This is a genomic window from Streptomyces sp. NPDC056224, from assembly GCF_042267665.1.
In the GTDB taxonomy this organism is placed as follows: domain Bacteria; phylum Actinomycetota; class Actinomycetes; order Streptomycetales; family Streptomycetaceae; genus Streptomyces.
In genome coordinates this window covers 1-54759 of the sequence record NZ_JBHJTK010000008.1, presented here as the reverse complement: position 1 = coordinate 54759, position 54759 = coordinate 1, and the positions used below count along the sequence as shown (strand labels likewise).

Annotated in this window: 54 protein-coding genes and 1 riboswitch (1 of these 55 only partly in view); of the genes, 27 read left to right on the top strand and 27 right to left on the bottom strand. The window is 72.2% G+C overall.

The window, feature by feature from the left end:
• From ACFCZ1_RS13415 to ACFCZ1_RS13395, 5 genes are all read right to left on the bottom strand, one after another.
• A protein-coding gene (locus tag ACFCZ1_RS13415; protein WP_376678510.1) for an FxsB family cyclophane-forming radical SAM/SPASM peptide maturase crosses the window boundary here: on the bottom strand, nt 1–1028 show its 5' portion. 295 nt of this gene lie to the left of the window's left edge; 1028 of the gene's 1323 nt are visible here — the first part of the coding sequence; its start codon is at nt 1026–1028; the stop codon falls past the left edge of the window.
• Between the two features lie 128 nt (nt 1029–1156).
• Nucleotides 1157–1351, bottom strand: a complete 195-nt coding sequence (gene fxsA, locus ACFCZ1_RS13410) for an FxSxx-COOH cyclophane-containing RiPP peptide (RefSeq protein ID WP_376678509.1) — start codon at nt 1349–1351, stop codon at nt 1157–1159.
• A gap of 98 nt (nt 1352–1449) precedes the next feature.
• The gene (locus tag ACFCZ1_RS13405; protein ID WP_376678508.1) at nt 1450–4701 is read right to left on the bottom strand and encodes an SAV_2336 N-terminal domain-related protein; all 3252 of its coding nucleotides are present in this window, start codon (nt 4699–4701) and stop codon (nt 1450–1452) included.
• A 63-nt stretch (nt 4702–4764) separates the two neighbouring features.
• Nucleotides 4765–5820, bottom strand: coding sequence for an AAA family ATPase (locus ACFCZ1_RS13400; protein ID WP_376678507.1), 1056 nt, complete (start codon nt 5818–5820; stop codon nt 4765–4767).
• Nucleotides 5821–5842: 22 nt separating this feature from the next.
• On the bottom strand, nt 5843–7792 hold the full coding sequence (locus ACFCZ1_RS13395; protein WP_376678506.1) for a trypsin-like peptidase domain-containing protein: 1950 nt from the start codon (nt 7790–7792) through the stop codon (nt 5843–5845).
• 241 nt (nt 7793–8033) lie between these two features.
• Between ACFCZ1_RS13395 and ACFCZ1_RS13390 the strand changes: the two genes are divergently transcribed.
• Complete coding sequence (locus tag ACFCZ1_RS13390; protein WP_328927598.1) at nt 8034–8222, top strand: DUF6104 family protein; 189 nt, start codon at nt 8034–8036, stop codon at nt 8220–8222.
• Between the two features lie 82 nt (nt 8223–8304).
• Here the strand turns inward: ACFCZ1_RS13390 and sodN are convergent, their stop codons facing one another.
• A complete protein-coding gene (gene sodN / locus ACFCZ1_RS13385; RefSeq protein WP_030709803.1) occupies nt 8305–8700 on the bottom strand; it encodes a superoxide dismutase, Ni in 396 nt (131 codons plus the stop codon).
• Between the two features lie 172 nt (nt 8701–8872).
• Between sodN and sodX the strand changes: the two genes are divergently transcribed.
• Nucleotides 8873–9295 (top strand): nickel-type superoxide dismutase maturation protease, encoded by a 423-nt coding sequence (sodX, locus tag ACFCZ1_RS13380; protein WP_376678505.1) that lies wholly within the window; start codon nt 8873–8875, stop codon nt 9293–9295.
• On the opposite strand, the gene ACFCZ1_RS13375 is transcribed toward sodX, so the two are convergent.
• Nucleotides 9199–9828 (bottom strand): CGNR zinc finger domain-containing protein, encoded by a 630-nt coding sequence (locus ACFCZ1_RS13375; RefSeq protein WP_376678504.1) that lies wholly within the window; start codon nt 9826–9828, stop codon nt 9199–9201. The two genes, sodX and ACFCZ1_RS13375, sit on opposite strands and share 97 nt — an antisense overlap.
• Before the next feature lie 82 nt (nt 9829–9910).
• Here ACFCZ1_RS13375 and ACFCZ1_RS13370 point away from each other — a divergent pair, with 82 nt between their 5' ends.
• Nucleotides 9911–10693, top strand: coding sequence for a class I SAM-dependent methyltransferase (locus tag ACFCZ1_RS13370; protein ID WP_376678660.1), 783 nt, complete (start codon nt 9911–9913; stop codon nt 10691–10693).
• 71 nt (nt 10694–10764) lie between these two features.
• On the opposite strand, the gene ACFCZ1_RS13365 is transcribed toward ACFCZ1_RS13370, so the two are convergent.
• From ACFCZ1_RS13365 to ACFCZ1_RS13355, 3 genes are read right to left on the bottom strand one after another with little or no spacing between them, the layout of a single operon-like run.
• Nucleotides 10765–11529, bottom strand: a complete 765-nt coding sequence (locus tag ACFCZ1_RS13365; RefSeq protein WP_376678503.1) for an amino acid ABC transporter ATP-binding protein — start codon at nt 11527–11529, stop codon at nt 10765–10767.
• On the bottom strand, nt 11529–12470 hold the full coding sequence (locus ACFCZ1_RS13360) for an amino acid ABC transporter permease (protein ID WP_376678502.1): 942 nt from the start codon (nt 12468–12470) through the stop codon (nt 11529–11531). Before ACFCZ1_RS13360 ends, ACFCZ1_RS13365 begins: the two co-directional genes overlap by 1 nt.
• 38 nt (nt 12471–12508) lie before the next feature.
• The gene (locus tag ACFCZ1_RS13355; RefSeq protein ID WP_376678501.1) at nt 12509–13471 is read right to left on the bottom strand and encodes an ABC transporter substrate-binding protein; all 963 of its coding nucleotides are present in this window, start codon (nt 13469–13471) and stop codon (nt 12509–12511) included.
• Nucleotides 13472–13995: 524 nt separating this feature from the next.
• On the opposite strand from ACFCZ1_RS13355, the gene ACFCZ1_RS13350 reads away from it, so the two are divergent.
• The 4 genes from ACFCZ1_RS13350 (at nt 13996) to ACFCZ1_RS13335 (ending at nt 17149) form a co-directional block, all read left to right on the top strand.
• Nucleotides 13996–15198 carry an NADP-dependent malic enzyme gene (locus tag ACFCZ1_RS13350; RefSeq protein WP_376678500.1) on the top strand — a complete coding sequence of 401 codons (1203 nt, stop codon included), beginning with the start codon at nt 13996–13998 and terminating at the stop codon, nt 15196–15198.
• A gap of 169 nt (nt 15199–15367) precedes the next feature.
• The gene (locus ACFCZ1_RS13345; protein ID WP_376678499.1) at nt 15368–16330 is read left to right on the top strand and encodes a zinc-binding dehydrogenase; all 963 of its coding nucleotides are present in this window, start codon (nt 15368–15370) and stop codon (nt 16328–16330) included.
• 49 nt (nt 16331–16379) lie between these two features.
• Complete coding sequence (locus tag ACFCZ1_RS13340) at nt 16380–16589, top strand: helix-turn-helix domain-containing protein (RefSeq protein ID WP_376678498.1); 210 nt, start codon at nt 16380–16382, stop codon at nt 16587–16589.
• Nucleotides 16589–17149 carry a Clp protease N-terminal domain-containing protein gene (locus ACFCZ1_RS13335; RefSeq protein WP_376678497.1) on the top strand — a complete coding sequence of 187 codons (561 nt, stop codon included), beginning with the start codon at nt 16589–16591 and terminating at the stop codon, nt 17147–17149. Before ACFCZ1_RS13340 ends, ACFCZ1_RS13335 begins: the two co-directional genes overlap by 1 nt.
• Nucleotides 17150–17172: 23 nt before the next feature.
• Here ACFCZ1_RS13335 and ACFCZ1_RS13330 read toward each other — a convergent pair whose 3' ends face one another.
• Together ACFCZ1_RS13330 and ACFCZ1_RS13325 are read right to left on the bottom strand one after the other, a co-directional pair.
• The gene (locus ACFCZ1_RS13330; protein WP_376678496.1) at nt 17173–18057 is read right to left on the bottom strand and encodes a helix-turn-helix transcriptional regulator; all 885 of its coding nucleotides are present in this window, start codon (nt 18055–18057) and stop codon (nt 17173–17175) included.
• Nucleotide 18058: 1 nt separating this feature from the next.
• Nucleotides 18059–18982: a DUF4097 domain-containing protein gene (locus ACFCZ1_RS13325; protein ID WP_376678495.1), complete on the bottom strand. Its 924-nt coding sequence runs from the start codon at nt 18980–18982 to the stop codon at nt 18059–18061.
• A 154-nt stretch (nt 18983–19136) separates the two neighbouring features.
• Here ACFCZ1_RS13325 and ACFCZ1_RS13320 point away from each other — a divergent pair, with 154 nt between their 5' ends.
• A complete protein-coding gene (locus ACFCZ1_RS13320; RefSeq protein WP_376678659.1) occupies nt 19137–19949 on the top strand; it encodes a hypothetical protein in 813 nt (270 codons plus the stop codon).
• 175 nt (nt 19950–20124) lie between these two features.
• Here the strand turns inward: ACFCZ1_RS13320 and ACFCZ1_RS13315 are convergent, their stop codons facing one another.
• The gene (locus ACFCZ1_RS13315) at nt 20125–21060 is read right to left on the bottom strand and encodes a LysR family transcriptional regulator (RefSeq protein WP_376678494.1); all 936 of its coding nucleotides are present in this window, start codon (nt 21058–21060) and stop codon (nt 20125–20127) included.
• A gap of 210 nt (nt 21061–21270) precedes the next feature.
• Here ACFCZ1_RS13315 and snpA point away from each other — a divergent pair, with 210 nt between their 5' ends.
• Entirely contained in the window at nt 21271–21927 is a 657-nt protein-coding gene (gene snpA / locus ACFCZ1_RS13310) for a snapalysin (RefSeq protein WP_376678493.1), read from the top strand.
• Nucleotides 21928–21970: 43 nt separating this feature from the next.
• On the opposite strand, the gene ACFCZ1_RS13305 is transcribed toward snpA, so the two are convergent.
• The 5 genes from ACFCZ1_RS13305 to ACFCZ1_RS13285 all read right to left on the bottom strand — a co-directional run bounded on the left by ACFCZ1_RS13305 (nt 21971) and on the right by ACFCZ1_RS13285 (nt 26087).
• Nucleotides 21971–22183: a hypothetical protein gene (locus ACFCZ1_RS13305; protein WP_376678492.1), complete on the bottom strand. Its 213-nt coding sequence runs from the start codon at nt 22181–22183 to the stop codon at nt 21971–21973.
• A 47-nt stretch (nt 22184–22230) separates the two neighbouring features.
• Entirely contained in the window at nt 22231–22815 is a 585-nt protein-coding gene (locus ACFCZ1_RS13300) for a dihydrofolate reductase family protein (RefSeq protein ID WP_376678491.1), read from the bottom strand.
• A gap of 70 nt (nt 22816–22885) precedes the next feature.
• Nucleotides 22886–23497, bottom strand: a complete 612-nt coding sequence (locus ACFCZ1_RS13295) for a GNAT family N-acetyltransferase (protein WP_376678490.1) — start codon at nt 23495–23497, stop codon at nt 22886–22888.
• A 134-nt stretch (nt 23498–23631) separates the two neighbouring features.
• A complete protein-coding gene (locus ACFCZ1_RS13290; RefSeq protein WP_376678658.1) occupies nt 23632–24684 on the bottom strand; it encodes a family 2 encapsulin nanocompartment cargo protein polyprenyl transferase in 1053 nt (350 codons plus the stop codon).
• Complete coding sequence (locus tag ACFCZ1_RS13285; RefSeq protein WP_376678489.1) at nt 24681–26087, bottom strand: family 2B encapsulin nanocompartment shell protein; 1407 nt, start codon at nt 26085–26087, stop codon at nt 24681–24683. The genes ACFCZ1_RS13290 and ACFCZ1_RS13285 overlap by 4 nt, the downstream gene beginning before the upstream one ends.
• 225 nt (nt 26088–26312) lie before the next feature.
• On the opposite strand from ACFCZ1_RS13285, the gene ACFCZ1_RS13280 reads away from it, so the two are divergent.
• The 4 genes from ACFCZ1_RS13280 (at nt 26313) to ACFCZ1_RS13265 (ending at nt 29884) form a co-directional block, all read left to right on the top strand.
• The gene (locus tag ACFCZ1_RS13280) at nt 26313–26768 is read left to right on the top strand and encodes an RrF2 family transcriptional regulator (RefSeq protein ID WP_376678488.1); all 456 of its coding nucleotides are present in this window, start codon (nt 26313–26315) and stop codon (nt 26766–26768) included.
• A gap of 146 nt (nt 26769–26914) precedes the next feature.
• The gene (locus ACFCZ1_RS13275; protein ID WP_376678487.1) at nt 26915–28111 is read left to right on the top strand and encodes a globin domain-containing protein; all 1197 of its coding nucleotides are present in this window, start codon (nt 26915–26917) and stop codon (nt 28109–28111) included.
• A 107-nt stretch (nt 28112–28218) separates the two neighbouring features.
• Nucleotides 28219–28809, top strand: a complete 591-nt coding sequence (locus ACFCZ1_RS13270; protein WP_376678486.1) for an N-acetylmuramoyl-L-alanine amidase — start codon at nt 28219–28221, stop codon at nt 28807–28809.
• Between the two features lie 181 nt (nt 28810–28990).
• On the top strand, nt 28991–29884 hold the full coding sequence (locus ACFCZ1_RS13265) for a 1-aminocyclopropane-1-carboxylate deaminase/D-cysteine desulfhydrase (protein WP_376678485.1): 894 nt from the start codon (nt 28991–28993) through the stop codon (nt 29882–29884).
• Nucleotides 29885–29982: 98 nt separating this feature from the next.
• Here the strand turns inward: ACFCZ1_RS13265 and ACFCZ1_RS13260 are convergent, their stop codons facing one another.
• Complete coding sequence (locus tag ACFCZ1_RS13260) at nt 29983–30411, bottom strand: hypothetical protein (protein ID WP_376678484.1); 429 nt, start codon at nt 30409–30411, stop codon at nt 29983–29985.
• A gap of 117 nt (nt 30412–30528) precedes the next feature.
• Nucleotides 30529–32109 (bottom strand): Na+/H+ antiporter, encoded by a 1581-nt coding sequence (locus ACFCZ1_RS13255; protein ID WP_376678483.1) that lies wholly within the window; start codon nt 32107–32109, stop codon nt 30529–30531.
• Nucleotides 32110–32632: 523 nt separating this feature from the next.
• Here ACFCZ1_RS13255 and ACFCZ1_RS13250 point away from each other — a divergent pair.
• The 3 genes from ACFCZ1_RS13250 to ACFCZ1_RS13240 all read left to right on the top strand — a co-directional run bounded on the left by ACFCZ1_RS13250 (nt 32633) and on the right by ACFCZ1_RS13240 (nt 34536).
• The gene (locus ACFCZ1_RS13250; protein WP_376678482.1) at nt 32633–32893 is read left to right on the top strand and encodes a UBP-type zinc finger domain-containing protein; all 261 of its coding nucleotides are present in this window, start codon (nt 32633–32635) and stop codon (nt 32891–32893) included.
• 204 nt (nt 32894–33097) lie between these two features.
• The gene (locus ACFCZ1_RS13245; RefSeq protein ID WP_030153599.1) at nt 33098–33511 is read left to right on the top strand and encodes an anti-sigma regulatory factor; all 414 of its coding nucleotides are present in this window, start codon (nt 33098–33100) and stop codon (nt 33509–33511) included.
• A gap of 17 nt (nt 33512–33528) precedes the next feature.
• Nucleotides 33529–34536, top strand: coding sequence for an RNA polymerase sigma factor SigF (locus tag ACFCZ1_RS13240; RefSeq protein WP_376678657.1), 1008 nt, complete (start codon nt 33529–33531; stop codon nt 34534–34536).
• 47 nt (nt 34537–34583) lie between these two features.
• Here the strand turns inward: ACFCZ1_RS13240 and ACFCZ1_RS13235 are convergent, their stop codons facing one another.
• A complete protein-coding gene (locus ACFCZ1_RS13235; protein ID WP_376678481.1) occupies nt 34584–35042 on the bottom strand; it encodes a hypothetical protein in 459 nt (152 codons plus the stop codon).
• 94 nt (nt 35043–35136) lie between these two features.
• Here ACFCZ1_RS13235 and ACFCZ1_RS13230 point away from each other — a divergent pair, with 94 nt between their 5' ends.
• Nucleotides 35137–36102, top strand: a complete 966-nt coding sequence (locus ACFCZ1_RS13230) for a diacylglycerol kinase family protein (RefSeq protein ID WP_362392733.1) — start codon at nt 35137–35139, stop codon at nt 36100–36102.
• 318 nt (nt 36103–36420) lie between these two features.
• Nucleotides 36421–36678, top strand: a complete 258-nt coding sequence (locus ACFCZ1_RS13225; RefSeq protein WP_004937597.1) for a WhiB family transcriptional regulator — start codon at nt 36421–36423, stop codon at nt 36676–36678.
• Nucleotides 36679–36837: 159 nt separating this feature from the next.
• Here ACFCZ1_RS13225 and ACFCZ1_RS13220 read toward each other — a convergent pair whose 3' ends face one another.
• A complete protein-coding gene (locus tag ACFCZ1_RS13220) occupies nt 36838–38307 on the bottom strand; it encodes a sensor histidine kinase (protein ID WP_376678656.1) in 1470 nt (489 codons plus the stop codon).
• Nucleotides 38308–39230: 923 nt separating this feature from the next.
• On the opposite strand from ACFCZ1_RS13220, the gene nagB reads away from it, so the two are divergent.
• Entirely contained in the window at nt 39231–40016 is a 786-nt protein-coding gene (gene nagB / locus ACFCZ1_RS13215; protein ID WP_376678480.1) for a glucosamine-6-phosphate deaminase, read from the top strand.
• 152 nt (nt 40017–40168) lie between these two features.
• Here the strand turns inward: nagB and ACFCZ1_RS13210 are convergent, their stop codons facing one another.
• From ACFCZ1_RS13210 to ACFCZ1_RS13195, 4 genes are all read right to left on the bottom strand, one after another.
• A complete protein-coding gene (locus ACFCZ1_RS13210) occupies nt 40169–41668 on the bottom strand; it encodes a glycoside hydrolase family 3 protein (protein ID WP_376678479.1) in 1500 nt (499 codons plus the stop codon).
• Between the two features lie 7 nt (nt 41669–41675).
• A complete protein-coding gene (locus ACFCZ1_RS13205; protein WP_376678655.1) occupies nt 41676–42455 on the bottom strand; it encodes a carbohydrate ABC transporter permease in 780 nt (259 codons plus the stop codon).
• A gap of 125 nt (nt 42456–42580) precedes the next feature.
• Nucleotides 42581–43600 (bottom strand): carbohydrate ABC transporter permease, encoded by a 1020-nt coding sequence (locus tag ACFCZ1_RS13200; RefSeq protein WP_376678478.1) that lies wholly within the window; start codon nt 43598–43600, stop codon nt 42581–42583.
• 162 nt (nt 43601–43762) lie between these two features.
• A complete protein-coding gene (locus ACFCZ1_RS13195) occupies nt 43763–45046 on the bottom strand; it encodes an extracellular solute-binding protein (RefSeq protein WP_376678477.1) in 1284 nt (427 codons plus the stop codon).
• 292 nt (nt 45047–45338) lie between these two features.
• Here ACFCZ1_RS13195 and ACFCZ1_RS13190 point away from each other — a divergent pair, with 292 nt between their 5' ends.
• The 6 genes from ACFCZ1_RS13190 (at nt 45339) to ACFCZ1_RS13165 (ending at nt 53008) form a co-directional block, all read left to right on the top strand.
• Nucleotides 45339–46103, top strand: a complete 765-nt coding sequence (locus ACFCZ1_RS13190) for a GntR family transcriptional regulator (protein WP_376678654.1) — start codon at nt 45339–45341, stop codon at nt 46101–46103.
• A gap of 148 nt (nt 46104–46251) precedes the next feature.
• A complete protein-coding gene (locus ACFCZ1_RS13185; protein WP_376678653.1) occupies nt 46252–48474 on the top strand; it encodes a carbon starvation CstA family protein in 2223 nt (740 codons plus the stop codon).
• Between the two features lie 20 nt (nt 48475–48494).
• Complete coding sequence (locus ACFCZ1_RS13180; RefSeq protein ID WP_376678652.1) at nt 48495–48701, top strand: CstA-like transporter-associated (seleno)protein; 207 nt, start codon at nt 48495–48497, stop codon at nt 48699–48701.
• Between the two features lie 74 nt (nt 48702–48775).
• Nucleotides 48776–49273 (top strand): GNAT family N-acetyltransferase, encoded by a 498-nt coding sequence (locus ACFCZ1_RS13175; RefSeq protein ID WP_376678476.1) that lies wholly within the window; start codon nt 48776–48778, stop codon nt 49271–49273.
• A 44-nt stretch (nt 49274–49317) separates the two neighbouring features.
• Nucleotides 49318–49450, top strand: a riboswitch (cobalamin riboswitch).
• 142 nt (nt 49451–49592) lie between these two features.
• Nucleotides 49593–51992 carry a ribonucleoside-diphosphate reductase subunit alpha gene (locus ACFCZ1_RS13170; protein WP_376678475.1) on the top strand — a complete coding sequence of 800 codons (2400 nt, stop codon included), beginning with the start codon at nt 49593–49595 and terminating at the stop codon, nt 51990–51992.
• Complete coding sequence (locus tag ACFCZ1_RS13165) at nt 51992–53008, top strand: ribonucleotide-diphosphate reductase subunit beta (protein WP_376678474.1); 1017 nt, start codon at nt 51992–51994, stop codon at nt 53006–53008. Before ACFCZ1_RS13170 ends, ACFCZ1_RS13165 begins: the two co-directional genes overlap by 1 nt.
• 75 nt (nt 53009–53083) lie before the next feature.
• Here ACFCZ1_RS13165 and ACFCZ1_RS13160 read toward each other — a convergent pair whose 3' ends face one another.
• Nucleotides 53084–53308: a hypothetical protein gene (locus ACFCZ1_RS13160; RefSeq protein ID WP_376678473.1), complete on the bottom strand. Its 225-nt coding sequence runs from the start codon at nt 53306–53308 to the stop codon at nt 53084–53086.
• An 82-nt stretch (nt 53309–53390) separates the two neighbouring features.
• Between ACFCZ1_RS13160 and ACFCZ1_RS13155 the strand changes: the two genes are divergently transcribed.
• The gene (locus tag ACFCZ1_RS13155) at nt 53391–54359 is read left to right on the top strand and encodes a helix-turn-helix domain-containing protein (protein WP_376678472.1); all 969 of its coding nucleotides are present in this window, start codon (nt 53391–53393) and stop codon (nt 54357–54359) included.
• 151 nt (nt 54360–54510) lie between these two features.
• A complete protein-coding gene (locus tag ACFCZ1_RS13150) occupies nt 54511–54702 on the top strand; it encodes a hypothetical protein (protein WP_376678471.1) in 192 nt (63 codons plus the stop codon).
• The last annotated feature ends 57 nt before the right edge of the window (nt 54703–54759 follow it).

The window sequence follows — 54759 nt, the reverse complement described above, 5'->3', positions numbered from 1 at the left end:
CCGGTGGCGGCGGCGCCCTCGTAGGCGGACTTCAGCGAATCGGTCTGTTCGACGGAGCCGTCGGTCTCGATGACGGCGGTGGCGGCGGGCGCGAGCCCGAGGGTCTCGGTGGCGGCCGGCAAGCCGAGCAGCAGGGCGATGATCTCCTCGAAGACGGGGATCCGGGTGCGCCGCACCCCGTCGTGCCACCAGCGTTCGAAGACGGCGAGGAGCCAGTCGGCGTACGGGGTCGCACCGGGCCGGTGCCCGGCCGGCGGGGAGCTCCAGTTGGCGAGCGGCAGCAGCAGCCCGAGGCTGGGCGGGGCGAAGGCGAGCAGGGACTCGTACGTCTCCCCCGGGTCCTGGGCGAGGTCGATGACGCTGAGCACCCCGGCGTAGCTGTCCGGATGCCGTGCGAGCAGCCGCAGGCCGCGGGCGGCGGCGCCGAACCCGGGGCGCCCCGCGTGGTCCACGCGCCGGGCGTTGTGCGCGGGGAGCCCTCCGTCGAGGCTGACGCCGACGCGTATCCCGGCGGCGGCCAGCGCGGCGAGCCGGCCGCGGGTGAGGAGGGTGCCGTTGGTCTGGACGGTGGCGGTGACCCGGGTGCGCGGGGCGGCCGCGGCCACGGCTGCCCGTACGGCCTCGACGGGCGCGGCCAGCCGGGCGGGCGCGGTGAGCAGCGGTTCGCCGCCGTGCAGCACCAGGTCGACGCGGGTCAGGTCGTGGGCGGCGGCGTGTTCGGCTATCCGCTCGGCGGCGCGGCGGGCGGTGGCCGGGGCCATGACGGCGGGCTGGCCGCGCCAGCTCTGGTCGGCCAGCTCGTAGACGTAGCAGTAGGTGCAGGCGAGGTTGCAGCGGCTGCGCGTCTTGAGCACGAACTGCCGGATCGGATGCGACCGGTGGCCGGCGGCGCGCAGGGCGGGCACGTCGAGCCGGGTGTGGGGCCACGGCGCGTGGCGGGCGTGGGCGTCCGGTGCGGGCAGCGCGGTGCCGTGCGGCGCGGCCTCCGGTACGGGCAGCGCGGCGTCGCTCGTGTCGGTGTGCCTCATCGCCTGCGCCTCCCTCCCCCGGCGGCTGCTGGGAGGTACCCCAGCGACGGTCCATCCCTGCCCTTCGGACGGCCTCGGCTAACGGCGGAAAGCGGTCAAGTGGCGTGCGGCGCGGATACCCGGTCCGGTCAGGCGACGCCCGAGTCGAAGGCGTTGAGGATCTCGGCCGGATGGGTCACCCGCTCGACCATCCCCTCGATCACCTGGGCGAGCACGGGATGGTCGATCCCGCGCAGCGCCGCCAGATCCAGGCCGGAGAGATCCGGCAGCCTCCCCGGGCACCGCTGGACCACCACTGCCACGTCCTGATCCTTCGTCACCATGGGCCGCCCGTCCCCCTGTTGCGTCGACGTTCGATGGTCCACTGCCTTTTCCCCGCCCCCGGCGCCCGGAAACGGGTGCACCGGGGGCGCAGGGCGGCTCAGAGGGCCGCCTCCAGGGCGCTGATCCGCGCGGCGAGCGCCTCGGACCGCTCTTCGGCTCCCGCCTCGGACCACCCCTCGGTTCCCGCCCGTGCCCCCGCGCCGAGCCTCATCCACAGCTCCAGCGCGGAGCGGTACGCGTCCAGGGCCGCCCGGGGCCGGGCGAGGCGCTCCAGGACCTCCCCCCGCAGTTCCTGTACGCGGGCGGCCAGCTGCACGGCGGTGCCGGCGGCCAGGCGCTCCTCGCGGTCGGCCTCCAGGGCGGCCCGCCAGGCCCGCCGGTAGGAGTCCGCCGCCCGGTCCAGGCGGTCCATGGCCCGGGTGTGCCCGTGGATCTCCTGCTGCACGTCCCCGTGGTCCCGCCAGGCGCGGGCCCGCTCCAGGGGACTGCGGCTCTGCCGGACGGCGAGTTCGAGCAGGTACTCCGCCTCCCGCAGGTCGACCGGATCCCCTTCGTAGGCGTGCCGCAGCCGGAGTCCGGCGGCCAGTCTCAGCAGCCGGTGCGCCGCCCCGGGGTCGGACTGCGGCACGGCCGCCCGGCTCTCGCGCAGCACGCGCACGGCGGTCCCGGTGAACCGCCGCCCGTCGGCGGCCCGGGCCCGCTCCAGCAGGACCTCGCCCCATTCCGGCAGCAGCTCGGCGAAGGCCTCCGCGTCCCGGGGGATCAGCCGCCGGGCGCGGCCGTATGCCTCGGCGGCGTCCTCCAGGGCCGCCGGGTCGGCGTCCCGTTCGTGGCGCTCCCGGTGCACGCGCGCCAGGCACACCAGGGCCGCCACCCGCAGCTCGGCGTCCCCGCCGGCCTCCGCGAGGGCCGCGTCCAGCTCCCCGGCCGCCTCCTCCAGCCGCCCGGGCAGGTACCGCAGGGCGCCGGCCAGCTCGACCCGCACCCGTGCGCGCCCTCCGGGACCGGCCGTCCCGTCCGTGGTCAGGGCGGTCGCGGCCAGCCGGGCCGCGGCCTGTTCGGCCAGGTCCGTGCGCTCGGCCGGGTCAGGGGTGTGGGGCAGCAGGGCCAGCAGGACGCGGCCCAGGGCCTGTTGGAGTCCGGGGTGCGCCGGCGCGTCCACGGCGCTGCCGGGCGGGGGCCCGGCGAGCGGTTCCAGGGCGGCCCGCGCCTCGCGCAGCGCGCCCGGGTCCTCCCGCAGGGCGCTCAGCCGGATCAGGGTCTCGGCCCGGCGCACCGCGCTGTCCCGCCGCAGTCCCGGGTCGGCCGAGGCGCCGGCCGCCGCGAACTCCCGGTCCGCGGCGGCCAGCAGCTCCGCGTCGCCCGGGGAAGCGGTACGGACGGCCGCCAGCGCCCGCTCGTACAGCACCCTGCCCCGCACGAACCGGGCCGGCGCGGTGCGCAGGCCGGTCACGGCCCGCTCGGCCTCGGCGAGGAGCCCCGGGTCCCGCTGGGCGGCCCACAGCCGCAGCAGCGCGCCCGCCAGTTCGGTCTCCGCCTCCTCCGGCGGATCGCCGGGCCCGGCCGGGGCCGTCACCGCGCGGCGCAGTACCGCCACGGCCTCGTACAGGGCGCGCGCGTCGCCGTCCGCGAGCCGGTCGCGCGCGGCGCGCACCGCGCCGGCCCGGCCGGGCGCCGGGGGTGTGGCGGGCTCGCGGACCGGCGGGTCCCCGTCCTCCGGCACCCCGGGCAGGTAGCGCCGCACGACCTTGGCCGAGACCTGGGCGAAGGCCTGCGGGAGCTGCCCGGCGGGCGCCCGCTCCGCGGCGTCCTGCGGCGCGGGTCCGGCCGCGGTGGCCGGTGCTCCGGTGAGCTGGGAGACCGCGAGGGCGGGGAAGTTCCGTACGCCCCGCCCGAAGTGGGCCTGCACGTACTCCGAGCAGTGCTTGAGCACGAGGGCGGCCTCGTCCCGCCCCAGCGGCCCCAGCAGGACGTCCTGTACCCCGGGTGCGAACTCGTACCACTGCCCCGGCGCCTCCGCGCTGCGGCGCAGCAGCCCGCTCAGCAGCACCTCGGCCAGGTCCGAGGGCTCGGAGTCCGGCAGCATCGTGCGCTGCACCAGCCGCATCACGGGCAGTGTCAGCGGGGCCGCCGACAGGTAGACGGCCAGCTGTACGGCCCGGGGCGCGGCCGAGGACCTGAACCGTGCCACCAGCTCGCGCGGCGGCCGTACGGCGCGCGGCGGCGGCGGGGGCGCCGCCGGGTGGGCGGCCAGCACCCGGCCCACCTCGGCCGGCACCGGGCCGGTGCCCAGCCCGGCGACGAGCCGGGCCCAGGCCCCGAGGGCGGTCGCGCCGGGGGGCAGCACGGGCACGGTCAGCCCGCCCACGGGCCGGCCGGGCAGCGGCGGCCGGTCTGACCGGAATCTCAGCTTCCCGCCGCTGCCCTCGACCCGGGAGAGCGTGCCCCGCTCGGTCGGCAGCCAGCTGCGGCCCCACAACCGCTGCGGCAGCGGCTGCACGACCACGCACGGGGTGCACTCGGCCCACCGGTGCAGCAGCCGCTGCGCCGTGCCCTCACGCCACAGCGGTCCGGCGCAGTCGGAGACCATCATGGTCAGGGCCCGCCCGGTGGGGTCGCGCAGCTGGTCCCCGGAGCGCAGCCCCTGGCCGGGCACCGGGCCGCGCCCGAGCGCCGCCGTACCGTCGGCGAGCCGGTGCAGGTAGTGGATCTGGACGTCCCGGAAGGCACCCAACCGCTCGCACACGGAACGCAGTTCCTCGAACATGTCCTGCCACACCGCCATCGACGGCGCCGCGTCCATCACCAGCCGTGCGGTGGCCTCGCGCCTGCTGTCGGGCCGGAGCACCGGGACGACCAGCCCGAGGGCCCGGGCGCTGGCCTCGGCGGTGGCCGGCTCGTCGAGGACCATCCGGGTGGGCGGGGCGGGCGGCCGGTGCCGCTGGAGGGCGCGCAGGGCGCGCTGTATCTCCAGGATGCGGGGCAGCGCGGCCGCCCTGGGAACCCGTACGGGCACCCCGCGCTCCCCCGGCGATTCCCCACCGAGCTCCGCCTCGGACTCGCAGCCGCGGCGCGTCCCGGGCGGATAGAGCCTGATCGGATCGTCAGCTTCCGGTTCCACGCGCCCGGGATCCACGGGCGGACTGACCGGATCGTCAGCCTCCGGTTCTGGTACGGACGCCTCCGCACCCGGTGCGGCCCGCCCGGGCCCGCTGATCCGCCCGGCCAGCCACAGCGCGTCGGCGAGCTCCTCGGCGGACGGATCGAGCCCGGCCCGGCGCAGCAGCACGGCCAGTTCGCGGATGCCGGACGGTCCGGCCACGGTGCGTCCCGCGGGCGGACGTCCCACGGGCGGTGGTTCGGCGGGTGGAGGTCCCGCGGGCGGAGGTTCGGCGTGTGGCGGCACGGCCCGTCACCTCGGGCGGTCGAGGCGCTGGATGAGCAGGTCCGCGAGGTCCTCCCGGGTGGGCGGCGCGGCGTAGTGGGTCAGGTAGACCGCGTTGAGCAGTTGGTCGGCGGCGACCAGCTCGGACTGCGAGCGGCTGAGGAACTCCCGGATCAGGTCGGCCCCGAGCTGGGCGGCCTCCTCCCCGAGGTGGGCTCGGACCATGGTGGCGAGCCGTTTCTCGCCGGGCTGACCGAGCTTGAGCTGGATGCAGCGCCGCAGCAGGGCGGCGGGGAAGTCCCGTTCCCCGTTGCTGGTCAGGATGATGAAGGGGAAGGCCCGGCAGCGCACCCGCCCGCCCCGGACGGTCACCTTCGCCCCGTCGTCGGTGAGCACCTGCACCTCGGGCTCGGTGTCGGCGACCCGCTCCAGCTCGGGAAGGGCGAACTCCCCCTCCTCCAGCACGTTCAGCAGGTCGTTGGGCAGGTCGATGTCGCTCTTGTCGAGCTCGTCGATGAGCAGCACCCGGGGCCGCTCGGTGGGCAGCAGGGCGGTGCCCAGCGGCCCGAGCCGGATGTACTTCCCGATGCCCGGAGGCCGGCCGGCACCGGGCGCCCCGCCCTGCGCGCCGGCCGCGGCCCCGCCGCTCGCCGCGATCTGCACGTCCTGGAGCCGGGCGAGGGCGTCGTAGCGGTACAGGCCGTCCTGGAGCACGGTCCGCGACACCACCGGCCAGCGCAGCACCCGGCCCAGCTTCAACTCGTGGGCCACGGCGTGCGCGAGGGTGGACTTGCCCGTACCGGGGAAGCCGGTCACCAGCAGCGGCCGCCGCAGGTACAGCGCGGCGTTGATCGCCTCCAGCTCCTCGGGCTCGGGCCGGTGCATCTCGGCGGCCTGCCGGTGCGCGCCGAGCCGCCGGGCGATGTTGCCGTCGGCCGCGTCGGCCGCGTCGGCCCCGGCCGCGCCGCCCGCCTCCCCCACGGGCCCGCCGTCGAAGTCCCGCCACGGCGGCGGATCGGGCAGGGCGTCGATCCCGTCGTGGGGTTCGCCGACACCTCGGTATATGAGCCACTCGTCGTTCATGGGTGCTGCTCCCTCCTGCCGGTCACAGGTCCCCCTGCAGCGGCTCGTCCTCGGGCAGGGCGCGCGCGGGGTCGTCCCAGACGAGCGTCGCCCCCGCCGCCCAATAGGCGTCCGGGTCGGCCCCGTACGCCCGCCCCCGCAGCGCCTGCAACCGCAGCGGCAGCACCTCCGCCCGGCCCGCGTCCGCCAGTTCCTCCCGCAGCCCGCGGTGGAACGGGGCGCACGACACCCCCGGATCCGCGGGGGGACGGCGGCCCACCACCACTCCGTACCCGGCGTCCCGCACCGCATGCAGCGCGCCCAGCGTGGGCTCCAGCGCCGCCGCCCGGCAGTGCACCGGCACCGCGTTGTCCGGGAGGGCGGCCAGCCAGCCGGGCGCGGGGCTGCGCGGGCGCCCCCGTACGCAGTCGGCCCGTTCGTCGAGCGGCGGCCCCACCTGCACCCGGGCCCACCGGGCGGGCGCGGCGGGCCCGGCGCTTCCCGCCGGGTAGCGGAACACCACCGGCCGCTGCACGCCCAGCGGCACTCCGCCCACCAGTACCCATTCGTCCACCGGTACTCCGAACAGCTCCGATTCGACGGCCACTTCGAGCACGGCCGCCGCCTCGTGGGTGTCGGAGGCGCGGAAGGCCTCGGCGAGCGGGGCCCGTAACGCCTCGGGCAGATCCCGCAGGGTGGCCCGTACGCCCGAGTCCACGGCCCGCACCCGCCCGGGGTGCGCGGGGCCCGCCAGCACGGAGACCTTCCAGTCGTAGACGTCCTCCCAGCCGTGCGCCCACAGCTGCAGCAGGGCCGAGGCCCCGGTCGGCAGCCCGCCGGACGGCTGGGCGGGACCGCGTACGGCCTGCACGGCCGAGGCCCGCCGGCGCTGCTCGCGATCGGCCAGGCCCCGCTCGTGGCGCTCGCCGAGCTCCCGGCGCAGCGGCCGCCACAGCCGCTCGGCGGTGGCCCGTACCCAGTCCCACAGTTCCTCGTCGGCTCCCGGTGTGGGCGGCTCCCGGAAGTCGGCCACGCTCACGTCCGTCGCGTACCGCAGCATGGCCGCGGCCTCCCCCGCCCCGCCCGGCGGGTCGTGCAGCAGCCCCAGCCCGTCGCGCCAGCTGAGCGGGGCCAGCGGGTGCGGGTCCGGCTCCTCCCCGCGCGCCGCCTCCACCAGGGCCCGTACGACCTCGGAGGAGCCCGGCGGGGGCAGTTCGGCCAGCAGCCCGCACAGGGTGGTGCGCTCGCCGGGGGTGAGCCGGCCGCGGCCGGCGTACGGGTCCCCGTCCTCGGCCGGGAGTTCGTCGTGCACGTCCGTCCAGGTCCGCCGGCTGTTGAGGTCGCTGAGGTGCTGGTCGTAGTGGTGCAGGTCGTGGGCCTGCATGACCCGCCGGTAGAGCCCCGTCCGGCCGCGTGCGGGCATCGGCAGGGTGCGCAGCTGCGCGACCGATACGGCGAGCCCGCCGGCGCCGGTGTGCCGGCGGGCCTTGACCACGCCGACCACCTCGCCGCGGGCCAGGTCCACCACGGGGCCGCCGGACATGCCGGGTTCGATCTCGTCGTCGTCGCCGAGCCGGATGGCCGCGCCGTTGCCCGCGGTGCCGCGGAGCCGGGTGGTGCGGCCGGTGATCTCGGGAGTGCCGAGGTCCTCGGTGCAGCCGAAGTACGCGACCTCGTCGAAGCGCGGCCGGGAACGGTCGGTCAGCCAGACGCAGGCGTGCGAGACGGGGGCCAGGACCCGGATCAGCGCCAGGTCGGGCAGGTCCCACATGGCCCGCGGGCCGGGGCGCCGCTCCTCCAGCCGCTCGGGCAGTACGCACTCCACGCGCCCGGTGACGGTTCCGGTGGAGCCGTTGCCCCCGGAGGAGAAGGTGATGCCGACCTCACGCCCCGTCAGACGCACCGCAGCACCCCCTTCGCCGACGACGTGCGCGCACGTCAGGACCCAGCCGGGGGCGATGAAGAAGCCGCTCCCCCAGGTAGGGCCGGTCACAGGGGATCCATACCCGCTCGCCGGGGCGTGGACGCGTACGGTCGCCGCCTGGACGAGGGGCTCCAGAAGCTCGAAGGCGCGCGCGGAGCGGGCCGTGCGCCCTTCCGTCATTCGCGCCCCCCACTCGTGAGGCATCCAGGCTAGCGCCGTGGACGCCACGGGCGGGAGGTCTCACCGCAGAACGGATTATCCTGGCGGGAAACATCCCCCTGCACATCCACATCACGGCACGGAGCCCGACTTGTACTTCACCGATCGCGGCATCGAGGAGCTGGAGAAGCGGCGCGGCGAGGAGGAGGTCACCTTCGAGTGGCTCGCCGAGCAGCTGCGTACGTTCGTCGACCTGAATCCGGACTTCGAGGTCCCGGTGGAACGCCTGGCCACCTGGCTGGCCCGCCTGGACGACGAGGACGACGACACCGAGGACTGAGGGGACACGAGAACGGCCCGGCTGCGCGTGGCAGTCGGGCCGTTCTCGTCAAGGTGCGCACCTGGGTGCACCGGGCGCCGGATCAGGCGGCCTTGGTCTCCCAGAAGATGCGGTCGATCTCGGCGATGAGCTCCAGGGCCTTCGCGCCGGTCGCCGGGTCGTTCGACGCCTTGGCGGCCGAAAGGGCCTTCAGGGTGTCGTTGACCAGCGTGTGCAGCTGCGGGTACTTCTCGAAGTGCGGCGGCTTGAAGTAGTCGCTCCACAGCACCGAGACGTGGTGCTTGGCGAGCTCGGCGCGCTGCTCCTTGATGGTGATGGCGCGCGCGCGGAAGTCGGCGTCGTCGTTGGCCTGGTACTTCTCCTGCACGGCCTTGACGGACTCGGCCTCGATGCGGGCCTGGGCAGGGTCGTACACGCCGCACGGAAGATCGCAGTGGGCGGAGACCTTCGCCTTGGGGGCGAAGAGGCGGGAAAGCATGGAGTGTGTCCTCCTCGTGATCGTCTTCTCAAGGGGGAGGTTACTCGCTCGGAATGCGGTTTTCGCGGTCGCCCCCGTGGGCTTAGGACAAAAGTCCAGCGTCGCGGGCGGACCGGTGAGCGAACGTACGGGGGCTTACGGCAGCATGCGGGGGGTGACGAGGAGGTCGGGCATGGTGGAGAGCGGGCACCCGCGGGGGCGCTTCGGGCTGGTCGACGTGAGCGGGCCGTCGATGGTGCCGACGCTGGTCCACGGGGACCAGGTGCTGGTCCGGTACGGGGCGGCGGTCCGTCCGGGTGACGTGGTGGTGCTGCGCCATCCGTTCCAGCAGGACCTGCTGGTCATCAAGCGGGCGGTGGAGCGGCGGCCGGGCGGCTGCTGGTGGGTGCTCGGCGACAACCCGTACAACGAGACCGGCGACAGCACCGTCTACGGGCCGGTGCCCGGCGAACTGGTGCTGGCGACGGCGGTCCTGCGCATCCGGCCGCGCGGGGAGGATCAGCGTTCGCTCAGGGCCCGGCTCTCCTGGGCGGCCTCGGCGGTGCGTCCGCTCCGGGCGGACCCCTCGGCCTCCAGCCGCTTGCGGGCACGGTAGGCGGCCACGTTGGCCCGGGTGGCGCAGCGGTCGGAGCAGTAGCGCCGGGAGCGGTTGGTGGAGGTGTCGAGGTAGGCGTTGCGGCAGGGCGCGGCCTGGCACAGGCCGAGGCGGTCGGGGCCGTGCTCGGTGACGTGGAAGGCCAGTCCCATGGCCGCCATGGCGGCGTATCCCGCGGAGGCGTTCGAGGGGTGCTCGGCGAGGTGGAGGTGCCAGTCGGGACGGCCGTCCTCCCCGATGGTCTCGTGGCCGGAGACCTGGGGGCTGACGGGGAACTCCATGAGCAGCGAGTTCAGCAGGTCGACGGCGAGGACGTGGTCCCCGCAGTCGGCCGCCTCGAAGACGGCGCGCAGCCGGCCGCGGACGTTGCGGAAGCGGGTCACGTCGGTGTCGGTGACCCGGCGGGCCATCTGCACGCTGGCACCGAACAGGGCGCGGACGGCGTCCACCGAGGTCAACGAGTCCTTGTTGCGGGCCGGCTCCTCGGTGTTGACCAGGCGCACGGCGAAGTCCGAGTAATGGGCCAGTTCCACTTGTAGTCCTTACGGCTGCGGATTAATGTCTCCGGTAACGGCTGAGACGTCTTCGAGGGTATTACGCATGGAGGGGTTCGTGATGGCGGATACGGCGGATACGGCGGAAACCGGCACCGGTCGGCAGGCGTGGCAGGCATGGCAGGACAGCTGGGACCGGCAGCAGGAGTGGTACATGCCCGACCGCGAGGAGCGGTTCCGGGTGATGCTGGACATGGTCGAGGCCCTGGTCGGCCCCGCCCCCCGGGTACTGGACCTCGCGTGCGGTACGGGAAGTATCACGGACCGCCTCCTCAAGAGGTTCCCGGAGGCCACCAGCACGGGCGTCGATCTCGACCCGGCGCTGCTGACCATCGCCGAGGGCCACTTCGCCGGGGACCGGCGGGTCACCTTCGTGACCGCCGACCTCAAGGACCCCAACTGGCGGGCGGCCCTGCCGCACGACACGTACGACGCGGTCCTGACGGCCACGGCCCTGCACTGGCTGCCGAGCGAGGAGCTCGCCGTCCTGTACGGGCAGCTGGCGCCCCTGGTCCGCCCGGGCGGGGTGTTCATGAACGCCGACCACATGCCCGACCCGGCCACCCCGCGCATCGACGCGGCCGAACACGCCCACCGGCACGCCGGCATGGACCGGGCCAAGGCGGCCGGGGCGGTGGACTGGCGCGAGTGGTGGGCCCTGGCGGCCGCCGACCCGGCGCTGGCCGAGCCGGTGGAGCGGCGCTTCGAGATCTACGGGGAGCACGCCGACGGCGACACCCCCACCGAGGCCTGGCACGCCGGCACCCTGCTGGACGCCGGGTTCGCGGAGGCCCGCACGGTCTGGCGCTCCCCCTCGGACGCGCTGGTCCTGGGTCTCAAGTAGGGACCTGGGGTCACACGCGTGAGGGGTGGTACGGGAAACCCGTACCACCCCTCAGCCGTCCGTGGGTGCGACTACAGCACCTTGGACAGGAACGCCTTCGTCCGGTCGTGCTGGGGGTTGCCCAGTACGTCGCGGGGGTGCCCCGACTCGACGACCACGCCGCCGTCCATGAAGACGAGGTTGTCGCCGACCTCGCGGGCGAAGCCCATCTCGTGCGTGACCACGATCATGGTCATGCCCGACTCGGCCAGGTCCCGCATGACGTCCAGGACGTCACCCACCAGCTCCGGGTCGAGCGCCGAGGTGGGCTCGTCGAAGAGCATCAGCTTCGGCTCCATGGCGAGCGCGCGGGCGATCGCCACGCGCTGCTGCTGGCCACCGGAGAGCTGGGTGGGGTAGTTCCCGCCCTTGTCGCCGAGGCCCACGCGGTCCAGGAGGCGTACGGCACGCTCGCGCGCCACCGACTTGGACTCGCCCTTGACCATGACCGGGGCTTCCATGACGTTCTCGATGGCCGTCATGTGCGGGAAGAGGTTGAAGCGCTGGAACACCATGCCGATGTCCCGTCGCTGCGCCGCGACCTCGCTGTCCTTGAGCTCGTAGAGCTTGTCGCCCTTCTCGCGGTAGCCGACGAGGGTCCCGTCGACGTACAGCCGTCCGGCGTTGACCTGCTCCAGGTGGTTGATGCACCGCAGGAAGGTCGACTTGCCGGAGCCGGACGGGCCGACCAGACAGAAGACCTCACGCGGGGCGACCTCCAGGTCGATGCCCTTGAGGATGTGCGCCGCACCGTAGGACTTGTGGACGCCCTCGGCCTTCACCATGGCAGTCGTCATCAGGCCACCGCCTTGCGGTTCGAGAAGCTGGACAGTTTCGCCTTGATCTTCTGCAACGGCGTGGGCGGCAGGGAGCGGAGCGCACCACGGGCGTAGCGGCGCTCCAGGTAGTACTGGCCGACGCTGAACACGCTGGTCAGGGCGAGGTACCAGATCGACGCGACGAAGAACATCTCCATCACCGCGAACGACGTGGACGCGATGTCCTGGGCCGCGCGCAGCAGGTCGAAGTACTGCACGGCGACGACGAGCGACGAGGTCTTGAGCATGTTGATGAACTCGTTGCCCGACGGCGGCACGATCACGCGCATGGCCTGCGGCAGCACGACGCGGCGCATGGTCTGCATCCGGGTCATGCCGAGCGCGTGCGAGGCCTCGGTCTGACCCTCGTCGACCGACTGGATGCCGGCCCGGACGATCTCCGCCATGTACGCGCCCTCGTTGAGGCCGAGACCCAGCAGGGCGGCCAGGAAGGGCGTCATGACCTGGGTCATCTCGTCCTTGTAGAACCCGAGGTTCAGGATCGGGAAGATCAGGGCGAGGTTGAACCAGATGAGGAGCTGCACGTACACCGGGGTGCCGCGGAAGAGCCAGATGTAGAACCAGGCGATGGTGCTGGTCACCGGGTTCTTCGAGAGGCGCATCACGGCGAAGAGGACACCGAGCACCAGGCCCAGGGCCATCGAGGCGACGCTGATCCAGATCGTGTTGCCGACACCACGCAGGATGGTGGGGTCGAGGAGCTTCTCCGGGACGGTCGCCCATCGCACGTTGCCCTGCGAGAAGGCGACGACGAGCGCCACGACCAGGCCGATGACGATCACGCCGCTGATCCAGCGGCCGTAGTGGCGGACCGGGATGGCGCGGATCGCCTCGGGGTGGGCGGTCCCGGCCGGCGGGGTGTCCGCCGGGTCCGGAACCTTGTCGAGCTTGTCAGTCACAGTGACTGCCCTTCAGTGTGCTGCGGTCTGCGCGGAGGTCAGGAACCTGCGTTGATCTTGGCCTCGGTCACGGCGCCGGAGCCCGCGTTCCACTTGTCCAGGGCGGCCTTGTACGTGCCGTCCTTGATGACCGCGTCGAGGGCTTCCTTGAGCGCGTCGCGCAGCTCGGTGTTCTTCTTGTCCACCGCGATGCCGAAGAGGCCGGCGTCGGTCGGGTTGGCGACGGCCTCGAAGTCGTTGCCACCGCCCGCGGTCTGCGCGATGTACGCGGCGACCGGGGAGTCGTTCAGGTCGGCGACGGCGCCGCCGGCCTTCACGCGGGTCTGGGCCTCGGCGTCGGTCGGGAAGGACTCGATGGCGATCTCGCCCTTGCCGGCCGCCTTGCACTTCTCGGACTGGTCCTTGGCGGACTGCTCGTACGTCGTGCCGCGCTGGACGGCGACCTTCTTGCCGCACAGGTCGTCGAGGGTCTTGATGCCCTCCGGGTTGCCCTTCTTGACCAGGATGCCGGTCGAGGCGGAGAAGTAGTCGACGAAGTCGACACCGGCACCGGTCTTGGCGCCCTTGTCGTCCAGGCCCTCCTGACGGGCCTTGGTGTCGGTGAGCGAGGACATGACCAGGTCGCTGCGACCCGTCTGCATGCTGCCGATCAGCGTGTCGAAGGTTCCGGACTCGAACTTGAACTGGACACCGAGCTGCTTGGCCAGGGCCGCCGCGACGTCGGGGTCGACACCGACGATCTTGCCGCCCTCGGTGAACTCCATCGGCGCGTAGGTCGCGTCCGTACCGACCTTGATGACACCCGCGTCCTGGATCTTCTTCGGAAGCTTCGAGAAGAGCGGCGCGCTGCTGTTGTTCGCCTGGCCCGACGGCGTCGTGGAGGCCTTGTCGGTCTGGTCGCCACAGCCGGTGAGGACCAGGGCGCCGGCAACCGCGATCGCGCCGACCGCGGCGATCCGGGACCGGGCGGCGGTCGTACGACGGGTGATGCTTGCGGTCATGAGCTGGTTCCTCCGGCTGGTGGAAAAGCACCGAAAAACGGTCGGGCACACACCATCGAGTGTCGCGACCTTGTGTGATTACGGCATCTTGCCATTCGGACTGGCGCATTCAGGGTGCCTGTGAGGTCAAAATCAGATAACGGACACCCCCGGCCGCCCAACAGGACTGCGGATGCAGGGCCTCAGAGCCGCAGAAAACGCTGCGACCAGGCAGTTTGGGCTCACTATTTGCTGCGCGTCTCGCCCATTGGACACAGACGTTTGGACTTTTAGCCAAAACCAGGACATGCGGCCTAAGGTCGAGCAGGAATCGACTCGTCTGGGTGAGCGTTCATCCGGTAGAACAGATCCTTACACCCCTCATCCGGGGCTCAGGGCGCGCGTGCGGCGCGCCCGCGCGTACGAACCTCCCCTTCGCGGAGACGGGCCAACCGTCGATGCGGAGTACGGACGCGGTGCCCGCCCACCCCTTAACCAGGAGTGGCCACCCTCAATGATTCAAAGGACTTAAGGGGTCACACACAGTGGCAGCGGAGATCTTCAACCCTCGCAGTGACAGCGTGACGGACAACAACCCGGACGCGGTGTTCGCGCTGCACCGGGGCGGCAAGATGGCCATCCAGGCCACGGTGCCGGTCAACAACAAGGACGACCTTTCCCTCGCGTACACCCCCGGCGTGGCGAAGGTGTGCACCGCCATCGCCGAGCAGCCGGACCTGGTGAACGAGTACACCTGGAAGTCCAACGTGGTCGCCGTCGTCACCGACGGCACGGCCGTGCTCGGACTCGGTGACATCGGTCCCGAGGCCTCGCTCCCCGTGATGGAGGGCAAGGCGATCCTGTTCAAGCAGTTCGGCGGCGTGGACGCGGTTCCGATCGCGCTCGCCACCAAGGACACGGACGAGATCATCGAGACGGTCATCCGTCTCGCGCCGTCCTTCGGCGGGGTGAACCTGGAGGACATCTCCGCCCCGCGCTGCTTCGAGATCGAGCGTCGCCTCCAGGAGGCGCTGGACATCCCGGTCTTCCACGACGACCAGCACGGCACGGCCATCGTGACGCTGGCCGCGCTGCGCAACGCCGCGAAGCTGACCGGGCGCACGCTCGGCGACCTGCGCGCCGTGATCTCCGGCGCGGGTGCCGCGGGCATCGCCATCGCCAAGATCCTGGTGGACGCGGGCATCGGCGACGTGTGCGTGACGGACCGCAAGGGCGTCGTGTCCGCCGGCCGTTCCGACCTGACGGACGTCAAGGCGGAGATCGCGGGCCTGACCAACAAGACGGGCCGGACCGGCTCGCTGGAGCAGGCCCTCGCGGGCGCAGACGTCTTCATCGGCGTCTCCGGCGGCACGGTTTCCGAGGAGGCGGTGGCCTCGATGGCGAAGGACGCGTTCGTCTTCGCCATGGCCAACCCGAACCCGGAGGTCCACCCCGAGGTCGCCCACAAGTACGCGGCCGTCGTGGCCACGGGCCGTTCGGACTTCCCTAACCAGATCAACAACGTGCTGGCGTTCCCGGGCATCTTCGCGGGCGCCCTCAAGGTGCGCGCCACCCGGATCACCGAGGGCATGAAGATCGCCGCCGCCGACGCCATCGCCGGTGTCGTCGGTGACGAGCTCGCCGCCGACTACGTGATCCCGTCGCCGTTCGACGAGCGCGTGGCCGAGGCCGTCGCATCGGCCGTGGCCGCCGCGGCCAAGGCCGACGGCGTGGCCCGTCTGGTCTGACGGCAGCGCTGAGCAGTACGGGCAGGGGCCCGGCCGGAGCGATCCGGCCGGGCCCCTCTCTCGTTGCGCCGTCGGCCTGGTGCGACGAAGGCCCGGTGCGACGAAGGCCTCACCGCCGGGGTCCCGGGAAAGGCTGGAACCCCGCGCTACCGAGCGGTAGCGTCGCGGCATGTTCGCTGCCTATGCCGCCCGAATCGACCGTGACCACCCCCTGAACGGCCTTGAGCTGGGCGAGCGCCCGGCCCCCGAGGTCCGGCCCGGCTGGGTGACCGTGAACGTCAGGGCCGCCTCCCTCAACCACCACGACCTGTGGTCGCTGCGCGGGGTCGGCCTCGGCCAGGAAAGACTCCCGATGATTCTCGGCTGCGACGCCGCCGGGATCGACCAGGACGGCAACGAGGTCGTCCTGCACTCCGTGATCGGCCAGAGCGGCCACGGGGTCGGCCCGGACGAGCCCCGCTCGATCCTGACCGAGCGCTACCAGGGGACCTTCGCCGAGCAGGTCACCGTCCCCGCCTGGAACGTCCTGCGCAAGCCCGCCGAGCTCTCGTTCGAGGAGGCCGCGTGCCTGCCGACGGCCTGGCTGACGGCGTACCGGATGCTGTTCACCAACGCCGGGGTCCGCCCCGGCGACTCCGTCCTCGTCCAGGGCGCGGGCGGCGGGGTCGCGACCGCGGCCATCGTCCTGGGCAAGGCGGCCGGCCTGCGCGTCTTCGCCACCAGCCGGGACGAGGCCAAGCGCAAGCGGGCCGTGGAGCTGGGCGCCGTGGAGGCGTACGAGCCGGGCGCGCGGCTGCCGCAGCGGGTGGACGCGGTCATCGAGACGGTGGGTGCCGCCACCTGGTCCCACTCGGTGAAGTCCCTGCGCCCCGGCGGCACCCTGGTCATCTCCGGCGCCACGAGCGGCGACCGCCCGGCGCACGCCGAGCTGACCCGGATCTTCTTCCTGGAGCTGAAGGTGGTCGGCTCGACGATGGGCTCGAAGGACGAGCTGGAGGACCTGCTGTCCTTCTGCGCGACCACCGGGGTCCGGCCGGTCATCGACGAGGTCCTGCCGCTGGAGCGGGCGCGCGAGGGCTTCGAGAAGCTCGCGTCGGGCGACCTCTTCGGGAAGATCGTGCTCACCCCGTAGGCGTCAACAATGGTTGACATCCCTCCCGCGTCAACCTACATTGACATTCATGACGGAAGCCACCGATCTCGCCGAGCGGGCCGGTGACCGCGACCCGCGCGTGGGCCTGCGTGCCGTAGCCGCCCTCCGCAGGCTGCTGGAGCAGCTGGAGGCCGTACAGGTACGCAGTGCCCGCGCGCAGGGGTGGTCCTGGCAGGACATCGCGGCCGAGCTGGGCGTCAGCCGGCAGGCCGTGCACAAGAAGCACGGGAGGGTTTGATGTTCGAACGCTTCACGACCGAGGCCCGCGACACCGTGACGGGCGCCGTCGCCGAGGCCCGGCGCGCCGGGTCCGCCACGGTCGCCGAGGAGCACCTGCTGCTCGCCCTGCTCGGCCAAGGAGCCCTGGATCCCCTGGGTGTGGACCGCGAAGCGGTGGCCGCCGGCCTCGCCGCGGCCCGCCGCCGCGGCGGGATGTCCAGGGCCGACGAGGAGGCGCTGGCCGGGCTCGGCATCGACCTCTCGCAGATCGTCTCCCGGGTCGAGGAGACCCACGGCGAGGGCGCCCTGTCCCCGGCGGCTCCCCGGCGGCGGACGCTGGGGGCCTCGCTCCGCTCGGCCCTCGGCCGCCCGGAGCCGGACGACCGGCACGTCCCCTTCACCCGGGGTTCGAAGAAGGTCCTGGAACAGTCCCTCCGCATCGCCCTGGGCCGCAAGGACCGCCACATCGGCACCCTGCACCTGCTGCTGGCCCTGCTCTCCCGCCCCGGCACGGTCTGCGAGGTCCTGACGGACCACGGGATCACCTACGGGACGGCCGAGACGGGCCTGGCAGCCTGAGCCCTGGAGCCTGAGCCTGCGGCCTATGCCTTGTGGAGCGTGCCGGTGAGGCGGGAGGCCGCCGCCGCGAGGTGGGCGCGCGCCTCGGCCAGCTGGGCGGCGGAGACGCCGTGGTCCCGGGCCGCGTCGCGGACGTCGTCACGGAAGCGGTCCAGCAGCCGGTCGAGGTCGCGGGCCGCGTCGCCGGAGGGCGTCAGGTCCTCGGCCCAGTCCGTGTCCACCACCAGCGGCGTTCCGGACGCGGCGGGCCCGGCCGGCGCGGAGCCGCCGAGCCAGGCTCCGGCCAGACTGCCCAGCACGCCGCCCGACTTGGCGAACTGCTCCTGGAGCTGTCCCGCTATGCGCTGGACCTCCTCGCGCGCCCGCTCCTGGGCCTCTTTGGCCTGGCGGCGGGCCTGCTGGGCCTCCTCGCGGGCCCGGCGGCTCTCGTCCTTCGCCCGCCGAGCCTGCTCCTTCCACTCCTGGCGCGCCTTGCGCAGCTCCTCCTTGGCCGCCTGCCAGGACTCGTCCTCGACGCGGGTCGCCGACGCGGAGGCCGCCGCCCGCATCTCGCGCCGCAGGTCGCCCGCCGCGCCCCGGACGTCGTCGCGGATCTCGGCGGCCAGTTCGGTGACCGAGTCGCGGATCTCCAGCTCCAGGTCGGCGAGTTCACCGCTGCGGTCGGCCAGTTCGGCCCGGCCCGCCTCGGTGATCGAGTACACCTTGCGCCCGCCCTCGGTCGCGTGCGTGACCAGGCCCTCGGTCTCCAGCTTGGCCAGGCGCGGGTACACCGTGCCCGCGGAGGGCGCGTACAGGCCCTGGAAGCGCTCCTCCAGCAGGCGGATCACCTCGTACCCGTGGCGCGGGGCCTCGTCCAGCAGCTTGAGGAGGTAGAGGCGGAGGCGGCCGTGAGCGAAGACGGGCGGCATGTCAGAGCACCTTCTTGTCGAGCACGAGGGGGGTGTCGGCCCCGGCCTGCGGACGGCGCAGCAGCGCGATCGCGCCCGAGACCGTGGTGGCCCGCAGGGTGCCGGTGCCGGAGCCGAGGGTGCCGGTGATCCGCTTGGAGCCCAGCTGGCCGGAGACCCGCAGGTCTTCGAAGGCGTTGGAGACGCCACCGGTGGCGGTGTTGGCCTCCACGCGGGCATCGGCGGGGTGCGGCAGCCGGATGGCGACCTGGCCGGAGACGGATTTCAGCGCGATGTCCACCGGCCGCGGGGCCGACGGGTCGAGGTCCAGGTCGATGAGCATGTCCCCGCTGACCGAGTCGGCCCTTACGCTCACGCCCGCGCCGTCGACCACCGTCAGGCCGCCGGACACCGAGTGGAAGCCGAGGTCGCCGGTGACGGATTGGGCCTCGACGCTGCCGGAGACCGTGTGCGCCTTGACCGGGCCCGACAGTCCGACCAGCGTGGCGTCGCCGGAGACGCCGTTGACGTCGGTGCCGCCGGAGATCCCGGAGACGAAGGCGGTGGCGTCGACCGCGGCCAGCTGCACCCGGGTGGCGGCGGGGACGGTCAGGGTGACGGCGGCGCTGCGCTCCCACACCTTGCGTCCGGAGGCGGAACCGGCCCAGGCCTTCCACGGCTTGGTCTCCCACCACTCCTTGAAGCCCCGGGAACCGTTCCAGGGCAGGTCCTCGTAGGAGACGGTGAGGGTGCCGCCGTCCTGCACCACGTACAGGGGCGGTCCCTCGACTTCGGTCACCTCCAGGCGGGCGGGGCCCTCCTCGGCGGCGACCACGTTGACCGTGCCGCTCACGAGCCGGACGCGGAGCTCGGTCACCGGCTGCTCGAAGGCGAGCTTCTGCGGGTCGGCGAGGTGCCACGTCGACTGTGACGTCTGCTCTGCCATGGGGCTGATCCTCCTCGTGCGCTCACGGACGGGACTCGACGCACGCAACATATCGCGTCTTCTGAGTAACACGATATATCGCGGTCGAGTGAAGTCAAGCGCGCTCCCGAAATCTCCGGTATAGGACGGTTTGCCTTAGCGTGTGGGCATGCAGATCTCCCAGACCACCGCCGGCGGACTGCTGCTCTGCCGGGCCGAACCCCTCGCGGTCCGTCCCGCCGCGCACCTGCTCCGCGTACGCCTGCTGCTGGCTCCGGCCGGCGAGTGGAGCGTGCTCGTGCCGGAGGCCGAACCCTGGCTGGGCGATGAGGAGACCGTGGCCGAGGTGCTGGCCGGGTGGGGTGCGGCGATGGCGATCGGCGCCGGCCGGCCCGTGCTGAGCGTGTGGTGGGAGGGCGGGCGGACGGGCTTCGCCCTGTCGAGCGGGTTCCGGCGCACCGCCGCCTGCGCGTGGGACGAGCGCGGCCGCCCGTCCGGCGAGCCGGACGCCATGCGGGCCCTGTCCGCGCGGCTCGGCCTGGACCCCGTACTCGACCTGGAGGAACTGGAGCGGCTCACCCGGCCCGACCCGGCCGCGGACGGTACGGCCCGCCTCCTCGGCCTGATCGCCCTGCTCACCCGCGCCGGACTGGCCCTGCCCCCGGGGCTCGGACCCGGCGAACCCGCCGACCGGCTCCGGGGGGCGGCCCGGGTCGCGCCCGGCGCCGAGACGGTGGAGTGGTCCGGCTGGCGCGACGCGGTGCGGGCGGAACTCGACGTGGTGGAGGAGGGCCGGCTGGGCCCGTGGGTCCGTGGCCCGAGGGCCCGGCTGCTGGGCGCGGCCCAGGTCGCGGCGGGCACGCCGCTCCTGCTGTGGGCGGCGCGCCGGCGCAGCGCGGGGTGGGCGGCGGCGGGCGCGGTCCTGGTGGCACAGGGCGCGCTGTCCCTGGCGTACGACCGGGCCCGCACGCCGCGAGACCGGACCTGACCGCAATCCCCGGCGGGCGCGCGACGCCGGCCATGGCACCGCGCCGCGGGCCAAAGCGCCCGGATAGACCCCGCACCGGGCGCCGGTCCCTCCGCCGTGCGGTGCACCGCATCCGGCTCCGTGCGCCGGCCCACCGGGCATCTCGGGAGGGCCGTGGCCGGATCCGGCCCCCGCGTTACGCCGCTTCGAGCAGCGGGCTCGCATGGTGGCGCAGCCACGCCCGGTACGGCGGCGTCCGCATGGCCGCCTCGCGGTACGCGGCGCGGAGGTCCTCGTAGACCTCCGCGTGCGCGCCGGGCCGGGTCGCCAGGAGCAGCCGTACGGCCAGTGGGTCGCCCGACAGCGGCCGGATGGCCATGTCCACGCGCGGACCGGAGGTCGGCTGGCAGGGGGCCACCGCCTCGCCGGAGACGATCAGCGAGGCCGCCGTGTGGTAATCCGCGTGCAGCACCGGGGGGTCCAGCCCGGCCCCGGCGAACACCCGCCGCAGGCCGTCCCATTCGCCGTCGACCGACGGGTCCACCATCCAGCGGTCGGCGGCCAGGTCCCGTAAGGACACCACCGACTGCCGGGCGGCCGGATGGTCCCGGGACATCGACACGAACTGCGGCTCCCGCTCCATCAGCACGTGCAGCTGCAGCCCGGCCGGCACCCGCAGCGGGCAGCCCTCCACCTCGTGCACGAAGGCCACGTCCAGCTGGCCTGAATCCACCATCCGCAGGAGCGCGTTGGCGGACACGTCCACCACCAGCGAGGTCTCGGTATCGGGCAGCCGGCGGTGGATCCGCCGCAGCCAGCCGGGCAGCGCGCGGCTGGCCGTGGAGCCGATCCGCAGCCGCGGCCCGTGGGCCAGCGCCCGGGCGTCCGCCACCAGCGCCGCCATCTCGGCGAGCAGCGGACGGGCCCGGCCCAGTACGGTGCGGCCGAAGGGGGTCGGCCGGCAGCCGGTCCGTTCGCGCAGGAACAGCTCGCCGTCCAGGGCGCGTTCGATGCGGCGCAGCTGCGTCGTCAGGGAGGGCTGGCTCACGCCGAGCTGCCGGGCGGCCTTGTGCAGGCTTCCGGCGTCGGCGATGGCGCACAGCGCGCGCAGGTGCCTGACCTCAAGCTCCATGCCCAGAGGGTAGGCCGCGGCCCGCGGGCCGCACCAGCCGCCGATAGCCCCCCGAATCCCGCCATTCTCACACCAGTTGATCTGTCGAAATCTTCCCGATAGGCCCGTGCTATCGCGGAGTGACATCATCCGCCGGGCACTTCCGCTCCCGCAGACTCCGGTCACGAACGACCACCCCCCACCGCACCGGACGAGTAGGAGCTCCCCCACATGCGCCACTCCCGTAAGGCCGTTCTGGCCGCCACCATCGGCCTCGGCCTCGCCGCCGGCCTCGGCGTCGTCCCCACCGCCAGCGCCGCCACCGCCCCCGCCGGAACTCCCGCGAGCTACGCGGCGTACGAGAACTCGCAGGAGAACCAGGCCGCCAACCGGGCCTTCTTCGACGCCGTGCAGCGCTCGGTCGCCGAGCAGCGCGCCGCGAACCCGGGCGTCCTGGCCGTGACCGTCACCTACAACACCCGCAACGCGCCGAGCTTCCGCACCCAGATAGCCCGCTCCACGCAGATCTGGAACAGCTCGGTGAGCAACGTCAAGCTGCAGGAGGTGTCCTCCGGCGGGAACTTCTCGTACCGCGAGGGCAACGACTCACGCGGTTCGTACGCGAGCACGGACGGGCACGGCCGGGGGTACATCTTCCTCGACTACCGGCAGAACCAGCAGTACAACTCCACCCGGGTGACCGCGCACGAGACGGGCCACGTGCTGGGCCTGCCGGACCACTACTCGGGCCCGTGCAGCGAGCTGATGTCGGGCGGCGGCCCGGGCACCTCGTGCCAGAACGCGACCCCGAACAGCACCGAACGGGCGCGCGTCAACCAGCTGTGGGCCAACGGCCTCGTCGCCTCCGGCCTGGGGACGAAGGGCTAGGTCCGTCCGGGCCCGGGTCCCTCCGGGCCGGGCGGGGCGCTCGTCACCCGCCCTGGCCCGCCGGGGAGGTGTACCGGGGGCACTCCGGGTTCCTGCAGGAACCCGGAACCCATTCCGGGATGAAGATCCCCAGGGACTTGCGCCGCCTGAGCACCGTGTCCACGGGGCTCCCGCAGGCCGGGCACACCTGCTGCTCGTGCCCGGCCTGCGGGGCGATCGTCCCGCGCTCGTGCTGTTCCCGCTGTTCACCGGCCATACGTCCACGGTAGGCCGGTTTCGGCGTGCGTGGAGGGTCAGCGCGTGTCAGCGCGTGACGGCGTACGTGGTCACGACCTGGCCGCCGCCGAGGGCCTTGAACCCGGTGAGTTCCAGGGGACGCACGCCGAAGCCCGCCCGGGACATCGGCATCCCGGTGCCCACGAAGACCGGGTACGTCTTGACGACGAACTCGTCGATCTCGTCGATCAGCTGGGTGGCCAGGTCGGCCCCGCCGCACAGCCAGATCCCGAGTCCCTCGCGGGCCTTGAGCTCACGGACCCGGGCCGCCACGTCCCCGCTGATCAGCTGGACCTGCGGGTCCGGCGCGGCGGTGAGGGAGCGCGAGACGACGTACTGCTCGGCCAGGTGGCCGTACGGGCTGGTGACGCCCTGCTTCAGGCCCGGCTCGTAGGTGTTGCGCCCCATGAGCACCGCGTCGAAGCGCTTCGGCTCGGCGCCCTCGATCCCGAGGTGGGCGCGCCCCTGGGCCGCGATGGTCTCCGGGTACTCGGCCTTGAGGAAGTCGATGAACTCGCGGTCGAGGTGGGTGTAGAAGAACTCGCCGTCGCCGTCCGGGGCCCCGATGAAGCCGTCGACCGACGTGGCGATGAAGTACGTGAGCTTGCGCAAGCGAGTCTCTTCCGTTCGACGGTGCCACCGCTCCGGAGGCACGCCACTTAAAGTACTTCAGGCAAAGTGGTTACGCAACGGGTTGTGCGACCCCGTTCGGCTTGCGCCACATCGGCCACATCAGCGGTCCGTCGGGCAGCCGCACCGGCGACCCCGTGTGCGCGAATCCGAGCCGCTCGTAGAGCCGGCCGCTGCGCTCGCTGCTGGCCTCCAGGTACGCCGGCACGCCCTCCCGGTCGCAGCGCTCCAGGACGGGGCGGATCAGCTCGGTGCCCAGCCCCTCGCCCTGCCGGCCGGGGGCGACCGCGATCATCAGCAGGTACTCGTGCTCCTCCGCCGTGGGGTGGACCGCGCCCGTGAGGCGGCCCACGAGCTCGCAGCGCTCGTTGTCCGGGTCGGCCACCGCCCGCATCTTCGCCGGGATCTCGTCCTCGCCCTCCGGCTCGCCCGCCGGGATCCGCAGCCACAGCGCGGCCGCCGAGCCGTCCGCGGCGAGGTCGATCCGCCCCTCGGCCAGCGCCACGTCCACGAAGACGCCCAGGAACCTGCCGTGCACCGCGGCCCGGTGTTCCGGGTCCGGGAAGACCCAGCTGCTCACCGGGTCGGTGCGGAAGGCCTCGTCGAGGAGGCGCGCGACCGCGTCCCGGTCCGATTGAGCAGCCTGACGTATCTCCAGCGCCACTGGTCACACCCTTCACTCACGCGTCAACAACCGTGAGCGATCTTAGAGTTGGGGCGGGAACGCGGTAAGGCCTGTTCCGGCACCATCCGGTGCCGGAACAGGCCCGCCCGCACGCCCCTCACGCGGTCACGCGGTCACCGCGTGCGGCGCGTCACGAACTCCGCGAGCGCCAGCAGTCCGCCCGCCGCCCCGAGGTCCGGTACCGCCCGGGACAGCTGCTGCACGGCCCGGCCCATCCGGTCGGCGGCATGGGCCTGCGCCCAGTCCCGCCCGCCGGCCCGGTCCACCGCGTCGGCCGCCTTGTGCACGTCGTCCCCGGTCATGGGTCCCGCGTACAGGACCGCCAGCTCCTCCCCCGCCGCGGTGCCCGAGGTGAGGGCGGCCACGACCGGGAGGGACTTCTTGCGGGCGAGCAGATCCGCCCCGGCGGGCTTGCCGGTGTGCCCCGGATCCCCCCAGATGCCGATCAGGTCGTCGATCAGCTGGAAGGCCAGACCGGCCTCCCGCCCGAAGGCGTCCATCGCGTCGACCTCGTCCGGCCCGGCGCCCGCGTACAGCGCGCCCAGCGCGCAGGCGCAGCCCAGCAGGGCCCCGGTCTTGGCCGTCGCCATGGTCAGGCACTCGTCGAGCGAGACGTTCGGACGCCGCTCGAAGGCGCAGTCCGCCTGCTGGCCCGCGCACAGCTCGATGACGCAGGCCGCGAGCCGGGCCGAGGCCGCCGCCGCGGCCGGGTGCGGATCCTCCGCGAGCAGCCGCAGCGCGAGCGCCATCATGGCGTCGCCCGTGATGATCGCGTCCGGCGTCCCGAAGACGGTCCAGGCGGTGGGCCGGCCGCGGCGCCGGGCGTCCTTGTCGATGACGTCGTCGTGCAGCAGCGTGAAGTTGTGCGCCAGCTCCACGGCGGCGGCCGCCCGGACGACGTCGTCCACCGGTCCGCCCGGCCCTCGCCGGGCCCGGGCCGCGGCCAGCACCAGGGCGGGCCGGATGGCCTTCCCGGCGTTGCCCGCGGCCGGGGTGCCGTCCGCGTGCTCCCAGCCGAAGTGGTACATCGCGACGCGCCGCATCGAACCGGGCAGGCTCTCGACGGTCCGGCGCAGTTCCGGGTCGACCGTTTCCCTGGCCCGCTCCAGCAAGGCCGCGGCCTCCTGGCCCTCGCCGGTCGCCAGGGCGGCGTTCACCGCGCTCAGCGCCAGCGGCCGATCTCGACGTTCTCCAGCACGCCGAGCGCGTCCGGCACCAGCACCGCGGCGGAGAAGTAGGCGGTGACCAGGTAGGAGATGATCGCCTGCTCGCTGATCCCCATGAAGCGGACCGACAGGCTCGGCTCGATCTCGTCCGGGATGCCGGGCTGGTGCAGGCCGATCACGCCCTGCTCGTCCTCGCCCGTACGCATGCACAGGATCGAGGTGGTGCGGGCGTCGCTGATCGGGATCTTGTTGCTCGGGAAGATCGGCACACCGCGCCAGGCCGGCACCCGGTTGCCGCCGATGTCCACCGACTCCGGGTACAGCCCGCGCTTGTTGCACTCGCGGCCGAAGGCGGCGATGGCCTTGGGGTGGGCGAGGAAGAGCTTGGAGCCGCGCCGCATGCTGAGCAGCTGGTCCATGTCGTCGGGGGTGGGCGCGCCGTGGTGCGGCTGGATGCGCTGGTCGTAGTCGGCGTTGTGGAGGAGGCCGAACTCGCGGTTGTTGAGCATCTCGTGCTCCTGGCGCTCGCGCAGCGCCTCGACCGTGAGCCGCAACTGCTGCTCGGTCTGGTTCATCGGCTGGTTGTAGAGGTCGGCGACGCGCGTGTGCACCCGCAGGACCGTTTGTGCAATGGAGAGTTCGTACTCGCGCGGGTGGGCCTCGTAGTCCACGAAGGTGCCGGGGAGCACGGCCTCGCCCTGGTGGCCGGCGGAGAGCTCGATCGCCGCCTCGCCGTACTTGTTGGTGTGCCGGGCGGGCTGCGCGGTCACGCTCTCCACGTGTTCGCGCAGCGAGTCGACGCGGTCGGCGAGCAGCTGGAAGTCCCGCCGGGACAAGGCGAGCGCGGTGCCGGAGGTGGCGGCGCGGGCGGTGTACTCCCAGATCGCCTCCTCGTCGACGAGGGAGTCCTCGCCGAAGTGGGCGCCGTCGGCGACGGTCCGCAGGACGGCGTCCTCGCCGTAGGGGCCCGGGCCGATCTGGTCGATGCGGCCGTGGGCGAGCAGGAACACCTGGCCGGAGGGGCTGCCGAAGGAGGTCAGCTCCTGACCGGGCTCGAAGTCGATCTGCTGGAAGCGCTGGGCGAGTTCGCCGAGGACCTCGAGGTCCTCGTAGTCGCGCAGCAGCCGGAGCTCACCGAGCTCGGCCGGGATCACCTGGACCTGGGTCCCGGTCTTGATGAACTGCACGCGTCCGTCGCCGACCGTGTAGCTCAGCCGGCGGTTGACGCGGTACGTGCCGCCCTGCACCGAGACCCACGGCAGCATCTTCAGCAGCCACCGCGAAGTGATCTCCTGCATCTGCGGCGCGGACTTGGTCGTGGTTGCCAAGTTCCGCGCGGCCGATGTCCCCAGACTGCGCTGCGGCGTCAGGGTCTCGGATTCGGAACCTGCCTGGACCGACATGTATTTCCCCTTCGATCACTCCATGGATCTGCAGGGTCAGCCTTCCAGCACGGAACGTGGTGGGACCATTACACAAAAGGGTGGGACTACTCCGTCCGGGGTCGGGGCACCCTCTCGGGTCGACTTGTTTCCCACGGACCCCTCCGAACCCACCGCTTTCAGCCATGAGCGGGATCACACCGAGTTAATTTGCACGCCCGATGCAAGTTTTCCTAGGGTGAAGGCATGCGCCTGACCCGATTCACCGACGTCGCCCTGCGCGTCCTGATGCGCCTGGCCGCCGTGGGGACGGACCTCCCGACCACCCGCGAGGTGGCGGCGGTCATGGAGGTCCCGTACACCCACACCGCCAAAGTGGTCGCCAGGCTGCAGCACCTCGGCCTGGTCGAGGCGCGCCGCGGCCGCGGCGGCGGGCTCACCCTGACCCCCGCCGGACGCGCCGCCTCGGTCGGCGGGGTGGTGCGCGAACTGGAGGGCGCGGGCGACGTCGTGGACTGCGACGGCACCACGCCCTGCCCGCTGCGCAGCGCCTGCGTGCTGCGCGGTGCGCTGCGCCGGGCCCAGGAGGCCTTCTTCGCCACCCTGGACCCGCTGACGGTGAACGACCTGGTGGCGGCCCCGACCGGCCCGCTGCTGCTGGGCATCTCGGGCAGCGCGCCGAAGAGGGCCGAAGGGCCCTGACGGCCGGGCCGGATGGCCGATACAAGCCGATCCCGAGTCCGCCTAACCTGGCCCGGACGGGAAGTTCGAACAGAAGCCCGCCCCCCGACGGGCGGCCACCCTGCCGAATAATTCGTATGTGAAATACCAATTAACGAGGAGACCTGATGCTGTCCGAGAAGTCCACGGAGACCGTACGAGCCACCCTGCCCGCCGTGGGTGCGGCGATCGGCGACATCACGGAGCTCTTCTACACGAAGCTGTTCGCGGCCCACCCGGAACTCCTGCGCGACCTCTTCAACCGGGGCAACCAGAACGCCGGTCTCCAGAAGCAGGCCCTCGCCGGCTCCATCGCCGCCTTCGCCACCCACCTCGTCGCCCAGCCGGACACCCGCCCCGACGTGATGCTCGGCCGCATAGCCCACAAGCACGCCTCCCTGGGCGTCACCCGCGACCAGTACCAGATCGTCCACCAGCACCTCTTCGAGGCGATCGTCGAGGTCCTCGGCGAGGCCGTCACCCCCGAGGTCGCGGCCGCCTGGGACGAGGTCTACTGGCTGATGGCGAACGCCCTCATCGCCATCGAGGAGCGCCTCTACGCCGAACAGCACGTCGTCGCCGGGGACGTGTGGCGCGAGTGGACCGTCACCGGCCGGACGGAGGAGACCGCGGACTGCACCACCTTCAGCATCGCCCCGGCCGACGGCGCCCCGGCCCCGGCCCACCTGCCCGGCCAGTACGTCTCGGTCCAGGTCGAACTCCCGGACGGCGCCCGCCAGATCCGCCAGTACAGCCTCTCCAGCGCCCCCGGATCCCCGGTCCGCACGATCACGGTCAAGCGCGTGCACGGGCCGTCCGCGGCCGGCCCGGACGGCGAGGTCTCCAACCACCTGCACGCCCACGTCCACGCCGGTGACACCCTGCGGATCTCCGCGCCCTACGGCGACCTGGTCCTGCAGGACTCCGCGGCCCCGGTGCTGCTCGCCTCGGCCGGCATCGGCTGCACCCCGATGCTCTCGATGCTGGAGCACCTGGCCGACACCGGGCACACCGCCCCGGTGACCGTCCTGCACGCCGACCGCTCCCCGGCCGACCACCCGCTGCGCACCGACCACCGGGCCCTGACGCACAAGCTGCCCGGCGCCTCGGCCCACTTCTGGTACGAGGAGGCGGCGGAGCCGGGCGACGGCGAGGGCCTGATGGACCTGTCGGCGGTCCCGGTCGCCCCCGGCACCCAGGCCTACCTGTGCGGGCCGCTCCCCTTCATGAAGTCCGTGCGCGAGCAGCTGATCGCCAAGGGCGTGCGCGCCGGCGACATCCACTACGAGGTGTTCGGCCCGGACCTGTGGCTGGCTTCCGCCTGATGACTGGCCGGAACACGCCCTAGCCGCGGAAGAGCCGCCTCCGCTAAACCGGAGTGTAACGAGACACGCACACACCGTGTCCGTCACGCACCGTAAAGGAGGCGGCCATGGCCGCACCCATGTCTGCGGACCGATTCATCAGCGCATTGCGGCACGAAGGTCTGACCGTCGTCGAAGTCGGCGCCTGGCGCACCCACAACCGCAACCACAAGGGCCCCTGGGGGCCGGTCCACGGGGTGATGATCCACCACACCGTCACCCACGGCACCCCGTACACCGTCCGGCTCTGCCGCGACGGCGACCCGGCCCTGCCGGGCCCGCTCTGCCACGGCGTGATCGCCAAGGACGGCCGTGTGCACCTGGTCGGCTACGGCCGCGCCAACCACGCGGGCGCCGGGGACCCCGACGTCCTGGCGGCGGTGATCGCGGAGAGGCGGCTCCCGCCCGACAACGAGGCGACCACCGACGGCAACCGCCACTTCTACGGCTTCGAGTGCGAGAACCTCGGCGACGGCAAGGACCCCTGGCCGGCGGTACAACTCGACGCGATCACCCGCGCGGCGGCGGCCGTCTGCCGGTTCCACGCCTGGACGGCCCGCTCGGTGATCGGCCACCGCGAATGGCAGCCCGGCAAGATCGATCCCAAGGGCTTCACGATGAGCTCCCTGCGCGAACGCGTGGCCGAACGCCTGAAATGAGTCCTCCCCCTCCTGGACGAGGGGGATTCCTGCCTCACGCCGCCCGGCGGTCCGTCGGTTCGTCGGTTCGTCGGTTCGTCGCGCCTTCCGCGATCAGCGGTGGCGGCAGATGCGGCGACCCCGGGTTCCTCCCCGACCCGAGGACCGGGGCACCCTCCGGGTACCGGGGGACAATGGCCGGGTGACCCACCCCGAACTGCGCCCCCGTCCGCCGTCACCGCTCGTCGAGGCGGCGGACGACCGGTTCGCCGCGCACGGCGTGCGGCTGCTGCTGAAGCGGGACGACCTGGTGCACCCGCAGCTGCCCGGGAACAAGTGGCGCAAGCTCGCGCCGAACCTGCGCGCCGCGGTGGCCGCCGGGCACGACACGCTGGCCACCTTCGGCGGGGCCTACTCCAACCACTTGCGGGCCACGGCCGCCGCCGGGCGGCTGCTCGGCCTGCGGACCATCGGCGTCGTGCGCGGCGACGAGCTGGCCGGGCGGCCCCTCAACGACTCCCTCGCCCGGTGCGCGGCGGACGGCATGCGGCTGCACTTCGTGTCCCGGGCCGACTACCGCCGCAAGGCCGAGCCGCGGACGCTGGCCCGCCTGCTGGAGGGGGCCGGTGCGCAGGGGGCGTACGTCGTCCCGGAAGGCGGCAGCAACGCCCTCGCCCTGGCGGGCTGCGCCGAGCTGGGCCGGGAGCTGAGCGGTCGGGCCGACGTGGTCGCGGTGGCCTGCGGGACCGGCGGCACCCTGGCGGGCCTGGCCGCCGGGCTCGGCCCCGGCCAGGAGGCGCTCGGCGTGCCGGTCCTGGCGGGCGGGTTCCTGGACGCCGAGATACGCACCCTCCAGCACCGGGCCTTCGGCTGCCCGGCCGGCGCCTGGACCCTGGCCGAGGGCTTCCACCACGGCGGCTACGCCCGCGTCCCCGGCGCGCTGGACGCCTTCGCCGCCGACTTCGAGACCCGCCACGGCTTCCCGGTCGAACGGATCTACGTGGCCAAACTCCTCTGGGCCCTGGCCGAGCTCACCGCCTCCGGGACCTTCCCGCGCGGCACCGTGCTGGCCGCCGTGATCACCGGCCGGCCGTGACCCCGCGCGTGCGCGGCCGACGCCCCGTTGCGCTTGGCGGGCGCAGGCGTCTCCGCCGCTGATCCCCGCGAAGGTGCCGCCCGGTGCCCACGCCGGCTTCATCGCCGCGTACGGAAGGAAGGCCGGCGCTCCCACGCACGCGGCGAGGCCCGCGCGGCGAGGCTCACGCGGCGAGGCGCGCCCGGCGGGAGGCCGCGGAAGGCTGCGGCGCCACCACGGGCCCGGCCGTACGGGGGCGTGGTGGCGCCCGCGAGCAGCACCGCGCCGAGCAGGCCGAGCGCGTGCGGTACCGCCGCCGGGGAGCCGTCGGCGCCCTGGTCGCACAGCAGTCCCACCACGTCCGTCAGCAGGCCGGACCCCGCAGCCGCGGACAGCCCGCAGGCCACCCACAGCGCCGTCCCCCGCCGCACGGCCGGCCCCGCCCCGGCCACGGCGGCCGCCCCGGCCCCCAGGGCGAGCGGCGGCGGCCCGCCCCGGCAGGCCGTCGCCGAGTGCGGGGGTGCTCGTACCGGCAGCCCACGATCCACCTGCGGCCGGGGAGTTCGCGGAGTCCGGTGTCACGGGTCGGGCCTCGCGTCCGGCGCGGACCGGCGCGTCCGGCCGAGGTCCCGTCCCCGTCCCCGGCGCCGGGGACGGGGACGGGATCAGCCCGCCTCGCGGTACGCCGCCGCTTCCTCCAGGTCCAGGCGGCGCAGCAGCGCCCGCAGCATCTCGTCGTCGATCCGCCGCCGGTCCCGCAGCGCGACGAAGACCTCCCGCTCCGCCCCGATCATCTCCCGCGCCAGCCGCCGGTAGATGTCGTCCGCCGACTCCCCCGTCACCGGGTTGACCTCGCCCAGCCGCTCCCACACCGCGTTGCGCCGGCGCTCCAGCACCGTCCGCAGCCGGTCCGCGAGCGGCGGCGGCAGCGTGCTGTTCTCCGGTTCCTCCAGCAGCTCCGCCAGCCGTTCCTCGGCCGCCCGCGAGGCCTCGCTCTGCGCCTGCGCCTCCGCCAGCGTCTCGGCCTGCGTGTCGCGCGGCGGCAGCCTCAGCAGCCTGATCAGCGGCGGCAGCGTCAGCCCCTGCACCACCAGCGTCCCGATGACCGTCGTGAACGTGAGGAACAGGATCAGGTTCCGGTGCGGCACCGACATCGGCACGGAGAAGGCGATGGCCAGCGAGACCACGCCGCGCATCCCGGCCCAGCCCACGATCACCGGGGCCTTCCAGTTGGTCTCCGGCTCCCGCTCCCGGATCCGCTCCGACACCCACCGCGGTACGAAGGTCGCCGGGAACACCCACAGGAACCGGGCCGCCACCACCGCGACGAACACCACGACCGCGTACCAGGCCGCGTGCAGGCCCTCGTACTCCCCGAGCCCCTTGAGGACCACCGGCAGCTGGAGTCCGATCAGCGCGAAGACCACCGACTCCAGCACGAAGGCGATCACCTTCCACACCGCCTCCTCCTGCAGCCGGGTGGCGAAGTCGACCTGCCAGTTGCGGTGCCCGATGTACAGCGCCACCACGACCACGGCGAGCACCCCGGAGGCGTGCACCCGCTCGGCCGCCGCGTACGCCACGAAGGGGATCAGCAGCGAGAGGGTGTTCTGGAGCAGCGGCTCCTTCAGCCGCTTGCGGAGCTGGTGGATCGGGACCATCAGCAGCAGGCCCACACCGATCCCGCCCACCGACGCCAGCAGGAACTCCGCGATCCCGCCCGCCCAGCCGGCGCTCACCCCGACCGCCGCGGCCAGGGCCACCTTGTAGGCGGTGATGGCCGTGGCGTCGTTCACCAGGGACTCGCCCTGCAGGATCGTCGTGATCCGGTTCGGCAGCCCGAGCTTGCGGGCGATCGCGGTCGCCGCGACCGCGTCCGGCGGCGCGATCACGGCGCCCAGCACCAGCGCGACCGGCAGCGCCAGCCCCGGCACCACGAGGTACGCCGCGTACCCCACGGCGATCGTCGCGAAGAGCACGTAGCCCACCGACAGCAGTGCGATGGGCCGGATGTTCGACCGCAGGTCGAGGTACGAGCTGTCGACGGCGGCCGTGTGCAGGAGCGGCGGGAGGAGCAGCGGCAGGACGATGTGCGGATCGAGGGTGTAGGCGGGCACCCCCGGCAGGTACGCGGCGATCAGTCCGGCTGCCACCAGCAGCAGCGGCGCCGGCACCGGGGTCCGGCGCGCCACACCCGCGACGACCGCGCTCCCCGCGACCAGTGCCACCAGCTGCAAGACCTCCATCGAAGACCCATCCCCAATCGTCGGCCGACCGTACGCCGGCCATCTCGACTTCCTCTTCTCCCTGACGGGAGGAGAGCCCCACGAAGACTCCCGGCGAGGTCGTACGCCCGCTCCGCAGGCAGATGCCGCCGGCCCGGAGGCCAGAGGATTCTCCGCTGCGTTCACGTCCCGGTCACGGAACGCCCCGCGGTGCCCCCACGTCCGTTCCCGGACGCTCGGGGGCATCGCCCCGACATTGTCCCCACAGGCCGGGCAGAACCGGGGAACCACCGGTCGACGGTGATCAGCCCACCCCCGTACCGGGCCGCCCCGTGTCACCGGCGCGGCCGGGCCGCGTCGACGCCGACCACCGCGGCCGCGGCCGGCATCGGTTCGGGGGGCACACGGCTGGGACGTAGTCTGTGAGGGATCAAGATCCGGTCACACCCGTGGCGCGACGACACTCCGCCGCTTCGAGGCTCCGGGCCATGGACGCAGTTCGCCCCGAGACTGAGGGCCGGGGTTTCCGCGCAAGGAGAATGCGATGAGCGAGTGCACCCACGTTGCCGGACTGCCGCGCCCCGAGCCCGCCCCCTCCGACCGGACCTGCCCCGAATGTCTGGTGCTCGGCAGCCACCCCGTGCAGCTGCGGATGTGCCTGGAGTGCGGACACGTGGCCTGCTGCGACTCCTCGCCCTACCGGCACGCCACGGCGCACCACGAGCAGACCGGCCATCCCGTGATGCGGAGCTTCGAACCGGGCGAGATCTGGCGGTGGTGCTTCGTCGACGGTTCGATCGTCTGAGGCGGGGTAGGTCAACCCTCCGCCGGCTCCCCAGATTTGGGCCCGCAGACCCCTAGCCACTGTGCGTACCCATGGGCTTACCATCAGTCACTGGCCGTGGGAAGGGGTGCCCCAAGCGGGCGCCGCGAGGGGTGCCGCGACACGATTGCCCGGATCGCGATAGCGTCACCGGCGAACACAGCTCGTACCACCTTGGAGGTGAGGGTGTCCCAGATCGCAGGCGAGCCCGGGACCCAGGACTTCGTGGAAGTCCGGCTGCCCGCTGCGGGTGCCTACCTGTCGGTGCTGCGGACGGCCACGGCCGGCCTCGCGGCACGTTTGGACTTCACTCTCGACGAGATCGAGGACCTCCGCATCGCGGTGGACGAGGCCTGCGCGATCCTGCTCCAGCAGGCCGTGCCCGGCTCCGTCCTCAGCTGCGTCTTCCGGCTGGTGGACGACTCGCTGGAGGTGACCGTCTCGGCGCCGACCACGGACGGACGTGCGCCGGAGCGCGACACGTTCGCCTGGACCGTACTGTCGGCGCTGGCCGGCAAGGTCGAGTCGACGGTCGAGGAGGACCGGACGGTGAGCATCAGTCTCTACAAACAGCGCGGCGCGGGACCAGGCCCGGCGTGAGCGGCGGGGAGATCCCGGTGCGGGGCGGGGATCGGCCCCGGGTGCGGCACGAGGTCGACGGCGGCATCCCGGAGCAGCAGCACGCCCGGCCGCACCCGGCTGACGCGGATGCGGAAGACGGCTTTTTGGACTCGGCGGAGCGACGGGCGGGCCCTGTGAGCGAGAACCAGCACGACCAACCACAGCCACCGCAGATCCCGGCGGTTCCGGTGGCACCGGTGGAGCCCCTGGCGGCTCCGATCTTCCCGGTGGCGCAGGCGCTGCCGGATCCGCGCGACCGCAGTGGCGCGCGGGCCCTGTTCATCGAGCTGCGGGCGCTGCCCGACGGTTCGGCGGAGAAGGCGGAGCTGCGCAACCGGCTCGTACGGATGCATCTGCCGCTGGTCGAGCACCTGGCGCGGCGCTTCCGCAACCGCGGCGAACCGCTCGACGACCTGACACAGGTCGCGACGATCGGCCTGATCAAGTCGGTGGACCGGTTCGACCCCGACCGCGGGGTCGAGTTCTCCACGTACGCCACGCCCACGGTGGTCGGTGAGATCAAGCGCCACTTCCGTGACAAGGGCTGGGCGGTACGCGTACCCCGGCGCCTGCAGGAGCTGCGGCTCTCGCTGACGACGGCCACGGCCGAGCTGTCGCAGCAGCACGGCCGCTCCCCCACGGTGCACGAACTGGCGGAACGGCTCGGGATCTCCGAGGAGGAGGTGCTGGAGGGGCTGGAATCGGCCAATGCCTACAGCACGCTGTCGCTGGACGTCCCGGACACCGACGACGAGTCGCCGGCGGTCGCGGACACCCTGGGCGCGGAGGACGAGGCCCTGGAGGGCGTCGAGTACCGCGAGTCCCTCAAGCCGCTGCTGGAGGGACTGCCGCCGCGGGAGAAGCGGATCCTGCTGCTCCGGTTCTTCGGCAACATGACCCAGTCGCAGATCGCGCAGGAGGTCGGCATCTCCCAGATGCACGTCTCGCGCCTGCTGGCCCGCACCCTGGCCCAGCTCCGCGAGAAACTCCTCGTCGAGGAGTAAGACGCAGAGGCGTCGCGGAGGGGTCACGGAGCAGGCAGCGGCAGCGGTTATCGGGTCTCTTCGCGGGGCCCGATTCCGAGGGCCACGGTCGCCGTCGGGTTCACCAGCAGGGCCACGACGGCCACCGCGGTCACGGCCAGGACCACGGCGGCGGCGATCATCGCACCGCCCGTGGAGTACAGGGTCCAGGCCACCGGCAGCGCCATCAGCTGGGTGATCAGGGCGGGGCCGCGACTCCAGCGGCGGCCCAGGCGCAGCCCGCGGGCCGCGATCAGCGGCAGCGCGGCGAGCGCGAGCAGCGTGATGCCGCCCGTCTCGGCCTGCTGCGGGGAGTCGGGGTCGCCGGCGATGCCCACGAACAGCATGTAGACACCGAGGCCGGCCAGTGCCAGACCCTCCAGGGCCGTCAGAACGGCGGCGGCGGTCAGCCGGCCGGGCAGGACGGCGGGCCCGGCGGCGGGGGTGGCGGCGGGGACGGCGGCTTTCGGGGGCTGCTTCTTGCTCACCCCAGCAGGGTAGCCGCGGGCCCCGCGGGCCGGAGGGGACGGGCAGTAGGGTCCGCATTCGAAGCCCATGGACGGGCTGGGTAGTCTGGCGCTCATGCGTGCACTTCTCGTGGCCAACCCAGCAGCGACGACCACCAGTGCGCGCACGCGTGACGTCCTGACCCACGCCCTGGCGAGCGAGATGAAGCTGGAGGCGGTGACCACCGAGTACCGGGGCCACGCCCGTGACCTGGGACGCAGGGCCGCGCACGAGGGGCTCGACCTCGTCGTCGCCCTGGGCGGCGACGGCACGGTCAACGAGGTGGTCAACGGACTGCTGCACGACGGGCCCGACCCGGAGCGGCTGCCGCGGCTGGCGGTGGTGCCCGGCGGCTCCACCAATGTGTTCGCCCGCGCCCTCGGCCTTCCCAACGACGCGGTCGAGGCGACCGGGGCCCTGCTCGACGCGCTGCGGGAGCGGCGCGAGCGGACGGTGGGGCTGGGCCTGGCGGCCGGCACCCCGGGCACGGAGGACGAGTCGGTCCCGGCCCGCTGGTTCACCTTCTGCGCGGGCTTCGGTTTCGACGCGGGCGTGGTGGGGCGGGTCGAACAGCAGCGCGAGCGCGGCAAGCGGTCGACGCACGCCCTGTATGTACGACAGCTGATGCGGCAGTTCCTGGAGGAACCGAACCGCCGGCACGGAACGGTCACACTGGAGCGCCCCGGCGCGGATCCCGTGACGGATCTGGTGCTGTCGATAGTCTGCAACACCTCGCCGTGGACGTATCTGGGCAATCGTCCGCTTTACGCCTCCCCGGAGGCGTCGTTCGATACCGCACTTGACGTATTGGCTCTCAACCGTTTGTCAACTCCGGCGGTCGCGCGCTACGCGACACAGCTCCTGACCTCGACTCCTGAGCGGGGCCCGCACGGCAAGCACGCGGTGTCTCTGCACGATCTGACGGACTTCACCTTGCATTCGAAGGTGCCGCTTCCCTTCCAGATGGACGGAGACCACCTCGGCCTGCGCACCAGCGTTCGGTTCACAGGCGTACGCCGGGCACTGCGTGTGATTGTGTGAGTGGAAGGGCCCGAAGCCCTTTCACTCGAACGTTTACACGCCGGTCCACCCCCACGATGTAGGGCTGTGACCTAGTAGACACCGACGAATCAAAAAAAACTTTCCGGAAGGGGTTGTATCCCCGTCCGAGGTTTGCGAATCTCTACATGGCGATCGGGACAGCCCGCAGAACCGGCACCCACACAGACCGCCAGAACCCCACCACGAATCTTCGGACCGCACCAGGCGACTGGGCGTCGGCCCTTCCCTCACGGGGGGATTCGTGAAAGCGTTCACATTCACAAGCAACGTGCATGTCACACAAGAGAGGTAGCAGCCATGGACTGGCGTCACAACGCCGTTTGTCGTGAGGAAGACCCCGAGCTGTTCTTCCCCATCGGCAACACCGGTCCTGCGCTGCTGCAGATCGAGGAAGCCAAGGCCGTCTGCCGCCGCTGCCCCGTCATGGAGCAGTGCCTGCAGTGGGCGCTCGAGTCCGGTCAGGACTCCGGCGTCTGGGGCGGCCTCAGTGAGGATGAGCGCCGTGCGATGAAGCGCCGCGCCGCTCGCAACCGGGCGCGCAACGCCACCGCCTGACAACGACTTTCGAGCCTCGACGCGCAGCGCGTAGAACCGTATAAGCGCTCAGCAACGTGCTCTTGAGCCCCGGACCGAGAACCATTCGGTCCGGGGCTCAGTGCTGTCCGGCGTGAATCCCGGGTCGAAGCCGTCACGCTGGGTGACGGCTTCGCCGTGCTACTTCTGCGGGCTGGACGGGATGTCGAGCACGACCTTGGTCCCGCGCGGCTCCGCCCGGAGCATGTCGAAGGTGCCGCCGAGCTCCCCCTCCACGAGGGTCCGGACGATCTGCAGCCCGAGGTTGCCGGCCCGCTGGGGGTCGAAGCCCTCGGGCAGACCGCTGCCGTCGTCGAGCACGGTGATCAGCAGACGCCCGTCGGTGCGGCCGGTTCCGGTGCGGGTCGCGGACACCTCCACCGTGCCGCGCTCCCCCTGGGTGAACGCGTGCTCCAGGGCGTTCTGCAGGATCTCGGTCAGCACCATCGACAGCGGCGTGGCGACCTCGGCGTCCAGGATCCCGAACCGGCCGGAGCGCCGGCAGGCGACCTTGCCCGGCGAGATCTCCGAGACCATCGCGATGACCCGGTCGGCGATCTCGTCGAACTCGACCCGCTCGTCGAGGTTCTGAGACAGCGTCTCGTGCACGATCGCGATCGAACCGACGCGACGCACGGCCTCGTTGAGTGCCTCGCGGCCGGTCTCCGAATCCATCCTGCGGGCCTGGAGCCTGAGCAGTGCGGCCACGGTCTGCAGGTTGTTCTTCACCCGGTGGTGGATCTCCCGGATGGTGGCGTCCTTGGTGATCAGTTCGCGTTCGCGACGGCGCAGTTCGGTGACGTCGCGGCAGAGCACCAGGGAGCCGATCCGGATCCCCTTCGGCTTGAGCGGGATGGCGCGCAGCTGGATGACCCCGCCGTTGCCCTCGATCTCGGTCTCCCTCGGGGCCCAGCCGCTGGCGAGCTTCACCAGCGCCTCGTCCACCGGGCCCCGGGAGGGCGCGAGTTCGGCGGTGGTGTCGCCGAGGTGCTGCCCGACCAGGTCGGAGGCGAGGCCGAGCCGGTGGTAGGCGGAGAGCGCGTTCGGGGAGGCGTAGGTGACCACGCCGTCGGCGTCGAGCCGGATCAGGCCGTCCCCCACGCGCGGGGAGGCGTCCATGTCGACCTGCTGGCCGGGGAAGGGGAAGGAGCCCGCCGCGATCATCTGGGCGAGGTCGGAGGCGGACTGGAGGTAGGTGAGCTCCAGCCGGCTCGGTGTACGCACAGTGAGCAGGTTGGTGTTCCGGGCGATCACGCCGAGGACCCGGCCCTCGCGGCGTACGGGGATCGACTCGACGCGCACCGGCACCTCCTCGCGCCACTCCGGGTCGCCCTCGCGCACGATCCGGCCCTCGTCGAGCGCGGCGTCGAGCAGCGGGCGGCGGCCGCGCGGGACCAGGTGGCCGACCATGTCGTCCTGGTACGAGGTGGGGCCGGTGTTCGGGCGCATCTGCGCGACCGAGACGTACCGGGTGCCGTCGAGGGTGGGCACCCACAGCACGAGGTCGGCGAAGGACAGGTCGGAGAGCAGCTGCCACTCCGAGACCAGCAGGTGGAGCCACTCCAGTTCGGTTTCACTGAGAGCGGTGTGCTGGCGTACGAGGTCGTTCATGGAGGGCACGTGGCGAGCGTACCCCGGGTACGCGGCATGACTTTCCCCACGGGAATACCCAGGAGTATCCAGAAGGCCCGGAGGCCGCGTACTGTTGGAGGAAGTGACGGCATTCCAGGGTCCGTCATTGGATGGACAGAACAGAATGGTCTAGTCCACAATTGACGTAAGCTTCCGCCCTCCCCGCACAGGAGGACGGATCGAGGTAAGCCGCGCACTCTGCCCTGACTGCGCCGGCACCTCCCACCGGCCGCGGGAACCGCACACCCGTCGGCCGTAAGTACTCCGGGCTACGGTGCCGGGCGGGTTGAGGGTCCCGTCAGGCACCGTGGCCCAGAGGAATGTCCGGGGCCTTTTCATTTCTCAGGCCTTTCCCGGAGCGGGACCTACGCGGGCCGGGCCGGCAGGGCCCCCTCCGCGACCACCTCCGGCTCCTCCCGGCTCGCCCCGTCGCGCGACTGCCGGGACCTCCCCCGGAGCACGGCTCCGGCGTATCCGGCCGCCCCCGCGCCTCCGTGTCGGCGGGCAGCACGCCGGTCGCCACATCGGCCCGGATCCGGCTCCCGAACGGCTCCGGGTTCGCGTTGCGCCGCTCGCGCAGGGCCTCGGCCACGCCGTCCGGGCACACCCGGCCTCCCGCCCGGTGTTCCACGTTCCCCCGGGCCGACGCGGCGGAGGAGGTCGCGGACGTCGTGACCTTCCCGGCTTCGCCGGACTCCCGCCGACCCCGGGTGACGCCCCCCTGGACGCCACGTGCGGCCGCCGGCGAGCGCCGGTCCAGGGCGTGGCGCCGGTCCCGGTGCCCGGGAGGCCGGGCACCGGTATCCGGATCACCATGGATAACGGCGGGACCCCCGTCGACGGCGGCCACCTCTGCTAGATTGGTCTATACCACATCACGACTCCAGATCGGCAGGCCCCGCGTGGAAGTTGTCATCGTCCCGGACGCCAAGGCAGGCGGCGAGCTCATCGCGGAGGCCATGGCCGCCCTGGTCCGCCGCAAGCCCGACGCCCTGCTCGGCGTGGCGACCGGCTCTACCCCGCTGCCCGTCTACGAGGCCCTCGCCGCCAAGGTGAAGGCGGGGCAGGTCGACGCCTCCAGGGCTCGGATCTGCCAGCTCGACGAGTACGTGGGCCTGCCGGCCGGGCACCCGGAGTCCTACCGCGCCGTGGTGCTGCGCGAGGTGGTCGAGCCGCTCGGCCTGTCCGAGGCCTCCTTCATGGGCCCCGACGGCTCGGCGGCGGACATCGTCGCCGCGTGCGCGGCCTACGACCGTGCCCTGGCCGCGGCGGGCGGCGTCGACCTCCAGTTGCTGGGCATCGGCACGGACGGCCACATCGGCTTCAACGAGCCCTGCTCCTCGCTGGCCTCCCGCACCCGGATCAAGACGCTGACCGAGCAGACCCGCGTGGACAACGCGCGGTTCTTCGGCGACGACATGGACCAGGTGCCGCACCACGTCATCACCCAGGGGATCGGCACCATCCTCGACGCCCGCCACCTGGTCCTGCTGGCCACGGGCGAGGGCAAGGCCGATGCCGTCGCGCAGACCGTCGAGGGTCCGCTGTCGGCGCTGGTCCCGGCCTCCGCGCTGCAGCTGCACCCGCACGCGACCGTCGTCGTGGACGAGGCCGCCGCCTCGAAGCTGAAGCTGGCCGAGTACTTCCGGCACACGTACGCCGACAAGCCGGCCTGGCAGGGCCTGTAGCCGTCAGGGCACGCAGGGCCGGGCTCCCCCTGAGGGGTGTCCGGCCCTTCGTACGTGCGGGTGCGGGGCGCGGGCGCGGGCGCCGCCGCGCGAACGCGACGAAGCCGGGCACCACCCCTGGGACGGGTGCCCGGCTTCGGCTCGGCGCGGGTTCACGCCCCCGCGATGACCTCGGCGGCGGCGCGGCCGCAGACGCGCGAGGCGCCGTGCGTCGCGATGTGCAGGGCGCCGCGCGGCTGCGCCTGCGGGAGGCCCATCTCGACCACGACCGTGTCCGGCCGCGCCGCGACCAGCGCGTCCAGGGCCCGCGTCATCCACGGGTGCCGGTGCGCGTCACGGACCACCGCCACGACGGTCCGGTCCCCCGCCGCCGCCAGGACGTCCCCGGCCGAGGCCCCCTCCGGGTAGACGCCCGCCTGCGTGCCCGGGAGCAGCGAGCCCAGTTCCGCGGCCACCCCCCACGGGGTCTCGTCCCCCACCGCGATGTTCGCGACGGGCGCGAGCGTGGCCACGTACGGGGCGGACAGCGGGGTGGTCGAGCCGGTGACCAGCAGCGCCCGGCGGGCGGCCGTCAGTCCGATGCCGGACGCGCGGCTCCCCTCCGGCCGCGCGTCCGGGCGGGCCCCGCGGGTCCACGCGGCCAGCGCGCGGACCCGGGCTGCCGCTTCGGCGAGCCGCTCCTGCGGGAGCGAGCCCTCGTGTACGGCCGCGACGAGCGCGTCGCGCAGCCGCAGCACGGTCGCCTCGTCGGCGAGCCCCCCGCCGACGCAGATCGCGTCGGCCCCGGCCGCGATGGCCAGGACCGAGCCGCGCTCGATCCCGTACGTCCCGGCGATGGCGTTCATCTCCATGCCGTCGGTGACGATCAGGCCCTCGTAGCCGAGTTCCTTGCGCAGCAGGCCGGTGAGGATCTGCGGGCTGAGGGTGGCGGGGCGGGTCGGGTCGAGGGCGGGCACCAGGATGTGCGCGCTCATCACGGCCTTGGTGCCGGCCTCGATGGCCGCCCTGAAGGGGACGAGCTCGCGGGCGTGGAGGGTGTCCAGGTCCACGTCGATGCGCGGCAGCGCGTGGTGCGAGTCGACGTTGGTGTCGCCGTGGCCGGGGAAGTGCTTGGTGCACGCGGCGACGCCGGCGGCCTGGAGGCCCTCCACGTACGCGGCGGTGTGCCGGGCCGTCAGGTCGGTGTCGGCGCCGAACGACCGTACGCCGATCACCGGGTTGTCCGGGTTGGAGTTGACGTCGGCGGACGGGGCCCAGTTCAGGTTGACCCCGCACTCGGCGAGGCGCCGGCCCAGTTCGCGGGCGACGTCCCGGGTCAGGGTGGTGTCGTCGACGGCGCCGAGGGCCAGGTTGCCGGGGAAGGACGAGCCGCCCCGGACTTCCAGGCGGGTGACGTCGCCGCCCTCCTCGTCGATCGCGACCAGGACGTCGTCACGCTCCGTACGCAGCTGCGCGGTCAGCGCGGCGAGCTGCTCGGGCGAGGTGATGTTGCGGCCGAACAGGCCCACGGCGGTGAGGCCCGCGCCGATCTGGCGCAGCAGCCAGGCGGGGGCGGTGGTGCCCTCGAAACCGGGCTGGAGGACCGCGAGCGCGTCCCTGGTCAGGGCATCGTTCGCATCGGACGCGGCGGCGCGGTGCGCAAGGACAGTCATGGGGCCGTTATCCCTTCACGGCCCCGGCGGTCATGCCGCCGACGGCCTTGCGCTGGAGGAAGATGAAGATCAGCAGGACCGGGACCGCGAACAGCGAGGAGGCGGCCATGGTGGCGCCCCAGTCGTTGCCGAACGCGCTCTGGAACTCGGTCAGCCACAGCGGCAGGGTCTGGGCGGTCTTGTCCTTGTTCAGGATCAGGACCATCGCGAACTCGTTCCAGGCGGTGATGAAGCCGAACAGCGAGGTGGACATCAGGCCCGGGGCCAGCAGGGGGAAGATCACCTTGCGGAAGGCCTGGCCGCGGGTGCAGCCGTCGATCTGGGCGGCCTCCTCCAGCGTCACCGGAACGGCGGCGATGAAGCCGCGGAGGGTCCAGATGGTGAAGGGGAGGACCATCACGAAGTAGATCGCGGTGAGCAGCGGGAGGCTGTTGAGGACCTCGGCGTCGCGGGCGATCATGTACATCGCGATGACCATGACCTCCCAGGGGGCCATCTGGGCCGTCATCACGGCGAGGACGAGACCCTTGCGGCCCTTGAACCTCATGCGGGCGATGGCGAAGCTCGCGGCCAGGGCGACGAGCAGGGCCAGCAGGACGGCTCCGACGGTGACCAGGACGCTGTTGGTGACGTACGTCCAGAAGTTGTCGACCCCGGTGGCCTTGGTGAAGTTGTCCAGCGTCGGGGTGAAGACGAAGACCGGGTCCTTGGTGAGGATCTCGCCGGACGGCTTGAGCGCCGAGGAGAACATCCAGTACACGGGGAAGACGAAGACGAGGGCCAGCAGGAGCGCGCCGAGGTTCTTGGCGACGGCTCCGGGGCGGACCGGCCGGCGCGTGCGGAGCTTCTGCCCGGGCGTGCGGAGCTTCTGCCCGGGCGTGGGGGCGGCGGCCTTCGGGGCGGTGGTCGTGCTCACTGCTCCTCCTCCTGCTTCAGGATCAGGCGGAAGTAGAAGGACATGACGATCACGAGGATCAGGATCGTCAGGACGGAGATCGCGGCGGCGAGGCCGTAGTGGGCCTGGCTCTGGCCCTCGACGTAGGCGAAGACCGGCAGGATCTCGGAGGCGCGGTCGGGGCCGCCCTTGTTCATCGCGTAGACCTGGGTGAAGGCCTTGAAGACCCAGATCACCTCGAGGAACGTGGTGATGAGGAAGAAGGGCTTGAGGTTCGGGAAGACGATCTTCCAGAAGGTCTGCCAGCCGTTGGCCCCGTCCATCCGGGCGGCCTCGTACAGCTCGGCGCCGACCGTGGTGAGGCCGGCGTACATGTTGAGGGCGACGAAGGGGATGGAGCCCCAGACGACCAGGATCGTGACGATCACGAGGGTGGAGAGGCCGGTCTCCATCCAGTTGTGCTGTTCGTAGCCGGTGAAGCCGGCGGTGCGCATGACCCAGTTCATGACGCCGAACTGCTCGTCGAACAGCCACTTGAAGACCTGTACGGACGCGACGATCGGCATGGCCCAGGCCATCACCAGCGCCATCGACAGGACCAGGCGCATCTTCGTGCCGAGCCGGTTCAGCAGGATGCCGATGAGGCTGCCGAGCGTCATGATCAGCGCGACGTTGGCCAGGGTGAAGGCGAAGCTGCGTACGACGACGGTCCAGAAGTTCGCGTCACCGAGGAGCTCGGTGTAGTTGCCTAGTCCCGCGAACGGGTACTTCCGCTGGATGAACTCGATCTTGTTGATGTCCTGGAAGGACAGGATCACGTTCTTGATCAGCGGGTACAGCAGGAGCGTTGCGAGGGCGAGCACCGCGGGCCCGACCAGCAGGTAGGGCAGCCACCCCGAGGGGAGCGGCTTCCTGCCCCCGCGAGGAGACGTACGACTGGGGCCGGTTGACGTGGTGGGCCCCTCGGGCCGCCCGGCGGACTTCAGTGGTGCGTCCTGTGGAGCGCTGGTCATCGCTCCCTGGGAATGCACGGTCATGTCTGGCTTCCTCGCGGTTGACTGTGGAGTCAAATGCGCGACCGGGGGCACGGCGGGCGGCTGGGCGCCTGCCGCACCCCCCGGTGCGTTCACACTGCTGGGTCGTGCGGGTCCTGCGGGTCGTTCCGGTGCTGCGGATCGTTCCGGTGCTGCGGGTTGCGGCTACTTGTTGATGCGGCTCGCGATTTCCTTGTCCGCGTCCGCGCCCGCCTTGGCGGCGTCCTCACCCTTCAGGACCTTGGTCATGAACTCCTTGACGGGGTTCGGCTCGGTCTCGACGTTCGCCCAGCCCGGCGTGACCGGGGTGATCTTGCCGTTGACTCCGGCCTTGCCCATGGCCTCGGCGAAGGAGCCCGCGGCGGGGGCGAAGTTCGCGCCGGCCTGGTTCGGGAGCAGCGCGCCCTTGGTCTCGGCGGCGTACTTGGTCATCTGGTCCTTGCCTGCGGCGAGGGCCAGCCACTCCTTGGCGAGCTCCTTGTTCTTGGAGCGCTCGGCGACCGCGAGGTTCGAGCCGCCGAGGAAGACGGTGCTGGTCTTGTCGGCGGTCTTGCCGGGGATCGGGAAGTAGCCGAAGTCGGCCTCCTTGCCCGCCTCCTTCAGGGCCTTCTCCGCACCGCCGGCCTCCCAGCCGAGACCGATCCACGACGAGACGCCGCCCTTGGGAACGATGTCGGTGGACTGCTGCGGGTTGGCCTCGTCCTTGTCCTTGGGGGCGGTGGAGAAGGACTGGAGCTTCTTGTAGAACTCCATCGCGGAGGCGGCCTGCGGAGTGCCGAGCCCGCCCTTCCACTTCCCGCCGTCCTGGACGGCCAGGTCGCCGCCCTCGTCCCAGATGAGGCCCGCGAGGACGTACCAGCTCTGGCCGGGCAGGTAGATCGGCTGCGAGGCCGGGTCGGCCGCCTTCAGCTTCTCCAGACCGGCGATCCACTCGTCGCGGGTCTTCGGCGGGGTGACGCCGGCCTTCTCGAAGGCCTTCTTGTCGTAGATGACGACGCGGTTGGCGGCGTACCAGGGGGCGGAGTAGAGCTTGCCGTCGACCTCGGCCGAGGCGAGCATGCTCTTCTGCCAGGCGTCGGCGCCGAGCTTGGCCTTGTCCTTCGTCAGGTCGGCGAGGCCGCCGGTGACCGCGTAGCCGGCGGTCTGGGTGTTGCCGAGCTCAAGAACGTCCGGAGGGGTGTTCTCGGAGAGGGCGGTGGTGACCTTCTCCTGAATGCCGGTCCACTTCTGCTCCTCGACCTTGACCGTGACACCGGGGTGCTTGGCCGAGAACTCCTTGTTGACCTCGTCGATCCAGGCCTTCGGCGCGGAGCCGTCCATCACCCAGACGGTGATCTCCTTGGCGCCACCCGCGTCGGTCGTGCCCTTGTCGTCACCGCCGTTGCCGCACGCCGCGACTCCGGCCATCATGCCCGCGACACTGACCGCCGCGATGAGCTTGCGCTTCACGCCACCCTCCTCAGGGATGCTGCCTGCAACTTCCCTCGCCCGCCGCGGTGACGTACGTACCGAGTACTGCCCGTGGGGCCGGGATCTGATCCATATTGGTGTAGACCAGTAGCTGGAGCTTGGCCTAGACCTTTAGGGGTGTCAAGGGTCTAATGAGCGGGTGATCGGTCCGTTATCGGACCGACACCTGGGGAGAGAGAAGGCCTGTCCCCCCACACGTGTCACGATGTGACCGCACATATCGGAGGAGCCGGTGACGGCAGCGAAACTGGAGTCGGGAAGGCGGGCGGCGATGGCCACCGAAGGGGCGACCACGGAGCCGGAAGGCGGGGCGGCCACCCGCACGGCGCGCGTACCCAAGTACTACCGACTCAAGCGGCACTTGCTCGACATGACCGAAACGCTGCCGCCCGGCACGCCGGTGCCGCCGGAGCGCACGCTCGCGGCCGAGTTCGACACCTCGCGGACCACCGTCCGCCAGGCCCTCCAGGAGCTCGTCGTCGAGGGGCGGCTGGAACGGATCCAGGGCAAGGGGACCTTCGTCGCCAAGCCCAAGGTCTCACAGGCGCTCCAACTGACCTCGTACACCGAGGACATGCGCGCCCAGGGGCTGGAACCGACCTCCCAGCTCCTCGACATCGGCTACGTGACCGCCGACGACACCCTCGCCGGGCTGCTCAAGATCAACACCGGCGGACGGGTCCTGCGCATCGAGCGCCTGCGGCTGGCCAGCGGTGAGCCGATGGCCATCGAGACCACCCATCTCTCCGCCAAGCGCTTCCCCGCCCTGCGCCGCTCGCTCGTCAAGTACACCTCCCTCTACACCGCGCTCGCCGAGGTGTACGACGTCCACCTCGCGGAGGCCGAGGAGACGATCGAGACCTCGCTGGCCACCCCGCGCGAGGCGGGCCTGCTCGGCACCGACGTCGGGCTGCCGATGCTGATGCTCTCCCGGCACTCCCTGGACGCGGACGGCGAGCCGGTCGAATGGGTGCGGTCGGTGTACCGCGGCGACCGGTACAAGTTCGTGGCCAGGCTCAAGCGGCCCGCCGTCTAGGGGGCGTGACCGGCAGGTCCACCGGGGCACGGCACGGGCACTAGCACTCCGGCCCGCAGACCGGAATACGGACGGGGTCTTACGTTCACCGGGCAATCCCCCGTAGATTCCCTGCGCTTACGCAGTGATCGACGAGGGGACGACAGCCATGGCGGAACCGCAAACTACTGGTACAGAACGGGACGCGGCGAGTCCGGGCGGCACTCCGGGCTCGCCGTCGCCGAAGTCCATCGCCGCGTGGGTACTCGTCGGCCTCATCGGCGCCCTCGGCTGGGCCGTGCTCGCCCTGTCCCGCGGCGAGGAGATCTCGGCCGCCTGGCTGCTCGCCGCCGCCCTGGGCTCGTACGCGATCGGCTACCGCTTCTACTCCCGGTTCATCGCGCACCGCGTGCTGAAGGTGGACAAGACGCGGGCCACCCCCGCCGAACGCCTCGACAACGGTGTCGACTTCCACCCCACCGACCGGCGGGTGCTCTTCGGCCACCACTTCGCGGCCGTCGCCGGCGCCGGCCCGCTCGTCGGCCCCGTGCTCGCCGCCCAGATGGGCTACCTGCCGGGCACCATCTGGATCGTCGTCGGCGTCATCTTCGCGGGCGCCGTCCAGGACATGGTCACGCTGTTCTTCTCCACGCGCCGCGACGGGCGCTCGCTCGGCCAGATGGCCCGGGACGAGATCGGCCCCGTGGGCGGAGCCGCCGCCCTCGTCGCCGTGTTCGCCATCATGATCATCCTGCTGGCGGTCCTCGCACTCGTCATCGTCAACGCGCTGGCGCACTCCCCGTGGGGCGTCTTCTCCATCGGCATGACCATCCCCATCGCCCTCTTCATGGGCTTCTACCTGCGCGTGCTGCGTCCGGGCCGGGTCACCGAGATCTCCGTCATCGGCGTCGCGCTGCTGCTGCTCGCCATCGTGGCGGGCGGCTGGGTCGCCGAGTCCTCCTTCGCCTCCACCTTCACGCTGGAGAAGGAGACGCTGGTCGTCTGGATGGTGGTGTACGGCTTCGTCGCGTCGGTGCTGCCGGTGTGGATGCTCCTCGCTCCCCGCGACTACCTCTCCACCTTCATGAAGATCGGCACGATCGCGCTGCTCGCGCTGGGCGTGGTGCTCGCGATGCCGACCCTGAAGATGCCCGCGGTCACCGACTTCGCGGCCCGCGGCGACGGCCCGGTCTTCGCCGGCTCGATGTTCCCCTTCGTCTTCATCACCATCGCGTGCGGGGCCCTGTCCGGCTTCCACTCGCTGGTCGCCTCGGGCACCACCCCGAAGATGATCCAGAAGGAGACCCAGATCCGGGTCATCGGCTACGGAGCGATGCTGGCCGAGTCCTTCGTCGCCGTCATGGCGATGATCGCCGCCTCGATCATCGATCCCGGCCTGTTCTTCGCCGTGAACTCCCCCGGCGGAGTCATCGGCACCACGGTCGAGACCGCCTCGGCGGCGGTGACCAACTTCGGCTTCGCCATCACCCCGGACGCCCTCGCCCAGGCGGCGAAGGACGTCGAGGAGGCCACCCTGCTGTCCCGTACGGGCGGCGCACCGACGTTCGCACTCGGAATGTCGGAGATCTTCTCGGCCGTCGTCGGCGGTGCCGGGATGAAGGCCTTCTGGTACCACTTCGCCATCATGTTCGAGGCGCTGTTCATCCTGACGACGCTCGACGCGGGCACCCGCGTGGGCCGGTTCATGCTCCAGGACACCCTCGGCAACGTGCACAAGTCCTTCAAGGACGTCAGCTGGAAGCCGGGTGTCTGGCTGGCGAGCGCCGCCGTCGTCCTCGCCTGGGGCTACTTCCTCTGGGTCGGCATCAAGGACCCGCTGGGCGGCATCAACCAGCTCTTCCCCCTGTTCGGGATCGCGAACCAGCTGCTCGCGGCGGTGGCCCTGGCCGTCTGCACCACGCTGCTGGTCAAGTCCGGCCGGCTGAAGTGGGCCTGGGTGACCGGTGTTCCGCTGGCGTGGGACGTGGCCGTCACGCTCACCGCGAGCTACCAGAAGATCTTCTCGCAGGACGTGAAGGTCGGCTTCTTCGCGCAGCGCGACAAGTACCAGGCCGGGATCGACGCGGGCAAGGTCCTGCCGCCGGCGAAGAACATGGACGACATGCACACCGTGGTCACCAACGCCACGGTGGACGGCGCCCTGTCGGCCCTGTTCGCGATCCTCATCGTCATCGTGCTGGCGGACGCGGCCCGGACCTGCTTCAAGGCCGTGAGCAGCCCGGAGTCCGTGAAGCTCTCCGAGGTCCCGTGGACCGAGTCGAAGATCATCGCCCCGGCCGGGCTGATCCCGACCGCCGAGGAGCGGTCGGAGCTCGGCGCGGCCGGCCTCGACTCGGGCGGCGGCCGGGTCAAGGAGCCGCTGTCCTCGTGAGCGGCCTCATGAGCGCCCTCATGAGCGGCCGTACGAGCCTGCGCGCCGCGCTGGCACGGGCCCGGTTCTACGTACGGGAGTTCACGGGGGAGGCGGCGTACGACCGGTACGTGGCCCACGCCCGCTCCCACGACCCGGACGCGCGGGTCCCGACCCGCCGTGAGTTCGAGCGGGCCCGTACGGACGCGCGCGAGGCGGACCCCCACGAGGGCTTCCGCTGCTGCTGAGGGGCAGCGAGAGGGCCCCGCCCGAAAGGCGGTTTCTAGGGGCCCTTCGCCGTGACTGCGGCACACTCGAATTCATGGGCATCACGATCAGGCCGGTGCGGCCCGCCGACTACGCGGAACTGGGCGAGGTCACCGCCCGGGCCTACCTCGCCGACGGGCACCTGGACTTCGGCGAGGACGACGCCTACCTGCTCGTGCTGCGCGACGTGGCCGGCCGGGCCGCAGACGCGGAGGTGCTCGTCGCCGAACGGGACGGGCGGCTCCTGGGCGGAGTGACCTTCGCCCCGCCCGGCAGCCCACTCGCCGACATCGCCGGCCCGGACGAGGCCGAGTTCCGGATGCTCGCCGTGGCCCACGACGCGCGCGGCCAGGGCGCCGGCGAAGCGCTGGTGCGGGCGTGCATCGAACGGGCCCGGGCCATCGAGGGCGTGACGGGGCTGGTGCTCTCCACCCAGCACTCCATGACCGGTGCCCACCGGATCTACGCGCGACTGGGCTTCGTCCGCACTCCCGAGCGGGACTGGGCGCCCATCGACGACCTGAGGCTGCTCGCCTACCGGTTGAAGCTGTAGCCACGCCGACACAACATGTAGGGGCTGCCGCATCCGGTCGCCCCCACATGTATGCTCATGCCTGCTGTCGCCGCAGGGGAATCCGGTGCGAATCCGGAACTGTCCCGCAACGGTATGAAGTGCACCGAATCGGTGCGTCCGCAAGTCCGAGGACCTGCCGACAGCGCGCCCGGCTCGACCGAACCGGGTGCCGATACGTCCGGGCCTCGCGGTTGGGCCGGTGGACGCCATGCGGTCTACGCGTTCCTGCCACGCCCGCATGCGCCCGCTCGCGCCCCGCCCCGCCGATGACCGGGCCGAGCGAGGGAGAGCTCCCGCCGTGACCATCGCGCCTTCCGCACCGCGCGCCGAGTCCGTTTCTGGCGACAACACCGAGGGCCCGGGGGCCGTGCTGCTGCGTACCCTCACCGAACTGACGGCGGACCTCCCCGACACGGACCCCGGCCGGGTCGCCGCCGCCGCACTGCGCGGCCGCAGCTCCGCCGCCGACGAGGCCGAACTGCGCGCGCTGGCCACCGAGGCCGCCGCCGGGCTCATCTCCGAGGACCCGGCGTACTCCCGCCTGGCCGCGCGGCTGCTGACGCTCGCCGTCCGTGACGAGGCCGCCGGCCAGGGCGCCACCTCCTTCTCCGAGTCGGTCGCGGTCGGACACCGCGAGGGGCTCATCGCCGACCGCACGGCCGAGTTCGTGCGCATCCACGCGAGCCGCCTGGACGCGCTGGTGGAGCACGCCCTCATCGAGGGCGCCGACGACCGCTTCGGCTTCTTCGGCCTGCGTACCCTGCACAGCCGCTACCTGCTGCGCCACCCGATCACCCGCCAGGTCGTGGAGACCCCGCAGTTCTTCATGCTGCGCGTGGCCTGCGGTCTCGCGGAGGACGAGAGCATGCGCGCCGTCGAGGAGGTGGCCTCGCTGTACCGGCTGATGAGCCGCCTCGACTACCTGCCCTCCTCCCCCACGCTCTTCAACTCCGGCACCCGGCACCCGCAGATGTCCTCCTGCTACCTGCTGGACTCCCCGCTGGACGAGCTCGACTCGATCTACGACCGCTACCACCAGGTCGCCCGCCTCTCCAAGCACGCCGGCGGCATCGGTCTGTCGTACTCCCGCATCCGCGCGCGCGGTTCGCTGATCCGCGGCACCAACGGCCACTCCAACGGCATCGTGCCGTTCCTGAAGACCCTCGACGCCTCCGTCGCCGCCGTGAACCAGGGCGGTCGCCGCAAGGGCGCCGCCGCCGTCTACCTGGAGACCTGGCACGCGGACATCGAGGAGTTCCTGGAGCTCCGCGACAACACCGGTGAGGACCAGCGCCGCACGCACAACCTGAACCTCGCCCACTGGGTGCCGGACGAGTTCATGCGCCGCGTGAACGCCGACGCCGACTGGTCGCTGTTCTCCCCGGCCGACGTGCCCGAGCTGGTCGACCTGTGGGGCGACGCGTTCGACGCCGCCTACCGCAAGGCCGAGGAGTCGGGCCTGGCCCGCAAGACCATGCCCGCCCGCGACCTGTACGGCCGGATGATGCGCACCCTCGCGCAGACCGGCCAGGGCTGGATGACCTTCAAGGACGCCTCCAACCGCACCGCGAACCAGACCGCCGAGCCGGGCTCGGTCGTCCACTCCTCGAACCTGTGCACCGAGATCATCGAGGTCACGAACGACGGCGAGACGGCCGTCTGCAACCTCGGCTCGGTCAACATGGGCGCGTTCGTCATCGACACGGCGAACGGTCGCGAGATCGACTGGGAGCGGCTGGACGAGACCGTCCGCACCGCCGTGACCTTCCTCGACCGCGTGGTGGACATCAACTTCTACCCGACCGAGCAGGCCGGCCGCTCCAACGCCCGCTGGCGTCCGGTGGGTCTGGGCGCGATGGGCCTCCAGGACGTCTTCTTCAAGCTGCGGATGCCCTTCGACTCCCCCGAGGCGAAGGCCCTGTCCACCAAGCTCTCCGAGCGGATCATGCTGGCCGCGTACGAGGCCTCCTGCGACCTCGCCGAGCGCAGCGGCCCGCTGCCCGCCTGGGACCGCACCCGCACGGCCCGCGGCGTCCTGCACCCGGACCACTACGACGTCGAGCTGAACTGGCCGGAGCGCTGGGACGCGCTGCGCGCCCGTGTCGCGAAGTCCGGCATGCGCAACTCGCTGCTCCTCGCCATCGCCCCGACGGCGACGATCGCCTCGATCGCGGGCGTGTACGAGTGCATCGAGCCGCAGGTCTCCAACCTCTTCAAGCGCGAGACGCTCAGCGGCGAGTTCCTCCAGGTCAACGCGTACCTGGTGGACGAGCTGAAGGAGCTCGGCGTGTGGGACGCCCAGACCCGCGAGGCGCTGCGCGAGTCCAGCGGCTCGGTGCAGGGCTTCGGCTGGATCCCGGCCGAGGTGCGCGAGCTGTACCGCACGGCGTGGGAGATCCCGCAGCGCGGTCTGATCGACATGGCGGCGGCCCGTACGCCGTTCCTCGACCAGTCGCAGTCGCTGAACCTGTTCCTGGAGACGCCCACCATCGGCAAGCTCAGCTCGATGTACGCGTACGCCTGGAAGCAGGGTCTGAAGACCACGTACTACCTGCGCTCGCGCCCGGCGACGAAGATCGCGCGTGCCGCGTCCGGCTCCGCCGTCCCCGCCGCCGCCACACCGCTCCCGCAGGCCGTCGACGCCGACGCCCTGGCCTGCTCCCTTGAGAACCCCGAGTCCTGCGAGGCCTGCCAGTGATGAGCTCCACCGACAAGAAGAACCTCCTGGACCCGGGCTTCGAGCTCACGCTGCGTCCGATGCGCTACCCGGACTTCTACGAGCGCTACCGGGACGCGATCAAGAACACCTGGACCGTGGAGGAGGTCGACCTCCACTCGGACGTCGCCGACCTCGCGAAGCTGACGCCCGCCGAGCAGCACATGATCGGCCGGCTCGTCGCGTTCTTCGCGACGGGCGACTCGATCGTCTCGAACAACCTGGTGCTGACGCTCTACAAGCACATCAACTCCCCGGAGGCGCGCCTGTACCTGTCGCGCCAGCTGTTCGAGGAGGCCGTGCACGTCCAGTTCTATCTGACGCTGCTCGACACCTACCTGCCCGACCCGGACGACCGCGCGGCCGCCTTCGACGCCGTCGAGGAGATCCCGTCGATCCGCGAGAAGGCGCAGTTCTGCTTCAAGTGGATGGACTCCGTCGAGAAGATCGACCGGCTGGAGACACAGGCCGACCGGCGCCGCTTCCTGCTGAACCTGATCTGCTTCGCAGCGTGCATCGAGGGCCTGTTCTTCTACGGCGCCTTCGCCTACGTGTACTGGTTCCGCAGCCGCGGCCTGCTGCACGGACTGGCCACGGGCACCAACTGGGTGTTCCGCGACGAGACCATGCACATGAACTTCGCCTTCGAGGTCGTGGACACGGTCCGCAAGGAGGAGCCGGAGCTCTTCGACGACGCGCTCCAGCAGCAGGTCACCGACATGCTGAAGGAGGCCGTGGAGGCGGAGCTGCAGTTCGGCCGCGACCTGTGCGGTGACGGCCTGCCGGGCATGAACACCGAGTCGATGCGCGAGTACCTGGAGTGCGTCGCCGACCAGCGCCTGGTCCGCCTCGGCTTCCCGCCTGTGTACGGCTCTCAGAACCCGTTCTCCTTCATGGAGCTGCAGGGTGTCCAGGAGCTGACGAACTTCTTCGAGCGCCGTCCGTCGGCCTACCAGGTCGCGGTCGAGGGCACGGTCGACCTGGACGAGGACTTCTAGCCCGTCCGCGCACGTGCGCCCGGAGCCGGAACGCGGGATCGCCGCGTTCCGGCTCCTCGCGTTCGGGGGCGGGGCTCAGTGGGCCATGCGTCCCCGGCGCCAGGTGACGAACCGGATGCCGCGCCGGCGCCGGGTGGGCGGCAGACCGCCCGCCCGCTGGCGGGGCAGCCACACCCGCCGGGTCGCGGCGGCCCGCAGCTGCCGGTCGATCCGCCGGTCGCCGCGCGCCCCGTACAGGCTGGGTCCGAGCAGGACGACGGCGATGGCCAGGACGGCGAGGTAGTTCAGAGAAGTGCTCATACCTCCACTGTCCGCCTGATCGGCCATGATCGACGAGTGGCAGGACTGTCATGGAAGACCGAATTACTGCCACACTGGGGTCATGCTGACCAACGTGGCCGTGCCCCTCGTCGACGGCGTCGCCCCGTTCGAGCTGGGGATCTTCTGCGAGGTCTTCGGAATCGACCGCAGCGACATGGGACTGCCGGTGTACGACTTCGCCGTGTGCGCGGCGGGGGACCGGCGCTCACCGACCGGCGACGGGCATTTCGAGGTCGTCGTCCCGCACGGCCTGGAGCGGCTGGAGAGCGCGGACCTCGTCTGCGTGCCGGCCGACCGCCGGGCCACGACCCGCGAGTACCCCGAGCCCCTGCTGGCGGCCCTGCGCCGGGCCGTGGACCGGGGGGCGCGGGTGCTGAGCGTGTGCAACGGGGCCTTCATGCTGGGCTCGGCCGGCCTGCTCGACGGCCGCCGCTGCACCACCCACTGGATGCACGCCCCGGCCCTGGCGCGCCGCTACCCGCGCGCCACGGTCGACCCCGACGTGCTGTACGTGGACGAGGGTCAGGTGATCACCTCGGCGGGCACCGCCTCCGGGATCGACGCCTGCCTGCACGTGGTCCGGCAGGAGCAGGGCGCCGAGGTGGCCAACACCATCGCGAGGCGGATGGTCGTACCGCCGCACCGGGACGGCGGGCAGGCCCAGTTCATCCGGCGCCCGCTCCCCCGCACGGCCTGTGACACGGTCGGCGAGGTGATCGGGTGGATGGCCCGCCACCTGGACGAGGAGATCACCGTCGAGCAGCTCGCCGAACGCGCGCACATGTCGCCCCGCACCTTCGCCCGCCGCTTCCTCCAGGAGACCGGCACCACCCCGTACCAGTGGGTCCTGCGCCAGCGGGTCCTGCTGGCGCAGGAGTTGCTGGAGTCCACCGACGGGACCGTCGACGCGATCGCGGGCCGCTGCGGCTTCGGCAACGCGGCCGCCCTGCGCCACCACTTCCTGCGGACGCTCGGCACCACACCGAACGCGTTCAGGCGCGCCTTCCGGGGGCCGCAGACCGCGGCCTGACCCATGCGCTCTGGCCGAGAAGCAGGGAACCTTTGGCCCAAACCAGGTCAGTATGTGGCCAATCGGTGTCGTACGGTGATGACGCCCGGCCTGGCCGCGCCCGCACAGCGCCCGGTCGCGCGCCGCTCACCACTGCCCAGGGGGGCCTCTCATGTCCCGTACCGCCCGCATCCTCACCGCCGCCGCCTTCGCCGTTCTGCTCGTCGGCGGCGCGACCGCGACCGCCTCCGCGGACAGCGGCTGGGGCTTCGCACCGACCGACAGCGGCTGGGGCTCCGCCCCGGCCGACGCCGCGGGGGACATCGTTCCCGCCGACAGCGGCTGGGGCTCTGCCCAGAGCTAGTCCGGAGCCGTGCGCACCTGTGGCAGGGCCCCGCTCCGGTTCCGGAGCGGGGCCCCG

What these genes read in the sequence shown, in the direction of transcription:
- fxsA (WP_376678509.1), bottom strand. Translation starts at nt 1,351, where the DNA reads ATGGTGACGAAGGATCAGGACGTGGCAGTGGTGGTCCAGCGGTGCCCG.
- ACFCZ1_RS13400 (WP_376678507.1), bottom strand. Translation starts at nt 5,820, where the DNA reads ATGAACGACGAGTGGCTCATATACCGAGGTGTCGGCGAACCCCACGAC.
- sodN (WP_030709803.1), bottom strand. Translation starts at nt 8,700, where the DNA reads ATGCTTTCCCGCCTCTTCGCCCCCAAGGCGAAGGTCTCCGCCCACTGC.
- sodX (WP_376678505.1), top strand. Translation starts at nt 8,873, where the DNA reads ATGGTGGAGAGCGGGCACCCGCGGGGGCGCTTCGGGCTGGTCGACGTG.
- ACFCZ1_RS13370 (WP_376678660.1), top strand. Translation starts at nt 9,911, where the DNA reads ATGGCGGATACGGCGGATACGGCGGAAACCGGCACCGGTCGGCAGGCG.
- ACFCZ1_RS13365 (WP_376678503.1), bottom strand. Translation starts at nt 11,529, where the DNA reads ATGACGACTGCCATGGTGAAGGCCGAGGGCGTCCACAAGTCCTACGGT.
- ACFCZ1_RS13355 (WP_376678501.1), bottom strand. Translation starts at nt 13,471, where the DNA reads ATGACCGCAAGCATCACCCGTCGTACGACCGCCGCCCGGTCCCGGATC.
- ACFCZ1_RS13345 (WP_376678499.1), top strand. Translation starts at nt 15,368, where the DNA reads ATGTTCGCTGCCTATGCCGCCCGAATCGACCGTGACCACCCCCTGAAC.
- ACFCZ1_RS13340 (WP_376678498.1), top strand. Translation starts at nt 16,380, where the DNA reads ATGACGGAAGCCACCGATCTCGCCGAGCGGGCCGGTGACCGCGACCCG.
- ACFCZ1_RS13335 (WP_376678497.1), top strand. Translation starts at nt 16,589, where the DNA reads ATGTTCGAACGCTTCACGACCGAGGCCCGCGACACCGTGACGGGCGCC.
- ACFCZ1_RS13330 (WP_376678496.1), bottom strand. Translation starts at nt 18,057, where the DNA reads ATGCCGCCCGTCTTCGCTCACGGCCGCCTCCGCCTCTACCTCCTCAAG.
- ACFCZ1_RS13325 (WP_376678495.1), bottom strand. Translation starts at nt 18,982, where the DNA reads ATGGCAGAGCAGACGTCACAGTCGACGTGGCACCTCGCCGACCCGCAG.
- ACFCZ1_RS13315 (WP_376678494.1), bottom strand. Translation starts at nt 21,060, where the DNA reads ATGGAGCTTGAGGTCAGGCACCTGCGCGCGCTGTGCGCCATCGCCGAC.
- snpA (WP_376678493.1), top strand. Translation starts at nt 21,271, where the DNA reads ATGCGCCACTCCCGTAAGGCCGTTCTGGCCGCCACCATCGGCCTCGGC.
- ACFCZ1_RS13305 (WP_376678492.1), bottom strand. Translation starts at nt 22,183, where the DNA reads ATGGCCGGTGAACAGCGGGAACAGCACGAGCGCGGGACGATCGCCCCG.
- ACFCZ1_RS13285 (WP_376678489.1), bottom strand. Translation starts at nt 26,087, where the DNA reads ATGTCGGTCCAGGCAGGTTCCGAATCCGAGACCCTGACGCCGCAGCGC.
- ACFCZ1_RS13280 (WP_376678488.1), top strand. Translation starts at nt 26,313, where the DNA reads ATGCGCCTGACCCGATTCACCGACGTCGCCCTGCGCGTCCTGATGCGC.
- ACFCZ1_RS13275 (WP_376678487.1), top strand. Translation starts at nt 26,915, where the DNA reads ATGCTGTCCGAGAAGTCCACGGAGACCGTACGAGCCACCCTGCCCGCC.
- ACFCZ1_RS13270 (WP_376678486.1), top strand. Translation starts at nt 28,219, where the DNA reads ATGGCCGCACCCATGTCTGCGGACCGATTCATCAGCGCATTGCGGCAC.
- ACFCZ1_RS13255 (WP_376678483.1), bottom strand. Translation starts at nt 32,109, where the DNA reads ATGGAGGTCTTGCAGCTGGTGGCACTGGTCGCGGGGAGCGCGGTCGTC.
- ACFCZ1_RS13250 (WP_376678482.1), top strand. Translation starts at nt 32,633, where the DNA reads ATGAGCGAGTGCACCCACGTTGCCGGACTGCCGCGCCCCGAGCCCGCC.
- ACFCZ1_RS13230 (WP_362392733.1), top strand. Translation starts at nt 35,137, where the DNA reads ATGCGTGCACTTCTCGTGGCCAACCCAGCAGCGACGACCACCAGTGCG.
- ACFCZ1_RS13225 (WP_004937597.1), top strand. Translation starts at nt 36,421, where the DNA reads ATGGACTGGCGTCACAACGCCGTTTGTCGTGAGGAAGACCCCGAGCTG.
- ACFCZ1_RS13220 (WP_376678656.1), bottom strand. Translation starts at nt 38,307, where the DNA reads ATGAACGACCTCGTACGCCAGCACACCGCTCTCAGTGAAACCGAACTG.
- ACFCZ1_RS13210 (WP_376678479.1), bottom strand. Translation starts at nt 41,668, where the DNA reads ATGACTGTCCTTGCGCACCGCGCCGCCGCGTCCGATGCGAACGATGCC.
- ACFCZ1_RS13200 (WP_376678478.1), bottom strand. Translation starts at nt 43,600, where the DNA reads ATGACCGTGCATTCCCAGGGAGCGATGACCAGCGCTCCACAGGACGCA.
- ACFCZ1_RS13190 (WP_376678654.1), top strand. Translation starts at nt 45,339, where the DNA reads ATGGCCACCGAAGGGGCGACCACGGAGCCGGAAGGCGGGGCGGCCACC.
- ACFCZ1_RS13185 (WP_376678653.1), top strand. Translation starts at nt 46,252, where the DNA reads ATGGCGGAACCGCAAACTACTGGTACAGAACGGGACGCGGCGAGTCCG.
- ACFCZ1_RS13180 (WP_376678652.1), top strand. Translation starts at nt 48,495, where the DNA reads ATGAGCGGCCGTACGAGCCTGCGCGCCGCGCTGGCACGGGCCCGGTTC.
- ACFCZ1_RS13175 (WP_376678476.1), top strand. Translation starts at nt 48,776, where the DNA reads ATGGGCATCACGATCAGGCCGGTGCGGCCCGCCGACTACGCGGAACTG.
- ACFCZ1_RS13165 (WP_376678474.1), top strand. Translation starts at nt 51,992, where the DNA reads ATGAGCTCCACCGACAAGAAGAACCTCCTGGACCCGGGCTTCGAGCTC.
- ACFCZ1_RS13160 (WP_376678473.1), bottom strand. Translation starts at nt 53,308, where the DNA reads ATGAGCACTTCTCTGAACTACCTCGCCGTCCTGGCCATCGCCGTCGTC.
- ACFCZ1_RS13155 (WP_376678472.1), top strand. Translation starts at nt 53,391, where the DNA reads ATGCTGACCAACGTGGCCGTGCCCCTCGTCGACGGCGTCGCCCCGTTC.
- ACFCZ1_RS13150 (WP_376678471.1), top strand. Translation starts at nt 54,511, where the DNA reads ATGTCCCGTACCGCCCGCATCCTCACCGCCGCCGCCTTCGCCGTTCTG.